Source organism: Falsihalocynthiibacter sp. CO-5D18, assembly GCF_041205445.1.
Lineage (GTDB): Bacteria > Pseudomonadota > Alphaproteobacteria > Rhodobacterales > Rhodobacteraceae > Falsihalocynthiibacter > Falsihalocynthiibacter arcticus.
On sequence record NZ_JBGFCF010000006.1, the window covers coordinates 170500 to 227595 of the forward strand.

A 57096-nucleotide genomic window follows, 5' to 3' on the forward strand; every position below is an offset into this window, starting at 1 on the left:
TTGTGACGCTTGGTGTTTCTGAGCCTTATCGAATGTTTACTTCGCGGGCAGAATTCAGGTTGTCTTTACGCGCTGACAACGCCGATCAGAGACTCACGCCTGTTGGTATTGAACTCGGATGTGTCGGAAATGCTCGTCGAAGTGTTTTTGAAGCTAAAATTGAACGTTTGAAAGCGGCAACTATCCGGTTGGAAAAAATGTCAGTTACATCGAGGGCGATCGCCGAACTTGGAGTTAATATTAATAAGGACGGTGTCCGTAGGTCGGGATCAGAAATGCTTTCGATTGCGGGTGTCAATTTCGAGCATTTGGTTTCTCTCCAACCGGATCTGATCGATATTGACGATGAAATACAGATTCAAGTTGCCCGCGACGCGTTGTATTCGGTATATATTTCTCGGCAACAAAAGGATGTCGAGGCTGTAAAGCGGGATGAAAACCTTAGAATTCCAGAAAATATAGACTTCGCGTCATTAGCAGGTTTGTCCAATGAAATTAGGGCTAAACTAATTGAAATTCGACCTCAATCGATTGGCCACGCGAGTAGAATTCGAGGGATGACCCCCGCAGCATTGACGTTGGTCTTGGCGCGTGCAAGGCAGTTAGATCGGAAAAAGGCCTGATGGATCAAGAGGGCCGGAAAAACTTTTCACAGCATTTCGATGTTTCACGTGAAACAATGGACCGATTGGATAATTTCGTAGCACTTGTTGAAAAGTGGAACCCTAAAATAAACCTGATTTCAAAAAAATCAGTGGATGATATTTGGGGTCGCCACGTTCTAGATAGTGCGCAAGTGTTGGAATTTGGCAATAAGTCCGGAAAATGGGTGGATATAGGTAGCGGTGGGGGGTTTCCTGGTATTGTCGCCGCCATTCTTGCATGTGACGTGTCGCCGGAATTGAAATTCGTTTTGGTAGAAAGCGATCAGAGAAAAGCAGCCTTCCTAAGGGCCGCAGCGCGAACGGCGGATATTAGCCTCGAAATTATTGCCCAGAGGGTGGAAAATATCCCTTCTCTTGAAGCACAGACACTTTCAGCCCGCGCATTAGCTCCATTGGATAAACTTTTGGAATTTGCTAATCTGCATCTGGCCCCGAATGGGGTTGCGCTTTTTCCCAAAGGGGCTTCCTACAGGTCAGAAGTTGAAGATGCCCGTAAAAGATGGAATTTTGAACTGGAAGATATTTCAAGTAAGACAGATAGTGACGCAATGATATTGAGAGTTGGAGCTATCACAAATGTCTAACGCTTTGAGTCACAGTCAGCCCAAAATAATTGCGATAGCAAATCAAAAGGGCGGCGTTGGAAAAACCACTACATCCATTAATTTGGGAGCAGCACTGGCTAAAACTGGCTACAGGGTGCTTCTAGTTGATTTGGACCCTCAGGGAAATGCTTCGACGGGTCTAGGAATTGGAAGCGAAAAGCGAATTTCTACGACCTATGATCTCTTAGTTCATGATGCGTCCCTTTCAGAAGTTATTCAGGCTACGGCCGTCGAAGATATGGATATAATCCCTGCGACTACAGATCTAAGTTCTGCGGATATTGAGCTTTTGGCTAATGAGAAGCGCAGTTTTCTGCTTCACGATGCGTTACGGCAGCCGGCAATTTCCTCATACGACTACGATTATGTTCTTATTGATTGCCCACCGTCACTGAATATACTAACCGTGAATGCAATGGTCGCCGCGCACTCGGTACTCGTTCCCCTACAAAGCGAATTTTTTGCGTTGGAAGGGTTGTCTCAATTAATGATGACCGTACGCGAAGTCCGGGAAACCGCAAATTCCGGTCTTCGTATTGAGGGTATTGTACTGACAATGTACGATAAAAGAAATAATCTATCGCAAATGGTGGAAGCAGATGCGCGGGAAAACTTGGGCGATCTTGTGTTCAAAACGGTCATTCCACGAAATGTTCGGGTCAGCGAGGCACCATCTTACGCGATGCCTGTTGTAGATTACGATCCGAACTCCAAGGGGAGCTTGGCATATTTTGAAGTCGCGCGAGAGCTTGTTTCAAGGCACAACAGTTTAAAAACAAAGGTTTAACACATGGTGCAAAAAAAAAATGAACGGCGCGGTCTTGGGCGTGGACTTTCTGCACTCATGGCGGATGTAAACATTCCTGCGCCGCAAGATGAGAAAGAAGCACCAGTTAGGGCCGAGCAAACGATTCCAATTGAGCTTATTGAACCAAATCCAGATCAGCCACGTCGGCATTTTGACGAAGAGGCGCTTCAGGACCTGGCTAGATCGATCACGGAAAAGGGCGTAATTCAGCCACTTATCGTTCGTCCGAACCCAAGAAAACAGGGTTTGTATGAGATTGTCGCTGGTGAACGTCGCTGGAGAGCCTCTCAGATCGCGCAGCTGCATAAAGTCCCGGCAATTATACGCGAGCTGGACGACACAGAGGTGTTGGAGGTTGCTATTATCGAGAATATTCAACGTGCTGACTTGAATCCGGTCGAGGAAGCCATTGGGTATCGGCAATTGATGGACAGATTTGGGCATACACAGGAAAAAGTGGCGTCAGCCCTTTCGAAAAGTAGAAGCTATATCGCAAATCTCCTTCGGTTACTTCAACTTCCAGAGGATGTTTTGGCCCTACTTCGTGACGGCTCGCTGACCACAGGTCATGCGCGCGCTTTGATTACGGCCCCGAATGCTTCTGAATTGGCTAAAAAAATTGTAGCTGAAGGGCTATCCGTTCGCCAAACCGAAAAGCTCGTAAAAATTGGGGACAATAGTACTAAGAATCAAAAGTCCCCAAAGGCTTCGAAGGATGCTGACACTGTGGCAATCGAAGGGGATCTTTCGGCGGCGTTAGGGATGGATACAGTGATCGACCATTTGGCAGGAAAAGAGAGCGGTAAAGTCTCAATCAAGTATAAGTCCCTGGAGCAATTAGACGAAATTTGCCGTATATTGTCGTCTACGCGCTAGGCCTGGTCCACAAGAAAGCCATTACGCATAGGAGGCAAACAGCCTGAATGCCTAATACTAATGGCTTAAGGTCAAAGAACACCGATAGCGCAAAGGTGAAAATTACCGAGAGAGTTGCATAGATTTTTGCTCTTATATTGATTGATCCATGCTCGTTCCAATCTTGAATGGGGGCTCCCAATTTCGGATGGTAAATGAGCCAGTTGTGGAGATTTTCAGATGAACGAGCAAAAAGAAACGCCGCTAGAAGTAGAAACGGCACCGTTGGCAGAAGGGGTAAAGCTATTCCGATAATTCCAAGCGTTAGTGCCGCGATACCCAGTATCAGCCATACGGTCTTCAATTAAACATCCGCCAATAACGCGCGTAGAACGGCGTTGAGTATTACACGCCCTTGTTTCGTGGCTCTGAGACGTTCGCCGTTGTTAACAAGCATTCCCATATCGACCAAGTCGTCGATTTTTATGCGACTTAGAGTTTTCTTAGAAAGCGACGCAAATCGATCGAGAGAAATTCCTTCCTCCAACCTAAGCCCCATCATTAGCATCTCTGTTGCTTGCTCTAGCTGGGGAATTGTATCTCTCAGTGATTCACCAGTGCCACGCGTTTCGACGCTAGTCAGCCACTTTTCAGGCTGCCGAAAAGTTTCGACCGCGAATTTTTGCCCCCCGAGAGTTAAGCGACCATGGGCACCGGGCCCGACCCCAACGTAATCTCCATAGCGCCAGTAAATGAGGTTGTGGCGGCTTTCAGACCCTATTCTGGCATGATTAGACACCTCATAGGCCGACAAGCCAGCGGCGTCACAAAGTTCTTGTGTGACAAAAAACATGTCAGATGCGAGGTCATCCGATGGAAGACCGCGTAGACCTCCGCGCGCTAGTCTATCTCCGAAGGCGGTACCGTCCTCGATCGTAAGTTGGTACAGAGAAAGGTGATCTATGGATAATTCCAGCGCTTCTTTCAATTCGGCCTTCCATTGATTTAGCGTTTGATCCTGACGGGCATATATCAAGTCAAAACTCACTCTATCGAAATTTTGTCTAGCAATATCAAATGCTTGCTTGCCTTCTTGGACGGAATGAAGGCGCCCCAAACGTTTTAAGTCTATGTCATTCAGAGCCTGAAATCCCATAGATATACGGTTCACACCGCCATCCCGAAAACCAATAAATTTCCCAGCTTCAATTGAAGTGGGGTTGGCCTCCAGTGAAATTTCTATGTCATTTGCTATAGGCCATAGGTGCTTAGCGCGCTCAATAATTGCACCGACGACTTCAGGGTCCATCAAGCTCGGCGTGCCGCCGCCAAAGAAAATTGTATTTAGAATGCGTGGTCCGATTTCGGCGGAAACCCTGTCTAATTCAGCCAAATAGGCTCTAAGCCAACGTTTTTGATCTACCTCAGCAGAGACGTGGCTGTTGAAATCGCAATAGGGGCACTTGGATTGGCAGAAAGGCCAATGGACGTAGAGTCCGAAACCGCCGTTCTGCCAATCTTCCATATCAAACTTTCATCGCCGTTACTTCGATTTCAATCTTCATTTCCGGTTTGATCAAATCGGAAATAATCATGGTTGCCGCAGGGCGCACTTCGGACAATGCCGCGCCGAGCTCTGGTAGCAATTCGTCTATCAATGCAGCGTCTGTGAGGGTGTATTGAACGCGTACGATATCTGACATTTCAAAGCCGCCTTCGATCAAGGCCGCGCCGATGGTTGCGAAGCAGTTACGGGCTTGTTCGGCCACGCTGTCTGGCATCACCATCGTTGCATAGTCGTATCCCGTCGTGCCGGATACAAAGCACCAATTTCCCTTCACGATGGCGCGAGAATAGCCAAAGGTTTTTTCAAAGTCGGAACCGGTCGAAATCCGCTTCATACAGAAGTCTCCAGAATTTTTTTAAACTTTGCAAAGGCATTGGCACGATGGGACATATCGTTTTTCTTAGCGGGGTCCATCTCGCCAAACGTCTCGAATTCGCCGTTTGGGGTAAAGATGGGGTCGAATCCAAACCCGAGTTCGCCGCGCATTGGCCATGAGAGCGTGCCGTCGACTTTGCCCGCAAAGATTTCGTCGTGACCATCAGGCCACGCCAAGCAAAGCGTGCAGTTGAAAGCGGCGCTCCGTGGGTGCGGCGCGCCATCGGCCTCTAACATGTCCCAAACCTTTTTCATCGCCATCGGAAAATCGCGGCCATTTGGTGTTTCGGCCCAATCGGCGGTGTAAACACCAGGTGCGCCATTAAGGGCTTCGACTGACAATCCGCTATCATCCGAAAGCGCAGGTAGGCCTGATGCTTTGGCTGCGAAATGCGCCTTAATCCGCGCGTTACCTTCGAACGTGTCTTCAGTCTCCGCAGGCTCCTCAAGGCCAAGTTCACCTGCGGACACAACTTCGATGCCATAGGGCAGAAGCAGCGCTGCAATTTCCCGCAACTTTCCTGCATTATGGCTTGCAAGAGCGATTTTTTTCTCTGTTAAACTACGCATTAGCTTGTGGCGGCTTTTTGAGCGGCGACGAGTTCATCGATACCTTTTTGGGCCAAGTCCAACAGGCCATTCAATTGTTGACGCGAAAAGACCGAACCCTCCGCCGACATTTGGATTTCGATAAGTTTACCAGAGCCGGTCATAACGAAATTTCCGTCCACGCCCGCTTCGGAGTCTTCGGGATAGTCGAGATCCAGAACCTCTTGGCCGGCGTAAATACCACAGGAAATTGCGGCAACCGGATCAGTGAGGGGGTCGGAAATAACGTCACCAATTTTCATCAACTTGTTTACAGCAAGTTTTAACGCCACCCAGCCGCCAGTGATTGACGCACAACGGGTTCCGCCGTCGGCTTGAATGACGTCGCAGTCGATTGTGATCTGACGTTCGCCCAAGGCAACACGATCTACACCCGCCCGCAGGGAGCGGCCGATCAGCCGTTGAATTTCTTGCGTGCGTCCCGATTGTCCTTTTTTTGCTTCACGTTGCATACGCGTGTTAGTGGCGCGTGGAAGCATGCCGTATTCGGCCGTTACCCATCCAAGGCCAGAGTTTTTCATGAAAGGCGGTACACGCTCATCAATCGTCGCGGTGCAAAGCACATGCGTATCGCCGCACTTAATCAGACAGGAGCCCTCTGCATGCTTGGTGACATTGGTTTCGATCGAAATCGAACGCATTTGATCTACATTTCTACCAGAGGGGCGCATGGGAAAATCCTTTATTATGGGCGTGTCCAGATACCCTGCTTTCCTTAGATTTTGCAAGGGCGATTGACGTTCTCCCATAAACCCATCTAATGTAGATCGCCAACTATTGTGGGCTGAATGCGGGAGACTATGAATACACAATCCGAAATTCTTAAGGATATGAACGCGAGAAGTCGGGAGGTTTTCCGTCGGGTTGTTGAGGGGTACTTGAACAATGGCGAACCCGTAGGTAGCCGCACTTTGACGCGGAGTATGACCGAGAAAGTATCGGCTGCGACTATTCGTAATGTGATGCAAGATCTCGAAATTTTGGGGTTGCTCGGCAGTCCTCACGTCTCTGCGGGTCGTATTCCTACGCAATCGGGCCTGCGAATGTTTGTAGATGGGCTTCTTGAGGTTGGCGACCTTGCGACCGAAGACCAGCGGCGCATTGACGAAACCCTAGGAAGCAACGAGCGCGATATGACAAGCATGTTGGATCGGGTCGGTTCCGCACTTTCGGGCCTAACGCAAGGGGCGAGCCTTGTTTTGTCGCCAAAACATGAAGCGCCGATTAAGCATATTGAATTTGTCAGCCTTGGGCCGGATCGTGCGCTGGTTGTTCTCGTTTTTGCCGACGGACACGTCGAAAACCGCGTTTTCACACCCCCGCACGGGCAAACGCCGAGTTCGATGCGCGAAGCGGCAAATTTCCTCAACGCAGTCGCCGAAGGCAAGACACTGAGTGAACTTTCGGCCGTTATTTTGCGAGAAATTTCATCGCGACGGCAGGAACTCGACGTTCTCGCACGCGCGATGGTCGAGGACGGTTTGGCGCAGTGGGTGAATAAAGGTGAACGGCATGAGCGCCTCATCGTGCGCGGTCGGTCGAATCTTCTTGAGGGGGAGGTCGATGAAAAGGACTTGGAGCGCATACGTTCGCTCTTTGATGATCTCGAACGCAAGCGGGATATTGCCGATTTTCTTGAATTAACCCAAGAAGGCGAAGGTGTTCGCATCTTTATTGGCTCGGAAAACAAATTATTTTCACTTTCGGGTTCCTCTTTGGTGGTTTCACCGTATATGAACGCTGAGCGAAAAATTGTGGGCGCGGTAGGGGTCATAGGACCGACGCGCTTAAATTATGGACGTATTGTGCCGATTGTGGACTACACGGCGCAACTTGTTGGTCGCCTGATTTCAGATCAAGGCTAAGGAAAAGTAAGATGGCAGAGCCTAGAAACGACGAATTTTTAGATGATCCAGAGGCCGTGGAGGCCGAACTTTATGCGGACGATATTTTGGAGGCGGACGCTGAGGCGGACGAGCTTTCAATTGTTACCAAAGAACGGGACGATTTCCGGGATCGCTTTATGCGCGCCCTTGCAGACGCGGAAAATGCGCGGAAACGGTCGGACCGGGATCGTCGCGAAGCCGAGAATTATGGCGGGTCTAAGCTCGCGCGCGATATGCTGCCCGTTTATGACAATATGAAACGTGCACTTGATGCAATTGATGAAGGTCAGCGCGCTACGAACGCGGCCCTTTTGGAAGGTATCGAGTTGACGATGCGCGAGCTTCTTAACGTATTCGCCAAGCATGGAATTGAACGGATTTTGCCAGGAGTTGGCGAGAGATTTGATCCGCAACGCCACGAAGCGATGTTTGAAGCGCCCGTTCCAAACACGGTTGCTGGCGACATCATTCAGGTGATGGCCGAGGGCTTTATGCTTCATGATCGGCTCTTGCGTCCGGCTCATGTTGGTGTGAGTTCACAGCCTAAATAATTGCAAAACCATTGAAGTTTAGGGCGCGACACTTAGATGGGTCGCGCCTTTTCTTTCAGGGAATACAGTGCTTGAAGCGCTTCTCTCGGCGTCATTTCATCTGGATGAATATCCGCCAATGCCTCCTCTATTTCGCTCGAGTTTTGCACGACCGGCGGAGGGGTGGGCTGAATTGAAAACAACGGAAGATCGTCAATAAACGCCCTTTGTTTGCCGCCCTCCCGTTCGCCTTTTTCCAACGCATCCAAAACAACGCGTGCACGATTGACGACGGACTCCGGAAGACCTGCAAGCTTGGCGACCTGAACCCCGTAAGATCTATCCGCGGCGCCTTTTTTGACCTCGTGCAAAAATATGACGTCGCCCTCCCACTCCTTCACGGTGACTGTCGCGTTTTCCACCCCCTTTAGCTTGTCCGAAAGAGCGGTCATTTCATGGTAATGCGTGGCAAACAGCGCGCGGCATTTGTTTGCGTCGTGTAAGTGTTCGAGCGTTGCCCAAGCGATGGAAAGCCCATCATATGTTGCCGTGCCGCGCCCGATTTCGTCCAAAATAACAAGCGCGCGGTCGTCTGCTTGATTGAGGATCGCAGCGGTCTCGACCATCTCGACCATAAACGTTGATCGCCCCCGCGCAAGGTCGTCACTGGCGCCAACGCGGGAGAAAATCTGGCTCACAAGGCCGATTTTAACACCGTCCGCAGGAACAAAACTGCCCACCTGTGCGAGCAGCGCAATAAGGGCATTTTGGCGAAGGAACGTCGATTTACCCGCCATGTTCGGACCTGTCAGTAGCCAAATCTGCGCGCCATCAGCCTGCGTTGTCAGTTGGCAATCATTAGCCACGAAAGGCGCGCCGCTTTGCTTGCGTAACGCACGTTCAACGACGGGATGCCGTCCTGCGACAACCTCAAAACACCGGCTATTGTCGACCAAGGGTTTGCACCAGTTCTCGCCAGTCGCAAGATCCGCAAAAGACAGCGATAAATCAAATTCTGAAAGCGCCGACGCGGCGTTTCCTATGGGGCCGGATTCCGCAAGAATCGACTGTGTTAGGCTAGAATAGAGCCGCTTTTCAATTTCCAACGCGCGTCCACCAGCATTCAGAATTTTGGTCTCCATTTCTGAAAGTTCTAGGGTCGTGAAACGGACCTGGTTCGCGGTTGTCTGGCGGTGAATGAATTTTTCCGAGAGAGGAGCCGCGAGCATTTTATCCGCATGCGCCGCCGTTGTTTCGATGAAATACCCAAGCACATTATTGTGCTTGATTTTTAAGGCGGATATCCCCGCAGTCTCGATATACTCAGCTTGAAGCGCAGCAATAACGCTTCGCCCTTCGTCCCGAAGCTTTCGTGCTTCGTCTAGGTCTTCGTTATATCCTGGTGCGATAAAGCCCCCATCACGAGCAAGGAGCGGCGGTTCTGCAACGAGAGCCTGTTCGAGAAGATCAATTAGCGCAGTGTGATTTTTAAATGCGTCCGCTGCCACCTGGAGTAGTTCGGGTAGGGTCGACGGCAAAGATTTCCCGATCTGCTCCGCTTGGTTCAACCCGTTGCGAATGGCCGCCAAATCTCGAGGGCCACCGCGCTCAAGGCTGAGGCGCGAAAGGGCGCGGTCCAAATCGGGTGTGCGACGAAGGGCTTCGCGGATGCTGTCGGCCACAGCGCCGTTTTCAAGTGTAAAGGATACGGCGTCTTGTCGGGCATGAATGGTTTTGAGGTCGGTGGATGGGGCCGAAAGACGACGCGTCAGAAGGCGTCCCCCTCCTGCGGTGAGGGTGCGATCAACTGCAGAAAGCAGAGAACCTTCGCGTCCCCCCGACATGCTTTGCGTGATCTCGAGATTTCGACGGGTCGCCGCATCGATCTGCACCGTTCCACCGGTTGTCTCTTTTTGCGGGGCGCGAAGGAGAGGGAGCTTGCCCTTTTGGGTGATCTCAAGATAGTCGATAATCGCGCCAAGAGCCGATATTTCAGCGCGGGTAAAGGCTCCAAACGCATCCAGAGAGCCAACCTTGAAAAGCGCCAAAATGCGTTGTTCGGCGGCGGAGCTATCGAAACTGGCTCGGGAAAGCGGCGTGAGCGAAAGACCAAAATCAGTCTCTAATTCGAAGTAATCCTCAATATTTGACTCAGAAACAACCAGTTCGGACGGCATCAAACGTGCCATTTCCGGCCCCAATCGAGTGGCGTTTGTTTCAATCACATGCAGCGCACCCGTTGAAATATCGACCCAAGCCAAGGCTGCCTGATCCCGAACCTCAGAAAAAGCGGCAAGGTAGTTGTGTTTGCGCGCGTCCAACAAGCTGTCTTCAGTCAGGGTTCCTGGCGTGACCAGCCGCACGACATCCCGCCGGACAATCGCCTTATACCCGCGTTTTTTGGCTTCTGTCGGGCTTTCCATTTGCTCGCAAACTGCGACGCGAAATCCCTTTTTAATTAGGGTATGAAGATACCCTTCAGACGCATGTATCGGGACGCCACACATGGCAATATCATTGCCTTCATGCTTTCCGCGCTTGGTAAGAGCAATATCCAGCGCCGCGGCCCCCGCAATCGCATCATCAAAGAACATCTCATAGAAATCGCCCATGCGATAAAACAGCAGCGCGTTCGGATATTGCGCCTTCAGATCAAGATATTGCGCCATCATCGGTGTCACAGTTGTATTTGCAGTGCTCACGGCCTCGTCCCCAGATAATTCTGGCCCAACTCTACAAAGCCAGCCGTCCTTACGAAAGGCGAATGTTGACCCTTGGCGCGAAGTTGTATTGGATGAAAGTCTTGCAAAAGGATACAGGCCCAAATGTCCACAAAAATGACAATCACAGACGCCGACGCACTCGCATATCACATGGAGCCCAGACCGGGAAAATTTGATGTCTCGCCGTCTACCCCTATGACCACCCAGCGCGATCTATCCTTGGCGTATTCGCCCGGTGTTGCCGTTCCGTGCGAGGCCATCGCCAAAAACCCAGACGCTGCGTATGACTATACAAACAAGGGAAATTTGGTCGCGGTTATTACGAACGGAACGGCGGTTTTGGGGTTAGGAAACCTTGGCGCCCTCGCGTCTAAACCCGTTATGGAGGGTAAGGCCGTCCTGTTTAAACGCTTCGCGGATGTGAACTCGATTGATATTGAGTTGGACACCGAGGACCCCGAAGCCTTTATCAATGCTGTGCGTTTGATGGGGCCCAGTTTTGGCGGGATTAACCTTGAAGATATTAAAGCACCCGAGTGTTTTATCATTGAACAACGCCTCAAAGAGGAAATGGACATTCCGGTTTTCCACGACGATCAGCACGGAACAGCGGTTATTTGCGCGGCTGGATTGATCAACGCGTTGAAAATCTCTGGTAAGAAAATAGAGGATGTCCGCATTGTTTTGAACGGTGCTGGAGCTGCGGGTATTGCCTGTTTTGAGTTGATAAAATCCATGGGTGCGCAGCACAATAATTGCATCATGTGCGACACAAAAGGTGTTATTTATCAAGGCCGTACCGAGGGTATGAACCAATGGAAATCCGCCCATGCGGCCCTAACCGACCTACGAACTCTGGAAGAAGCGATGCAGGACGCCGATATCTTTTTGGGCGTGTCCGCAAAGGGCGCTGTGACCCCAGAGATGGTCGCGAGCATGGCGAAAGATCCCGTAATTTTCGCCATGGCCAACCCTGATCCGGAAATCACTCCCGAAGAAGCCCACGCGGTGCGCCCCGACGCCATTGTTGCCACGGGTCGCAGTGATTACCCGAACCAAGTTAACAACGTGTTGGGGTTTCCGTACTTATTCCGAGGCGCGCTCGATATCCGTGCTCGCGCCATCAACGATGAAATGAAAATTGCCTGCGCACATGCACTCGCGGACTTGGCACGTGAAGAAGTTCCTGACGAGGTTGCGATGGCTTATGGTCGGAAACTTCAATTCGGGCGCGATTATATTATTCCGACGCCGTTTGACCCGCGTTTGATTTATGTCGTGCCGCCCGCCGTTGCAAAAGCGGGGATGGACACGGGGGTCGGGCGACGTCCAATTATCGATATGGTCGGATATGAGGAAAGCCTGCGGGCCCGAATGGACCCAACAGCCCACATTCTGCGCTCGATTAATGCACGTGCTAAGGCCCGTCAGGCCCGTATGATTTTTGCCGAGGGCGACGATATTCGCGTATTGCGCGCCGCCGTTAATTACCAACGATCGGGTCTCGGTAAAGCGCTTGTCGTTGGCCGCGAAAGTGGTGTGGAGGAGCTTTTGGGGTCCGTAGGAATGGGGGATGCTTTCGGCGAGTTGGAGATTGTTAACGCCGCGAACACCCCGCATCTGGATACTTATAAAGACTATCTTTACAATAAGTTGCAACGTAGCGGTCATGATCGTCAGGATGTGAACCGACTTGCTTCTCGGGATCGCCACGTCTTCTCTGCGCTTATGTTGGCACATGGGCATGGTGATGGTTTGGTGACAGGGGCGACCCGAAAATCTGCGCATGTTTTGGGGCTTCTCAATCATGTATTTGATGCACGTGCCGAGGATGGTGCCGTGGGTGTGACGGCGCTTTTGTTGAATGGGCGCATCGTGTTGATCACAGATACACTGGTACACGAGTGGCCAGATCAGGAAGACTTGGCAACGATTGCGGAACGCGGCGCAGAAGTTGCGCGGACGCTTGGACTAGAACCCCGCGTTGCCTTCGTGAGCTTTTCGACCTTCGGTTCCCCTGTTTCGGAACGCGCAGAAAAAATGCACCAAGCGCCGAAAGTTTTAGAACAACGTGGCGTAGACTTTGAGTTCGAAGGCGAAATGACCGTCGATGTGGCGCTGAACCCACAAGCTATGTCGCATTATCCTTTCAGTCGCCTGTCAGGGCCCGCCAACGTCCTTGTGGTCCCGGCGCGCCATTCCGCGAGTATTTCGGTGAAGCTGATGCAGGAGATGGCCGGAGCAACCGTAATTGGCCCAATCCTCACCGGAATTGACCAATCCATCCAGATTTGCTCAACAGTGTCCACATCGAGTGACATTCTAAACATGGCGATACTTGCTGCCTGTAAGGAGAAAAAATGACGGTCTTTAATCTAGGATCCATAAACGCGGATCACGTTTATTCAGTACCGCATTTGCCATTACCTGGGGAAACTTTGGCGGCGACGGGTTTTTCGATCGGCTTGGGCGGGAAGGGCACAAACCAGTCCGTTGCCGCAGCGCGAGCGGGTTCGGATGTTTTTCATATTGGTGCCGTAGGTCCTGATGGTGTTTGGGCGCGGGAAAAGCTTGCGGAATTGGGCGTAAATGTGGACGGGGTTTCGCAAATTCAAACACCCACAGGGCATGCAATTATCAATGTCGATGCAAACGCCGAGAACGCGATTGTTCTCTTTCCGGGCGCCAATGTTTCCCTCAGTGAAAGCGAGATTTCACGGGCTTTGGAGGCAGGGAAGGCGGGAGATACTCTATTGTTGCAGAACGAGACATCCCACCAAGCGTTTGCAGCGGAGTTGGCCCAAAAAAAGGGTATTCGGGTCGTGTATTCCGCTGCGCCATTTTCCATTGAAGCGGTGCGGGCAGTTTTGCCTTTTGTTTCGATGCTTGCGATGAACGAAGGCGAAGCAGCACAGCTTTGTGCCGCGTTAGGGACGAATATTGAAAACCTACCAGTCCCAGAGACCCTTGTGACGCTCGGGTCAAAAGGCGCTCAATGGCATGGAAACGGATCAAACTTAAACGTCGAAAGTTTTTCGGTTATTCCTGTTGATACCACAGGCGCGGGGGACACATTCGCGGGGTATTTCGCGGCGGCGCGCGATCAGGGAGCTGACGTCGCGCAGGCCTTGAAGTTGGCGTCAGCAGCGGCAGCGATCAAAGTTACCCGCGCGGGTGCAGCTGAAGCCATTCCCGCACGTGTAGAGGTCGATGTTTTCCTTAGTCAGCAAAGTTAGTGGCCCTGCGCAAACGGCGCGGCGCTACCCCAGAGTGCTAGGACTTTGGCGTCGCGGCCGCATCCTTTGCGGTATTTTTCATAGGCAGTGGACTGCTTCACAGGACCAAAACGTGTAAGAACCCGTTTGTTGCCTTTGTAATAATTCTGGTGGTTCGCTTCGGCCACATAAAAGGTTTTTGCGTTCAATACTGGTGTGACAATCTTTTGTCCAAGTTCCGTTTGAGCTTTGGAAATGGCGGCGTTGGCGATGTCCAATTCCGCCTGATTAGAGACGAATATCGCGGTGCGGTAACTGTCGCCACGATCACAGAACTGACCTCCCGCGTCCGTAACATCGACGGAGCGCAGAAAGAGATCCAGCAATTTGGAACGGTCAATTTTTGCGCTGTCATAAGTGATTTTGACCGCTTCAAAGTGACCGGATCCACCCTTAGAAACGATTTTATAGGTCGGGTTGGCGATAGTCCCGCCCGTATAGCCGGACACCGCCTCTATTACGCCCGACACCGATTCAAAATCGCTTTCGACACACCAAAAACAGCCACCGGCAACCACAAGCGTCTCGCTTTTTCCAGCACTTGCGGGATCGCAGTGAAGGATAAACCCAAGCGTTAAGGCAATTGCCAGAGTGATGGATTTAAAGCTGTACGATAGGTTTTTCATATTGATCTCCTCGTTACCCAATCTTTTTGCTCATTTTGGAATCATTGCAATCCCTTGAAACAGAATGTCACGCAAGCTTGAGCAGTCTTTACTGGATGAAATATGGGGAGTCGGGGTTCTAAAATCACTTAGGTCGAAAAAATGGGCTGCCAAAATCAATTCGGCAGCCCATGACATTATTTAAGTGATTTAACGCGGCGATTGCGCATTGCGATAAGTTTTAGGCGCAAGGCTTGAAGCTGAATGAAGCCCGCTGCGTCTTTTTGATCATAGGCGCCAGCATCCTCTTCAAAAGTCACATGACTCTCGGAATAGAGGCTGTGATCCGACCAGCGGCCGACGGTGCGCGAAAGACCTTTATAAAGCTTGAGGCGTACCGTTCCGGTCACGTGTTCTTGAGAATGGTCGATCGCGGCCTGCAGCATTTCGCGTTCCGGAGAGAACCAGAAACCGTTGTAAATGAGCTCGGCATATTTTGGCATCAACTCGTCTTTGAGGTGCATCGCGCCACGATCCATTGTGATGGATTCAATGCCACGGTGCGCTTCAAGCAAAAGCGTGCCGCCGGGTGTTTCGTAAATACCGCGGGATTTCATGCCAACAAAACGACCCTCAACAAGGTCGAGGCGCCCACAACCATGTTTGCCGCCTAGTTCGTTGAGCTTGGTCAGGATTGTTGCTGGTGACATTTCAACGCCATCAATTGCCGTCGCATCGCCTTTTTCAAAGGTAATCTCAATGAATTCGGGCGTGTTCGGCGCATCTTCGGGGTGAACCGTGCGCTGGTACACATAATCGGGCGCGTCAATGGCGGGGTCTTCGAGGACTTTGCCTTCGGAGGACGTGTGCAGCAAGTTCGCATCAACCGAGAAAGGCGCTTCACCGCGTTTGTCTTTGGCGATTGGGATTTGGTGCAGTTCCGCAAACTCAATGAGCTTGGTGCGGCTTTGTAGATCCCATTCGCGCCAGGGGGCGATCACTTTGATTTCTGGGTTGAGCGCATAAGCGGCAAGTTCAAACCGGACCTGATCGTTGCCCTTACCTGTCGCTCCGTGGGCGACCGCGTCGGCCCCAGTTGAGGCGGCGATTTCGACCAAACGCTTGGAAATCAGTGGACGCGCGATAGACGTACCCAGAAGGTAAAGCCCTTCATACTGTGCGTTTGCGCGGAACATTGGGAAAACGAAATCGCGCACGAACTCTTCGCGCAGGTCTTCGATGTAAATATTCTCAGGCTTCACGCCCAAAAGCTCGGCCTTCGCACGTGCGGGCTCAAGCTCTTCGCCTTGGCCCAAGTCGGCGGTGAAGGTTATAACCTCGCAGCCGTATTCGATCTCAAGCCATTTAAGGATTATCGAGGTATCAAGGCCACCGGAATAGGCCAGAACAACTTTCTTGGGGGCGGTTTTGGGCGCAGACATGATCTTCTCCATATGGGTATCGCCGTGGCGTTACAGGGTTTTGTGCGGTGGGGCAAGTCTAGCGAATGAAAGTGGGAGAATTTCGAAAAGGTTGATGTGCGTTGACCTGAAGGTTTTCGGCCTGATAGAGCTATCTGATTGAAAAATTTTGTTGGAGAGACCATGCTTGGCTGGAAAATGTTTACCCATTCTATAGGAATGGTTTTTAGTGATTTCAAAGCATCCTTGCAGATTTCTGGCGTTCTCTATGCGGCGGTTCTTGCCGCACAATATTTTCTTCTTAAGCCGTTGGTTGAAATGGCCGAAGTAGGAGGCGAATTAACTGCCCCAGTACTCCTCTCGAGTTTGGCTGGTATCATAATTTCCATTGTGGCTGGCCTTTGGATTGCAGTGTCTTGGCACCGCTATGTATTGCTTGGGGAAAATAGCGGCGGGGTATTGCCACCTTTCGAAGGACGCGTAGTGCTCAGTTATTTTTGGCGGGGCATATTGATTGGATTGGTCGGTTTCGTTGTCATGTTTATTATAGGATTTATAGTAGGAGCGATAATGTACGTGCTAAGGCCATTATTGACGTCCCTTGGGCTAAATGCCGAAATGATACTCATATTTCTTCTTTATATTCCAGCCTTTGCCGTATTCTATCGCCTTTCTCCGGTTCTTCCTGCGGTGGCGTTAGGTAAATCTATGTCGTTGAGGGAAGCGTGGAACGCGACGAGTGAATTGCGCGGGGCGATTTTGACGCTCGCGTTTATTGTATTTGCCGTATCAGTCGCGCTTTATTGGTTAACTGGGCTACTTTTCCCCACGGGGCTGATCTCTATGATAATCCAGAATGGTGTGATCGGTTGGATCAGTACGATGGTCGGCGTGAGTATATTGACCACAATTTACGGCATGGCGATTGAAGGACGCGAATTGCCTTAGGGCCTTGCTCTGAAGTGCAATTCGCGCGACATCTTGGGGCATGAACGATTTTTCCCAAAAAGCCCGTGCGGCAACCGAAGCAATGCGGGCGCTCTTTCCCGCGACGCCGTTATTGCGCAATGATCACCTCTCTGCGAAATTCGACGCCGATATTTGGCTCAAACGCGAAGATTTAAGCCCCGTCCGGAGTTATAAAATTCGTGGCGCGTTTAATGCGATGTCCAAGGTGCGGGCCAACGATCCAGCCCAAGAGTTGTTTGTATGCGCGAGTGCGGGAAACCATGCACAGGGCGTCGCGTTTGTTTGCCAGCATTTTGGGGTGAAGGGCGTGATCTATATGCCCGTCACAACACCGCAACAAAAGATTCAGAAGACTGAAATTTTTGGGAAGGATTTCGTCGAAATCCGTTTGGTGGGCGATTATTTTGATGCGACTTTAGCCGCGGCTCAGGTGTATTGCGCACAGGCGGGTGGTCATTTCCTCGCACCATTTGACGATGAGGATGTGATCGAGGGGCAAGCGAGTGTTGCCGTAGAGGCTTTGGCCCAACTCGGTCGTGCGCCTGATATGATGGTTCTCCCTGTGGGAGGAGGGGGGCTTTCTGCTGGGGTTACCAAGTATTTTGCGTCTGAGGCATCCGAAACATCGCTTAAATATATCGAACCCGAAGGTGCAAAAAGCCTAACCGCCGCTCTCAATACCGGAGCACCGGTCACTTTGGGCCGAGTAGATAACTTCGTGGACGGTGCTTCAGTCGCACGTATTGGAGCGTTGAATTTTGTGGCTCTTTCAACGGTTGAGTTGGAAAACGTCTTGTCCGTACCCGAAGATCGCATTTGTTCGACCATTCTTGAAATGTTGAATGTAGAAGGAGTTGTTCTTGAGCCCGCAGGGGCTATGTCTATCGATGCTCTGGGAGATATTGCGGGTGAAATCCGAGGGAAAACAATAATATGTGTGACGTCAGGGGGGAACTTTGATTTTGAGCGACTCCCCGAAGTTAAAGAGCGCGCTCAACGGTTTTTGGGAGTGAAAAAATACTTCATTCTTCGGCTTCCGCAAAGACCAGGAGCGCTTAAGGATTTTCTGCTTATGCTGGGGCCAGACGACGACATCGCTCGATTTGAGTATATGAAAAAGTCTGCTCGAAACTTTGGAAGCGTGCTTATTGGTATTGAAACCAGAAGCGCCAGGAATTTTCCTATTTTGTTGGGAAAAATGGAAAAGGCTGGGTTTGCATATCGGGATATAACGTCCGATCAAACGCTTGCAGAATTCCTAATTTGATGCGACAGCTATGGCTGATTTGCAAGGAACTCCACTTTGGAGTCTTCATACGCCTTAAATAATCGAGGCAAATCGACTTCCTCTTTTCGCCCACCGGATGCCGCCTTTTCTCCTTGCTGGCAAACTTGTCCCATGAGTGTGAAGCCCAAGTTAAGGGCGCTGCCTTTTAAAAAATGCATCTCTTCTTCGAGGGAGATTGTACCGTTAGTCGACTTCAACCGTTCAATTACCTCATCGACTTCCTCCAGAAATAGGTCGGCTACCTCCTGAAAGTCCTCGATGCCCACTTCTTCTCGAAGTTCATTTACGCGATCCCAATCGATCATTGTCTACTCCAAAAGCTCATCTCTAATTATTGCCGGAACCAATCCTATCGAAGAATATTTATTGGACTAAACTTAATAATACGTAACTGAAATTACTAAATCCTATCGAATTTTAGGCTTCATCGACTGTTAAGCTGCATGTGTCAGGAGGGGAGGTAGAACCCCTAGGAGCGACCAAAAAAATGTCCGCAATTATGTCTAGCAACATAGAAAAAGCCGCCATACCCAAAGCAGTTGAGGGCGCAATAAAACGTATTTTGGTGGTCGACGATAGTCGTGCACAGCGCCGCCTCCTTTCGACGATGTTGAAGCGATGGGGGTTCTCTGTTCTGGAAGCCGGATCTGGCGATGAAGCCCTTGAAATCCTTCAGACTCACAGCGCAGATCTCATTCTAAGTGACTGGATGATGCCGGGAATGAGTGGAGTGGAATTTTGCCAAATATTCCGCCAGTTAGACAAGAAAAAATATGGGTACTTCATCCTTTTGACTTCCAAAAGTGAGAAGGAGGAGGTTGCGCATGGCCTCGAAGTTGGCGCCGACGATTTTTTAACAAAGCCCGTTTCATCCAATGAGTTACGTGCGAGAATCACTGCTGCTGAGCGAATTTTGAGCATGGAGCGCGAGCTGATTGAAAAAAATGCGTTGGTCTCCCGCACTCTAGAGGAAATATCAGCGCTTTATGACACGTTGGATCGTGACCTTATTGAAGCAAAAAAACTCCAGCAGTCCCTAGTGAAGGAAAGATATCGAAGCTTCGAAACAGCTCAAATATCCCTATTGTTAAGGCCTTCTGGGCATGTTGGTGGGGATTTGGTTGGCATGTTTCCTATTAGCGACACAGAAATTGGGATTTATGCAATTGATGTGTCGGGGCACGGCATTACTTCGGCCCTAATGACAGCCCGATTGGCGGGGTATCTTTCTGGCGCCTCCCCCAAGCAAAACGTTGCGTTGGAGAAAAATGGCAAAGGAGGTTTTGCAGCAAGGCCACCAGCTGTGGCGACAGAACTTCTCAATCGCCTATGCCTAGAGGAAATGGATACAGAACACTACTTCACGCTGGTTCTCGCCATTTTGAATTTGGTCACGGGTGAAGTGGTTTTAACCCAAGCCGGCCATCCTCATCCCGCGATTCAAAGGGCGAACGGTACAATAGAGTATGTCGGCAATGGAGGGATGCCCGTAGGGCTTATTGAAGGGGCGACCTATGAAGAATGTCGCGCAACATTGTTGCAAGGTGATCGATTATTGATCCTCTCTGATGGTATTACGGAGTGCCCAAATGCTCTTGATGTGATGCTCGAAGAAGAAGGCTTGGAAGCACTTCTGTGGAGAAACCGACATGTCCAAGGGCCAGCGATGCTAGAAGCTCTCGTTTGGGATTTACAAGAATACGCGGGAGAAAAGGAATTTCCCGATGATGTTTCGGCAGCCATGGTGGAATTCGGCCCCCCACCACCCGTCTCGCTCAATGATCAAGACGACTAACGAAATACCTGTCCCCTTCGTTACCCAAAAGGGACGACGCTTCTCTAATCGTCATCCAATGAGCGGTATGAAAAGGTTCAGTTGGCGCACTCAATCGATAGACGGGCTGGGCTGCGAAGACATGACAAAGTTTTTCTGCCCAGATTTCATATTCGGGCATGAAAACAAATCGTCGAAAAGACCCAATGAATTTTGGGGAAGATATTTTCCAACCAGTTTCTTCACGCACTTCGCGATGCAAGGCGGCAATTCCGTTTTCTCCAAGATCAATGCCTCCACCAGGCAGCTGAAATTCTACGTAGGGTTTGGATTGTAGGGTCACAAGCAGCTTGTTACCACGCGCCAAAATACCATAGGCTCCGGGCCGTAAGACATAGGTTTTTCCCCGCAGTGGCGCTTCTCCGAACCGTCTAATCATCATTCTACCCTTGGACTGTTGATTGCACCCCTTATATAGTCGCTGTAAGCCAACGCAACGAGCGTAAGGAATCCCCATGACTATTGGAAATAAAATTGCTTGGGACGACACAGTCCTCCCTTTTCAACTTGACCGCGCCGACATCCGTGGACGCGTCGCGCGCCTTGATGGCGTGTTGAATTCCGTTTTGGAACAGCACGACTATCCGCCAGCTATTGAGGCGTTGGTTGCGGAAATGACGTTATTGACGGCGCTGATCGGTCAAACGATGAAATCGAACTGGAAACTGTCGCTACAAGTCCGCGGAACTGGTGGTCCTGTCCGCTTGATTGCGACCGACTATTACGGCCCTTCAAAGGAGGGCGATGCGGGACGTGTGCGCGCCTATGCAAGCTATGATGCGGAGAGAGTTGACCCAAATGGCCCCGCCTTCGCGCAGCTTGGTAGCGGATATTTTGCGATCCTGATCGATCAGGGCGCAGGATCGAAACCCTATCAGGGGATCACTCCGATCGCTGGAAATTCTCTCTCGGAATGTGCCGAAACGTATTTCGCGCAATCCGAGCAACTTGCCACGCGGTTTGAATTGATCTTCGGGCGTTCGACAGAAAAGGGCGGCGTTGAAGGCTGGCGGGCTGGTGGTATGATGCTGCAACATATGCCCAAAGCGAGTCCGTTTGCGAAAAAAGATGAGGCGAATGGCGATCAAGGGCTTTTGACGGCAACGGATATGTTGGATCCGGATGAAGAAGACAATTGGAACCGCGCAAACATTCTGTTGGATTCAGTTGAACAGCTAGAACTGATTGGGCCAATCGTGTCACCAACCCAGCTACTGGTGCGGTTGTTTCATGAGGAAGCGCCACGCGTTTATGATCCTCAGCCGGTCGAGTTTGGTTGTACGTGTTCGGCCGAGCGGGTCGCGACAACCCTGTCGATCTATTCGCCGAAAGACCTTGCGTATATGACAAAGGATGACGGGTCTATTACTGCGGACTGCCAGTTTTGTGGCGCGCATTATGTGTTGGATCCAGCTACTGTTGGGCGCGATGTCGTGAAAAATGCGGATGAGGCAAGTGCCTAGAGACCTTCTACAAGCAATTCTGGATGCCGCCTCACGGGGCGGCTCCTCTGACTTTGATCTCAATAGAAATGTCGTTTTGCCCCCGAACCGTCCCTTGCGTGAAGCGGCTGTCCTTGTGCCTGTGATTGAAACTGACCGTGGGTTTCAGCTTATTTTGACCAAACGGGCATCTCACCTTAAGCACCATCCCGGCCAAATTGCCTTTCCTGGCGGGAAGCGCGATGCCGAGGATGACACCCTCGTTACGACGGCCCTGCGAGAGGCGCAGGAAGAAATTGGACTTTTGCGCGACAATGTCGAAGTTTTGGGCCAGATACCACCGCATGAAACCGTCACTGGCTTTACAATGACGCCTGTTTTAGGCCTTGTTAGAGCCGAATTCGTACCAAATCCGGAACAGGGTGAAGTGGCTGAAGTTTTTCGAGTGCCTCTTGCGCATGTGCTTGATATTGAACGCTACCAAGTACAGTCTAGGAGCTGGCGTGGTGTTGAGAGAAATTATTATACAGTGCCGTTCGGACCCTATTATATCTGGGGTGCGACCGCGCGTGTTTTACGGCGCATGGCGGACGGTTTGAACAATGCGCATTGAGGGAAGTTGGCTAGATAATCCAAAGACACAAGCCATTTTTACGATGCTTAAGAGTGGGGGCCATCAGGCGTATTTTGTAGGCGGATGCGTTCGCAATGCCTTGCTGGGGGTTGCGACAAATGACATTGATATCGCGACAGATGCAGAGCCAACCCGCGTTTTAGCGCTCGCGCAGGAGAACGGTATTCGTGCCGTTGAAACAGGTATTGAGCATGGAACTGTCACACTTGTTCAGGGCAAAACACCTTACGAGATTACCACATTTAGGCGCGATGTCGAAACGGACGGTCGACGGGCTGTTGTAGCGTTTTCGACCAATATTAAAGACGATGCGCGGCGACGCGATTTTACGATGAACGCGCTTTACGCGGATTCGGCGGGGACTGTTGTTGATCCATTGAACGGGTTGCCAGATCTACTTGCGCGTCGGGTTAGGTTCATCGAAAACGCCGAAGACCGCATTCGCGAAGATTATCTCAGAATCCTGCGCTTTTTTCGGTTTTATGCGTGGTACGGCGATCCAAATACCGGAATTGATGCTGAAGGTTTGGCGGCCTGTAGCGCGAATTTGGCCGGAATAGAGACTTTGGCCAACGAACGTATCGGCGCTGAGATGTTGAAGCTTTTGGCGGCTGCTGATCCTGCGCCGGCCATGGCCGCTATGGCTCAATCTGGCGTTTTAAGCGCGCTTGTTGTGGGTATGGACGCAAAGACACTACCGATTTTGATTCACTTTGAAACTCAAAACGATGTGAAACCAAACCCCATAAGAAGGCTAGCCATCCTTGGCGGGCAGGAGATCGAACAATCGCTGCGTTTGAGCAAGAGAGATGCAAAGCAATATAATACTTTGCGGAATGAGATCGGCTCAACGAGCGGCGCTGCGGCGCTTGGGTATCGGCTTGGTGCTGGGTCTGCTTTGGATGTGCTGCTTTTGCGCAGCGCAGTTTTTGAAACACCACCGCACCCAGATGCCAAATCTGAGGTTGCTCGAGGTGCGGCACAGGTTTTTAATGTAAGTGCGGCGGATTTAATGCCAAACTTATCTGGGGCCGCACTTGGCAACGCTCTCAGAAAATTAGAACAAGAATGGATTAATTCGGATTTTGTATTGTCGCGACACGCACTTATTGAACGCGTGAAGGATTTTTAATTACAGCCAGTTAATTTGGGAATAAAATGAAACTTGATGAGATGATCGACCCTTTCGCACCAGCGTCTTCACCACCTCCGCGGAAGCTCGGAAAATTCATTAACTGGTGTTTGTCCGGTAGCTATAAACCTCTGGGTATTGGAGCGGGGATTTCCTCCTTGGCGGGGATTACCGAGGTTTCGACCGCGTTATTTTTGGGGATGGTGATTGATGCTGCGCTCGCTGGAGATCCAAGTAGTTTTTTCTCCGGAAATTCCAGCCTTTTATTGATAGCGCTACTCTTCCTAATCGTTTTGCGGCCAATTCTATTGGGGCTATCGGCTCTCATGCAGTCTGTTGTCATCGCTCCCGGGGTTTTTACACAGGTATTGACGCGATTAAACCGCTGGACCTTGGGTCAAACCGTGACCTTTTTTGACAATGATTTCGCCGGTCGAATTTCCCAAAAGCAAATGCAGGCTGCGGGGTCTATCACAGAGGTCGTTGTCGAAACCCTCAACACATTAGTGTTCGCCGCAACCTCTGTGATTGGGGCTGCTGTTGTCATTACCGACGTGGATTACCGGATTACATTGGTATTTGGGCTTTGGCTTGTCATGTATTGGTTGTTTCTCCGACACTTTCTGCCACGCGTCAGGGTGCGTGCGCGCGCCCGCGCCGGCGCGCGCACGGGGGTCACGGGGCAACTTGTTGATACAATTTCAAACATCAAAACCGTTAAATTATTTGCGCATGCTGATCACGAAGATCGTGCCGCGATCCAAGCGATGAAGGAGTTTCGCGCAAAGGCCACGCACTTTGGCTATCTTTCTGCGCAATTTCGTTTTGGACTGATGATCATCGCAGGTATTTTGCCCGTTGTGATGGTTGGCGCCACGCTGTTTTTCTGGACTCAGGGCACCGCGAGCGCGGGTGATATCGCCACCACCGGTTCCTTGGCCATTCGGTTTGCCCAAATGACGGGTTGGGTTTCGTTTACGTTAATGGGCGTGTTTTCCCACGTGGGAGAGATTGAAGACGGGATGAACACGCTGACTGTGCGGCCAGTGTTGGTTGATGCGGATACCGCCACAGAGCTCGCGGTTCCAAGGGGAGAGATTCAATTTGAAGGCGTGACGTTTGCCTATGGCGGTAAAACGGGCGGGATATCCAAGACCAATCTTACCATTCACGCGGGCGAAAAGCTGGGGATTGTCGGGGCTTCGGGGGCAGGGAAATCGACGTTGGTTTCCTTGCTGTTGCGGCTCTATGATCCTGAGAAGGGGCGTGTTTTGATTGACGGGCAGGACCTGTCGAAAGTGACGCAGAAAAGCCTTCGGCGCCAAATTGGTATGGTGACCCAAGAGACAGCGATGTTTAATCGCTCGGCCATGGATAACATTATGTACGGCAAGCCTGATGCCGGCGAGCATGAGGTTGTCGATGCGGCCCAACGGGCAGAAGCGCATGGATTTATTCAGGATCTCGTCGACTATAAAGGGCGGGAAGGCTATGGCGCATTCCTAGGGGAGCGTGGCGTGAAGCTCTCGGGGGGGCAACGTCAGCGCGTGGCCTTGGCGCGAGCCATTTTGAAAGATGCGCCAATTTTGGTTTTAGACGAGGCGACAAGTGCGCTGGATTCTGAGGTTGAGGCGGCCATTCAATCGGCGCTTGAAAACGTCATGGAGGGTAAAACCGTGTTGGCAATTGCCCACCGCCTTTCGACAATTGCAAAGATGGACCGCATAATAGTGCTTGATCAAGGGCGCGTAGTCGAGCAAGGAACCCATTCGGAATTGTTGGAGCAAAATGGGATGTACGCCCAGTTTTGGAATCGACAGTCCGGTGGATTTATCGGCATTGAGGAGACGGCAAGGTGAAATTAACAATCGAACGTTTGGGACACTTGGGCGATGGCATCGCTGCAGGCCCCGTTTTTGTTCCCATGACCTTGCCCGGAGAAGTGGTGGAGGGTGATGTCGTTGATGGCAAGATGCCAACGCCGCGAATCCTCACTCCCTCTACTGACCGCGTGAAGCCGATTTGCAGCCACTACAAGTCCTGTGGCGGGTGTAGTTTAATGCACGCGTCGGATGATTTTGTTGCAAATTGGAAACAGGACGTCGTGAAAACAGCTTTGGAAGGGCAGGGCTTGGAAGCCGAATTTCGGCCCATTCAGACCTCACCTCCAGGATCCAGGCGGCGCGCTGGGCTGGCTGGCAAGCGAACCAAAAATGGCGCAATGATTGGCTTTCATACCAGTGGGACGGGGACAATCATTGAGGTCCCAAATTGCCAACTTTTGGATCCGGCGCTCAAAAAAGTCATACCCGGGTTAACGGAATTAACTGTTGCCGGTGCGTCGCGCAAAGGCGAAATCAGCTTCCTTGTTACCCAGTCTTTGGGCGGTGTTGACGTTGTCGCGAAGGGTGGCAAACCACTGGATGAGGCCGCCCGCGTTGAGTTCGCGCAGATCGCTAACCGTCATGAATTGGCGCGCCTCACGTGGGACGATAACATCGTTTGCGAAATAAATGCACCAATCCAAATGTTTGGAAATGCGCGCGTAAATCCTCCCGGCGGTACGTTCCTTCAGGCGACGAGCGAAGGTGAAAAAGCATTGGTTTCTGCTGTGTTAGAAATTGTTTCTGGCTCCAAGCGCGTGCTTGATCTGTTTTCCGGTTGCGGCACGTTTTCTCTTCCGGTCGCGAAGATAGCTGAAGTTCATGCTGTTGAAGGCGACGCAGAAATGGTCGCTGCCTTGGATCAAGGGTGGCGATTCGCGACAGGGCTAAAGCACGTTACAACCGAAGCGCGCGACCTTTTTCGGCGGCCCCTTTTGCCAGATGAATTTAAGGGTTTTGATGCGGTCGTTATCGACCCTCCTCGAGCCGGTGCAGAGGCTCAGATTGCCGAGGTCGCGGTAAGCGGTGTGAAAGCGATCGCGATGGTTTCATGTAATCCCGTGAGCTTTGCACGCGATGCAGTAGTTCTCAAAAACGCTGGGTACGAGATAGATTGGGTTCAAGTTGTGGATCAATTTCGGTGGTCGCCCCACGTGGAAATTGTTGCAAAATTTTCGAAGCGGCGCGCATAGGAAGGCTTTGCGTTGCGCAAAATTTGTAGTATCAGCAAAGAAAAGAAGAACGAGTAGGCAAAAAAATGCGGGCAGTGATCTTTGCGCTTTTAGGCGTAGTGGTATTGATTTTGGCAGGCTGTTCCAGCGCGGTCCAACCGTATACTGGCCCAGAAGTTACCCGCATTGCGGTCTACAAAGACGCGCGAAAAATGTTCCTTTTGAATAATGGCAAAATCCTCAAGTCTTACAATATCGACTTAGGTTTCGCGCCCATCGGTGACAAAGAGTTTGAGGGCGACGGCAAAACGCCAGAAGGTGCGTACCGCATCGATCGCCGGAATCCCAATAGCGATTTCTATTTGTCGATTGGACTAAGCTATCCGAATGTAAAAGATGTCGCTGAAGCGCGTGCTCAAGGCAAAAGTCCCGGTGGTGATATTTTTATCCATGGCGAGAGTCGCAACAAAAATTTCCGCGGAACCGATTGGACTTGGGGCTGTATCTCGGTCTCTAATCAAGAAATGGTCGAGATTTACCGGATGGTAAAACTCAACACTGTAATCACCGTCGCCCCTTAATTTTCGGCGAATGTATAATTGATTGAGCCGAAACTATTGCGGCCCGTCACCATTGCCCACCATATTTTACCGCTTGGTTCTTGGTACCACGAAAAGCCCATGTCCTTAGCTTCGGGATCCAGAATGACGCGGCGACTGTCGGCGGTGCCCATCCATGCGGACAGTGTTTCTAGCTCGGTTTCATATGTCTCTGAAATATTCTCGCCGGCAAGAATTCCGTTGTATCCCGTGCGCGCAACGCGATCTAGCGGTGACGATCCATCAGAGCCGAAATGCCATGCGCGATTTTGAACCGCCATGTCACGAGCATGTGTCGCAGCCGCCGCGGTCAATTTGGAATCCAGGCTCAGGGGGGCTGCTCCGGAAGATTGGCGCAACAAGTTTACAGAGTCCAAAACGGTAAACTCTACTTCACCTGAACTTGGTACTTTATAAATTGGGGGAAGGGGTTTACCATCTGCTCCAATTCGTACCACATTCGTTGGTTCGCATGCGCCGAGCGCAACAATTGAAACGGCCGCAATGAGCACAGATATTTTCATGACATTTTTCCCAAATTCACATCCACTGTCTTTAGCAACGATTTCCCAAGCAATCAAATGAAGTTAAGCGATTTTTGGCCTGATGACGTTTGTTTGAATTGCGACTGCGACTTTAGCGCCATATTATAGCACCTGAACAGAAAAGTGAGTCGAAGTATGCCTGAACAGAAGAATAAGTTTGTGAACCGTCGCAATTTCATCGGTACTTCGGTCGCACTTGCTGGCAGTTTGGCGTTGCCAGCCTATGCGCAAATCGCTGTTGAACCAGAAATTGACGATACGGTACGGCATAATATATCAAGTTTCCGGTCCCTCGACTGGCGGCCATATTTTTCCGACACGCGCAACGGAGCGATTCTGGTCGACACACAATCGCGGGCTTTGCACTTCTGGTCCGAGGATTTGTCGGTTTATAAATTGTACCCGACATCTGTGCCCCAATCGGACGATCTCACACGTCTTGGGCGTACGTCCATTATCCGCAAAGTTGATGGGCCAAGCTGGTCGCCAACGCCGAATATGTTGAAGCGCAACCCCGAATGGCCTCGTTATATTGGTCCTGGACCTGATAATCCACTCGGAACGCATGCGCTCTATTTGTCGTGGCAGTATTACCGTATTCACGGCACCCAAGACACACGCAAAATTGGCCGGAAATCGTCCAACGGCTGCATTGGGCTCTATAATGAGAATATCGAGACCCTTTTTGGTCTGACCAAGAATGGAACTCAAGTTCTGTTGATTTAAGTTTCTCTTGGTAGGAGTAATGTACGGCATAGAGGCAGAGAGAGTTTTCTCTGCCTCTATTTATTTGGTGACCCAGCCTGCTAGGTTTTCCTTAATGATCGTTGTAAGAGCGGCGATGTGCGATGTATCATCATTCAGGCAGGGAATATAAGTGAAACCTTCACCGCCTGCGTGAACAAAAGCTTCCTTAATTTCCTCATTAATTTCTTCGAGGGTTTCAATACAATCCGCCGAAAACGCGGGTGCAATGACTGCAATGCTTTTGTTTCCCGACTGCGCCTGTCGCGCAACCTCTTCGACTGTCGCTGGCTTAAGCCATTCCTCTGGGCCAAACTTGGATTGAAACGTCGTCATGATTTGGCTTTCGTCCCAACCTAAAGCCTCCCTTAGAAGGCGTGTCGTTTTTTGGCATTGGCAATGGTAGGGATCGCCCTGTGTCAAATAACGTTCGGGCATTCCATGATACGACGCGAGTAAAATGTCGGGTTTCCTGTCCATTATGTCATACGCTTGCCGAATCGAGCCTGCGAGAGCCTCAATGTATTCAGGGTGGTCGAAATAGGCCGGAACGGTGCGGGCCGCAGGTTGCCAAACTTGTTTGGCAAGGGCGGCAAAGAACGCGTCATTTGCGGTTGCGGATGTCGCGCCCGCGTATTGTGGATAGAGTGGGAAGAATAGAATTTTGTCGCATCCGGCGGCGACCATTTCATCCACTTTTGATTGAGTCGACGGATTGCCATATCGCATACAGAAATCGACCATAACGGTGTCGCCAAAAGCCTCAGACAGGCTCTGTTTCAGGGCTTTTGTCTGGTTTTTGGTGATCGTCAGAAGCGGGCTTTCGTTTGCTTCGTGGTTCCAAATACTTTTATACGCCGCGCCCGATGAAAAGGGGCGTTTCGTCAGGATAATGGTTTGAAGCAAAGGCTGCCACTTCCACGCGGGGTAGTCGATCACGCGTTTGTCCGACAGGAACTCCGATAGATAGCGGCGCATAGACCAATAATCGTAATTATCAGGCGTCCCGAGGTTGGCTACTAAAACGCCAATTTTACGGCTCGGCAAGGATGGGTGGTTGGCTGGTTTCATTTACTGGCTCTCCTGTCGCTTGGGCTAGACATGAGGTTTTTAACATGCGTGGTCAATCCGGTGATTTCGTCGCAGGGTTCATGTCTTGCGCGGTATCTCAAATTCTACAGTATTGAGGGCATCCGCAAGGCGCGTCTGAGCAGACCCAGGTCGCAACGGTTTTTGCTGGCTTTCATCGGGTGCCCAACCCGTAAGGAACACGAGTTCAAATGTGGCTCTAATCCTTCCAAAATCCGCAGGAAAGTGCGTGGCGTAGGCCGTGTTTACGGCTTCAAGTTCGCGTCTGGTAATTGGCCGCTTGTGGCGATGCTCAAGGGCGTTTGTTTCTGCCATCTCGCGTAAATCCCGCATGAGATGGAGCGCGTTCCTATAACTCACAGTTTTTGTGACACAATCCGCCACTGGCAACGCAAGGCCCGCGCGTTGTAGCAGGCCGCCCAAGTCACGAATTTCCGCCATGGGCGCAACGCGAGGCGACAGCCCGCCCGTCAATTTCGTCTCAACTTCGGCCCAAACTGAGCGCAACTCGGAAAGTGTTTGCCCGCCAAACATCGCCCCAAGGAACAGCCCATCAGCCCGCAACCCACGGCGACATTGCACCAACTGCCCCACCAGATCGTTCGCCCAATGCAGCCCCATGGCATGAATTACCAAATCATGAGCACCAACCTCCAGCGCTAAAACGTCCTCTTCGGGTACTATTTTTGCGTTTGGGAGTATTTTTTCCCAAATTTGCGGGAATCCCGTCACCAAAGCGGGGTTTGTAAACGATCTGTTAACCTCACTCAGTCTCTCCTCAATCTCATCGGCGGCCACTTGTTGCAAAAACAAGGCGTCCGTTCCTCGGATGCGATTGCGATGCAGGGCGAGAGCTTTGGTGTCGGTAAGTTTTGGGGGTGTGTTGGTCATTTGGCGTCCTTTGCTGTGCGCAATTTAGAAAGGTTTTGATGAAATGCAAAGTCCTGTGCGCCTGTTCTACCCATCTCAATGCATTTCTTGTGGGGATCTTGTCGATTCCGAGGGGGCGCTGTGTGGATCATGTTGGCGAGATACGCATTTCATTACGGGCACAATTTGCGATTGTTGTGGGGTGCCCCTTCTTGGCGACAGTGCACCAGACGAAATTTTGCAGTGTGACGGATGCCGCGATCATCCACATGTTTGGGATCGGGGTCGTGCGGCATTTGTGTATAGAGACACTGGCCGCAAGCTGGTTCTTGGATTGAAGCATGGAGATCGTCAAGAACTTGCCGCACCTGCCTCAAAGTGGATGGCACGGGCGGCAGAGGGTATAGTTGACGAGGATACAATTGTTGTGCCAATTCCCCTACATTGGTCTCGATTTCTGAAGCGGCGATACAATCAGTCGGCGCTTTTGTCGCGCGGGATCGCCACCCAGCTGGGATTGGAGCATTGCCCCGACCTGCTTAAGCGCATGCGCCGAACAGTGAGTTTGGACGGGCTTAGCCCCAAGGAACGCAATGCTACTGTCAGCGGGGCGATTGCTGTAAATCCGAAACGGCAACATTTGATTGATGGACGTCCGATCCTGCTGGTGGACGATGTTTTGACCACAGGGGCAACCTTTGACGCGGCGGCAAGGGCCTGTTTCGCATCACAGGCTTGCGAGGTAAATGTAATAACCCTAGCGCGCGTTGCACAGGATACCTAAGTGTCTGTATAGTTCCGAAAACGAGGGAAATATCATGAAGACCGTCGAGCTATACACTAAAAACACTTGTGGATTTTGTCATGCTGCCAAGCGGCTTTTGTCCAGCAAATCCATTACATTTATCGAATTTGACGTGGCGCGCGATCCGGCAAAACGTCAGGAAATGATTCAACGAGCCAACGGTGGCCGTACGGTGCCGCAAATTTTCGTGGGCGAAACCCATGTCGGAGGTTGTGACGATCTCTTCGCGCTAGAGCAGGGCGGCAAACTTGACGCGCTTTTGGCCAGCTAAATGCGCATCGCCCTTTGCCAGCTAAATTCAAACGATACTCCGGTGAATAATTTGCCGGAGACGGTGGGATTTGTCCGACAAGCAATTGCGCAAGGGGCCGAGTTCATTGCCACACCCGAAGTTACGAATTGTGTTTCAAATTCGCGGGCGCATCAGGTCGCTGTTTTGCAGTTCGAAGAGGATGATATCACCCTTGCCGCGCTCCAACAGGAAGCCAGAAATGCAGGGGTTTGGATTTCCATTGGGTCGCTTGGGATAAAACTTCCCGATGAGACGCGCTTTGCCAATCGCTCGTTTTTGATCAACCCACAGGGTGAAATTGTCGCGCGATATGATAAAATCCACATGTTTGATGTCGAGATTTCACCGACCGAAACCTACAAAGAAAGCGCAGGTTACCGTCCGGGTGATCGGGCCGTCGTTGCCAATACAGATTTTGGCGGGATGGGTCTGACGATTTGCTATGACGTTCGTTTCGCGCATTTGCATCGCGCATTAGCGAAAGCGGGTGCGAAAATCATCCTTCAACCTGCGGCATTTTCGACTGTTTCTGGCGCGGCGCATTGGCATGTTTTGTTGCGCGCGCGGGCCATCGAGACAGGCTGTTTCATCATTGCCGTAGCGCAATGTGGCGATCACCTGCAATCGAATGGCTCCAAGCGTAAAACCTATGGGCATTCGCTCGTGGTTTCGCCATGGGGTGAGGTTCTTGCGGATGCCGGGGACGAGGCTGGCGTTACGATTGTGGATATTGATTTGAGCCAAGTTGATGAGATGAGGCGCAAAATTCCCTCGCTAAACAATGACGTGGCGTTTACAAACCCCACATGAACGACTCTAACAATTCCTTGGCAATATCTCTATTTAGCGAGATTTTCATGGCTGACCAGCTAGCGCGCAGCCGTCTCGCCAAGGCGTTACCCCGTGGGATGGAGCTGTCGCACTTCACTGTCCTCAATCATTTATCGCATGTAAGTGGCGAACGCTCGCCCGCACAATTGGCCAAATCGTTTTCCGTCACGCGCGGCGCGATGTCCAATACTTTGAGGAAGCTAGAAGCCGCAGGACATGTGCATATTCGCCCTGACTGGGATGATGCTCGTCGTAAATTCGTGGCGATCAGCCCATCGGGTAAACGCGCCTGCGAAGCCGCACTTACCGCCATTGCTCCATCGGTCGCCGGATTGGTTGGTGACCTTGGAGTTGAACGAGTGCGCGCCGCTCTTCCGATTCTGCGCGAATTACGCGTCCGGTTGAGCGACGAAAGCTAGACGGGTTTAACGCTTGCGGTCACATAGTTGACCGAGAGGTCTTTGTCCGAAAGCGACCATGTCCACAAAATCGGGTTAAAAACGAAACCCTTGCGATCGACCGGCGATAGGTTCGCGCCTTCGATTAATTTGTAAAGCTCATCTGGTGTGATGAATTTACTAAACTCATGGGTCCCTTTAGGCAGCCAACGCATGATGTGTTCGGCGCCGACAATTGCCATCAGGAAACTTTTCGGATTGCGGTTGATCGTAGAGCAGAGCATCAAACCTCCCGGTTTAAGCAGCGAATGACAGGCTCTGAGAAATCCTTGTGGGTCGGCCACGTGCTCGACAACTTCCATATTGAGGACGACGTCGAATGTTTCGCCAGCGTCGGCTATCGCTTCGGCCGTCGTGTGGCGATAATCTATGGCAAGGCCTTGGGCTTGGGCGTGAACCTGTGCAACGGGGATATTTCCCGCGGCGGCATCCGCACCGACCACAGTCGCGCCAAGGCGCGCCATGGGCTCTGACAAAAGCCCGCCGCCACAGCCGATGTCCAAAATCCGCAAGCCCGCGAAGGGCAGGTCCTGTGTTAAATCCCGATCAAATTCCGCACCGATTTGACGCGTGATGTAATCAAGCCGACAGGGGTTGAGCATATGCAGGGGTTTGAATTTCCCGTTTGGGTCCCACCATTCGGTGGCCATGGCTTCAAATTTGGCGACTTCATTTGGATCGATGGTGTTGGTGGCGGTTTCCATATGTCCCTCCAAGGATTTCATGCGATTTGCCATGGGCAAGGCGGCTCCTGCAACTATATAGTCAATCTATGGACAGAATCTCAGGCCAAAACAGCGCATCCGACTATCTATTTCCGCCGATTGAACCGTTTCATCGGCAAAAGTTGGATGTCGGTGATGGACATGAAATATATGTCGAACAGTGCGGCAACCCTGTTGGGGTGCCTGTTGTGGTTCTGCATGGCGGCCCCGGTGGGGGATGTTCGCCGATGATGCGGCGGTTTTTTGATCCTTCTGTCTATCGGATTATCCTGTTTGATCAGCGCGGTTGTGGCCGGTCGCGCCCGTTTGCCTCGGTTGAAAATAACACGACTTGGGACTTGGTCAGCGACATGGAGAAGATCCGCACCGCGCTGGGTATTTCACGCTGGATCGTATTTGGTGGCAGTTGGGGGGCGACCTTGGCGTTGATTTATGCCCAAACCCACCCTCAGAGCGCTGCTTATCTTGTGTTGCGAGGGGTTTATCTCTCAACGCAGCGCGAACTTGATTGGTTTTATGGAGGCGGTGCTGCGCGTTTTTACCCCGAAGCTTGGGACGCCTTTGAGCGGATTATCCCCCAAGAAGAGCGTGGCGATATGATCGCAGCCTACCATCGACGACTCTTTGGCGACGATATGGCGGTTCAAACGAAATACGCTCAAGAATGGGCTGCTTGGGAAAATTCACTCGCGACAATCCGCTCTAACGGGACTTCTGGTGGCGCACCCGGAGAGTATGCGCGCGCTTTTGCGCGGCTCGAGAACCATTATTTCATGAACAAAGGGTTCCTTGAAATTGACGGGCAAATTGAGCGTGATTTGTCGAAAATCGATCATATTGGTGTTTCAATCGTTCAAGGGCGACAGGATATGGTTTGCCCCCCAGAGGCGGCACAACGTATCGCCGCGCGGTTGCCCAAGTGCGAATTGACCATGGTTGCGATGGCTGGACACGCGATGTCAGAGCCAGAGATTACGCGGGCTTTAACTCGGGTTATGCATGGTTTGGGACCACAAAAAGCAATGCTTGGCCTCTAGGCAGATCTCTATCTTGAACTTCTTACTAAGCAGCTTATTTATAACGAGTATTTATTATATTTTGGAGCTATCACATGGCCGCAGGCGCAGGTTTTTGGAATATCATGGCGAAAAACTATGCCAAGTCCCCGATTTCGGACGAAGCGTCCTATCAAAAAAAGCTTGAAAAAACGCGCGCATGTTTCCGCGCTGGCATGGATGTCTTGGAAATCGGGTGCGGGACAGGGTCGACCGCTCTTTTGCACGCGCCACTTGTGAAGACATATGAAGGTGTGGATTTTTCCAAAAACATGGTGGCGATTGCCAAGGGAAAACTCAAAGGGTCTGGATTGAAAAACCTCACCTTTACGTGCGAGCCGATTGATTCGATTTCGCGCCAACCCAATTCAGTTGACATGGTTTTGGCAATGAATATTTTGCATCTTTTGCCTAACCATAAAGAGGTGATTGGCCACGTTTATGATTTGCTCAAGCCCGGTGGAATGATTGTGTCGAGTTCGGCGAGTCTAAAGAATATGAACCGCGTCATGAAGCCAGTGATGCAAGCGGGTATGCTTATTGGGCTCCTACCGCCCCTTCAGTTCTTTGACACCGCGTACCTTAAAAAAATGCACGAAGAGGCTGGGTTTGAGGTTGTTGAGTTGTGGGAGCCGAAAAAAGGCGTGGTTTTTATCATAGCGCAAAAACCGGCTTAATTCGCTTGAAAGTTGAGTTCTGCAAGGAAGGCCTTGCAGACTCAGATAAACCTGCGTATATGGCTCTCAACAGCGGCGCGTTAAGTTCCAAACTTGATGCCCACCGAACTTCACAACGGGCCGCGCAGCCCGTTTTTTTGTGTCTAACATCAAGGAGCCAAATTGTCTGATCTCGTTGCAAGTTCCGCGATTGATCGCCGTCTCGCCGGCATGATTCAACCCGTCATCGAAGACTTGGGGTATGAATTGGTGCGCGTACGGTTGATGGGTGGCGACGAAAAAACGCTGCAAATTATGGCTCAAAAGGCAGACGGCAGCATGGAAGTGGACGATTGCGCCAAAGTTTCGACCGAGGTTTCGGCGACTTTGGACGTGGAAGACCCGATTGATGGCGTTTACGCGCTTGAAGTTTCCAGCCCCGGTATTGATCGTCCTTTGACACGTTTGAAAGATTTCGACCTTTGGAACGGCTATGAGGCCAAGCTTGAATTGACCGATGCCATTGATGGCCGTCGTCGCTTTAAGGGTATTCTGGCCGGTACGGCAGATGGCGAGGTTTTGATCACCGTCACTGAAGGCACAATTGGCCTGAAGTTTGAGTGGTTGGCTGATGCCAAGCTTATTCTGACGGATGAGTTGATTACGGAAATGCTCAAGCAGCGTAAAGCTGCGGGCATCGTGAACGAAAACGATTTTGACGAGATTGAAACTGAAACTGACGTTTCCGAGGAGCAGTAGACATGGCAATTACTTCAGCCAACCAGCTAGAGCTTTTGCAAACCGCCGATGCGGTTGCACGCGAAAAGATGATCGATCCTGAACTGGTTGTTCAGGCGCTTGAAGAATCTTTGGCTCGTGCGGCGAAATCTCGTTATGGCGCCGAAATGGACATTCGTGTTCACATCGATCGTAAAACAGGCCGGTCCAAGTTTACCCGTGTTCGCACAGTTGTTGCCGACGATATGGTGGAAAACCACCAAGCCGAAGTGACCGTTGCGCAAGCACGTGAATTTCTAGAAGCGCCAGAAATTGGCAACGAAATTATCGACGAAGTGCCCCCCGTAGAAATGGGCCGCATCGCGGCGCAATCCGCCAAGCAAGTGATCCTGCAAAAGGTTCGCGAAGCCGAGCGTGATCGTCAGTTCGAAGAATTCAAAGACCGTGCTGGTACCATCATCAATGGTGTTGTTAAGCGCGAAGAATACGGCAACGTCATCGTGGATGTGGGTGCTGGCGAAGGCATTTTGCGTCGCAACGAGAAAATCGGCCGCGAGAGCTATCGCCCGAACGACCGTATTCGTTGCTACATCAAGGATGTGCGTCGCGAAGTGCGTGGGCCTCAGATTTTCCTCAGCCGGACAGACCCCCAATTCATGGCGGAACTGTTCAAAATGGAAGTTCCAGAGATTTACGACGGTATCATTGAAATCAAAGCCGTTGCGCGTGACCCAGGTTCGCGTGCGAAAATCGCTGTGATCTCGCATGATAACTCCATCGACCCTGTTGGGGCCTGTGTGGGTATGCGCGGTAGCCGTGTTCAGGCTGTTGTAAACGAGCTTCAGGGCGAGAAAATCGACATCATTCCTTGGAATGAAGACGCGCCAACTTTCCTTGTGAATGCGTTGCAGCCAGCCGAAGTTACCAAGGTTGTTCTCGACGAAGAAGCCGAGCGCATTGAGGTTGTTGTGCCTGATGAGCAGCTTTCCTTGGCGATTGGGCGTCGTGGTCAAAATGTGCGTCTTGCGAGCCAACTTACCGGCTTGGACATCGACATTCTAACGGAAACCGAAGAATCCGAACGCCGTCAGAAAGAATTTGCAGCGCGCACCGGTCTCTTTATGGAAGCGCTTGATCTGGACGAATTCTTTGCCCAGCTCTTGGTGTCTGAAGGCTTTACGAACCTCGAAGAGGTTGCCTATGTGGACGTCAGCGAGTTGACCGTGATCGAAGGCATCGACGAAGATACGTCGAGCGAACTTCAAGCGCGGGCACGGGATTATCTCGAAGCGGCCAGCAAAAAAGCGCTCGATACGGCACGTGAGTTGGGTGTTGAGGAATCGCTTATTGAATTTGACGGTTTGACACCCCAAATGATCCTTGCGCTTGCGCAGGACGGTGTCAAAACCCTCGAAGACTTCGCAACTTGTGCGGATTGGGAACTGGCCGGTGGCTGGACGACCGAGAACGGCGAGCGTAAGAAAGACGAAGGTGTTCTTGAACCTTTCGACATGTCGCTCGAAGAAGCACAAAAGCTTGTAATGACGGCTCGGATTACATTGGGTTGGGTTGATCCTGCTGATCTCGCTACTGAAGAAGGCGAAGATGATGCGGATGATTCAGAAGAGGAGGCCGAGGCTTAAGGGCTTCGGATTTCGCAAATGGCGCGCGGCGGTCGAAAAAACGAACGGGAAAACCCCGAACGGCGATGTATCGCAACAGGTGAGGTTCAGCCCAAGGGCGGGATGATCCGCTTTGTTGTGGGCCCGGAAAACAAGATCTATGCGGATATTTCGGGTAAATTGCCCGGCCGTGGAATCTGGGTTCTTTCTGACCGCAAGGCGTTGGCATTGGCAATGAAAAAAGGGCTTTTTGCCCGTGCCGCCAAACAGGCGGTCGTGGTGCCAGAAACTCTAGTAGAAGACATCGAAGCGGCACTTGTGCGGCGGCTGGTGGATCACATCTCGCTGGCACGCAAGGCTGGCCGGGCTGTGACAGGATATGAAAAAGTTAAAGGCTGGCTTGAGACCGAAAGAGCTTCGGTTTTGATTCAGGCTTCAGACGGGTCAGAGCGCGGAAAATCCAAGCTCCGCCCCCCGCACGATCGCGATCTCTATATTGATATGCTTACGGCACATGAATTGGGAATGGCCTTTGGACGGGAAATTGTGATACATGGCGCGCTTGCGACTGGTGGACTCACCAAAAGTGCGGTAGAGGAAGCCAAACGCCTTAGAGGCGTGCGCGCAAATGGCGGTGGAATATCCACCGAGAAGGGTACGAAGACCACATGAGCGATAGTGACGGCAAAAAAACACTGGGTCTGCGCACTGGCGCAGGACGTCCTGGAAACGTAAAGCAGAGCTTTAGCCACGGACGCACCAAAAACGTTGTTGTGGAAACGAAACGCAAACGCGTTGTCGTGCCAAAACCTGGTGCAGGTAAAGCAAATGTAAGCAGCGCGTCTGTAGGGGATCCTTCACGGCGTCCCGCAGGCATCTCTGATGTCGAAATGGACCGTCGTCTTGCGGCGTTGAAACTCGCGAAAGCCCGCGAAGTTGAAGACGCAGCGAAACGCGAAGCCGACGAACTGGCTCGCGCTGAAGAGCGCGCCAAACGTCGTGCGGATATCGACGCCAAAGAAGCTGAAGAGCGGGAACGCGAAGAGCGGATCAAAGAAAAAGCAGCTGAAGAGGACCGCATCAAGAAAGAAGCGGAAATCGCGAAAGAGCGTGCTGAAAGCGCTGCGCAAGCGGCTAAGCCTACGCCACGTGCGGCGGCAACTCCCGCGGGAGAAGCTACGGACACGACGAACACCCATCGTGGGGCTCCGGCGCGTCCATTCTCTGCACCGCGCAAGACGGATCGCGATAACCGCGCCGACAAGCCAGCAGCGAAGGCCGCTGAAGACAAACGTCGCTCGGGCAAACTGACGCTAAATCAAGCGCTTCGTGGTGGTGACAATCGTCATCGCTCCATGGCATCGATGAAGCGCAAGCAAGAGCGCGCGCGTCAAAAAGCAATGGGCGGTCAAGTCGAGCGCGAGAAAATTGTGCGCGATGTTAAAGTTCCTGAGGCAATCGTTGTTTCCGAACTGGCGAACCGTATGGCCGAACGCGTCGGCGAAGTTGTGAAATCGCTTATGAAAATGGGCATGATGGTAACGCAAAATCAAACCATTGATGCGGATACAGCCGAGTTGATCATCGAAGAGTTTGGCCACAAAATCGTGCGCGTGTCTGCATCTGACGTGGAAGACGTCATCGCGGCAGTTGTGGATGATGAGGCCGATCTGGTTGCGCGCCCTCCAGTCATTACGGTTATGGGTCACGTTGACCACGGTAAGACGTCGCTTCTTGACGCGATCCGGAAGTCTAAAGTTGTGGCTGGTGAAGCTGGTGGGATTACCCAACATATTGGGGCTTATCAGGTTACGGCCGAAGACGGCTCGTTGATGAGTTTCCTCGACACGCCTGGTCACGCGGCCTTTACATCCATGCGTTCGCGCGGTGCACAAGTGACGGATATCGTTATCCTTGTGGTCGCAGCTGACGATGCTGTTATGCCACAAACAATCGAAGCCATTCATCACGCGAAAGCGGCGGGTGTGCCGATGATTGTTGCCATCAACAAAATCGACCGTCCGGATGCAGATCCAGACAAAGTGCGTGTCGCTTTGCTGCAACACGAAGTTATCGTCGAGAAAATGTCTGGTGACGTACAAGACGTTGAGGTTTCGGCCATCAATGGAACGGGCCTTGATGATTTGCTTGAGGCGATTTCGCTGCAAGCGGAAATTCTTGACCTCAAAGCCAACCCAAAACGCTCGGCGACTGGTGCGGTTATTGAGGCTCAGCTTGACGTTGGACGTGGTCCAGTTGCGACGGTTCTGGTTCAAAACGGAACTTTGCGTCAGGGTGATATCTTTGTTGTTGGTGAACAATGGGGTCGCGTACGCGCCCTTATGGATGACAAAGGCGATCGTATCAAAGAAGCTGGACCTTCGGTTCCTGTCGAGGTTCTTGGCCTCAACGGAACACCAGAGGCTGGCGATGTTTTGAATGTTGTTGAGACTGAAGCTCAGGCGCGTGAAATCGCAGATTACCGTGCCCATGCCGCTAAAGAGCAGCGCGCCGCCGTTGGTGCCGCGACAACTCTTGAGCAACTTATGGCGAAGGCAAAAGACGACAAGAGCGTTTCCGAGCTTCCGATCTTGGTGAAAACCGATGTTCAGGGTTCGGCAGAGGCAATCGTTCAAGCCATGGAAAAAATCGGCAACGATGAAGTTCGGGTTCGTGTTCTGCACTCTGGTGTTGGCGCGATCACGGAATCAGATATCGGTTTGGCTGAAGCTTCCGGCGCACCGGTTATTGGCTTTAACGTGCGTGCAAACGCATCGGCTCGCAATTCTGCGAACCAAAAGGGCGTCGAGATCCGGTACTATTCGGTAATCTACGATCTTGTGGACGATGTTAAAGCTGCTGCCTCTGGTCTTCTTTCTGCGGAAATTCGCGAAAAGTTTATTGGGTATGCGTCGATCAAAGAGGTCTTCAAGGTTACTGGCATTGGCCGCGTTGCGGGTTGTATCGTTACCGAAGGCGTCGCACGCCGCTCCGCAGGCGTTCGCTTGCTGCGCGACAACATTGTGATCCACGAAGGTACGCTGAAAACGCTGAAACGTTTCAAGGACGAAGTCAAAGAAGTTACTTCGGGCCAAGAATGCGGTATGGCATTTGAAGCTTACGAAGACATTCGTCCTGACGATGTTATCGAGATCTTTGAGCGCGAAACAGTTGAACGCAACCTCGCCTAGTGCTTGTTGTAACCAAAACTTAAGGGCCGATCATTGAGTTGATCGGCCCTTTTTTATGTCTGGATGTGTCTGCGTGGAAAGGCGCTAAAGCCAGTCGCGCAATATAGGGATCAACGGAATGTCCGCAGGTGGCATCGGGTAGCTTCTTAAGTCCGCTGCCTTAACCCATTTGAGCGTTTGCCCTTCTTGAGGGCGCGGCGTTCCCTGCCATTTGCGGCACGCGAAAAGCGGCATCAAAAGGTGGAATTTTTCATAGGCGTGGCTGGCAAAGGTAAGGGGGGCAAGGCAGCTTTGCCAAGTTTCAATCCCAAGCTCCTCAGACAGTTCCCGAATGAGAGCCACCTCAGGCGTTTCGCCTGCTTCGACTTTTCCGCCTGGGAATTCCCACAGCCCCGCCATGGATTTCCCTTCGGGGCGTTGTGCCAGAAGGACCCGACTGTCTCGGTCAATCAAGGCGACCGCCGAGACGAGAAGCACACTCAAGACCGATAATCCGCGTTGATTTCGATATAGCGGTGGGTGAGGTCACAGGTCCAAACGGTGGCCACACCCGATCCGATGCCCATATCAACCGCGAGGACGAGGGAATCGCCCTTCATATAGGTCGCACCTTCTTCCTCGGTGTAGCTCGGGGAAACCCAGCCCTTTTCCGCAACCAATATATCGCCAAACGAGATCGACAACAGATCACGATCTGCAGCGGCGCCAGATTTCCCGACAGCCATAACAACACGACCCCAATTGGGATCTTCGCCTGCAATCGCGGTTTTCACCAATGGGGAGTTTGCGATCGCCATGGCCACGAGATGGGCGTCGGAATCGCTCATGGCACCCGTTACCGCAACTTCGACGAATTTCGTAGCACCCTCACCATCGCGCACAACTTGATGCGCCAAATCGAGCATCACACCGTGGAGGGCCGCTTCAAAGGCAGCTTCGTCGGTAACTTCGGGGCCTTTGCCCGTCGCCGCCAAAAGCAATGTGTCACTTGTGGAGGTGTCGCTGTCGACCGTGATACAGTTGAAGGTTTTGTCCGTCAGGCGGCTGAGGATTTTCTGAAGTCGTGGTTGGGCGATTTTGGCGTCGGTGAAAATATAGACCAACATTGTCGCCATATCGGGCGCGATCATGCCAGACCCTTTGGCAAATCCGCTGATGGTGATGCCGTCGACGGTGGCAAAGGCGCCCTTGGGAAAGGTGTCAGTCGTCATGATGGCACGCGCCGCGCGACTGGCTTCGTTTGGGGATAGGCCTGCCTTGAGTTCAGCGAGTTTGTTGGTGATACGAGCTGGATCCAATGGTTCGCCGATCACGCCTGTAGAGGACATGAAAACACGGTTCTGAGGCACGTTGCAAATCTGTGAAACAGATGCGGTAACGGCATCCACAGTGGCAATACCGCGACCGCCTGTGAAGGCATTGGAGTTGCCAGAGTTCACGACAAACGCCGCCTCTTCGCCGCTGTCTGCGCCGAGCTTGGCCTCGCAATCAAGAACAGGTGCGGAGCGGGTTGCGGAACGTGTGAACACGCCCGCAACCGCCGTGCCCGCGCAGAGGTGAGCAAGCATCACATCGTCGCGGCCTTGATATCGTACACCCGCGGCAATGGCGGCAAAGGTTACACCTTCAATAACCGGAAGATCTGGAAAACCGCCCTTGGGCGCGAGTGGAGAGAGTGTCATAGGTTACTTTCCGACGATTTCTGGGTCTTGGAGAACAGTTGGGTCAATGACCACTTCGGTGCGTGTAATTTCGGCGTTACCTTCGAGGGCTTCGACGGCTTCTGCAAGGGCGCGTTGTTGCAACTCGGCTTCAAGTTCTTCGCGAACGTCCTCAAAAGTTGGGGCGTCTTGTACGCGGCTTTCGATGCGATGAATGACGTGCCAGCCGAATTCGCTCTCAACGGGTGCGGAATAAGTGCCGTCTTCAAGCGCAATTACCGCTTCTTCAAATGCTGGAACCATCGCCCCTTTCGAGAACCATCCAAGGTTGCCGCCATTCGGGCCAGATGGTCCCGTTGATTTCTCGCGTGCGAGTTCGGCAAAATCACTTCCGGCGTCAAGCAGTTGGACAACGAGATCAGCTTCCTCTTTCTTCTCCAAAAGAATATGGGCCGCATTAAACTCCATCTCGGGTTCGCCGCCGATATATGTCTCGTTGAAAAGCGCCTCAAGTTTTTCTTGCGTGACGGCCGTTGCAAGAACGGCGTCAACAGCGGATCCCGCCATATAGGACCGTGTTTGATTGTCCATCGCAGTTTGGTCGCGAAGGGAAACATTGCCTTTAACGGATTGTGCGAGGATGTTTTGTTGGATCAAGTTTTCCAAGATCCCCTCAAAAAGAACGCCGTCTTCAAGGGTGAGGTATTGCTGTGGCAGCGTTTCACGGGCGATAATCATATGGCCGATTGTAATATCCATGCCATTCACTGTGGCCACAACCGTTCCCCATTCGGGTTTTGGAGGTGTGTCTTGGGCAACTGCGACGCTCGTGGTCGCCAGAAGTACTGCAAAGATACCGATTTTAGTGTGTTTTAACATCAATTCACCCTTAGATTTGTCCATTAGGCCCCCTAACATTGACAGTGTCCGGTTGGACCCTTACATCGCCAAAGTGCCTTGTCGTTTCGTGCCAGTCATTTGGCCCTTGATAAGCCCGCTTTTAAGGCGGATCAAGGCAAGGTTCAAACGAACCAACCAATAGAAGTGTTCAAGCGGAGAATTTATGCTGGGTATCGGAAAAATCACCAAAAAAGTCTTTGGTTCACCGAATGATCGTCTGGTCAAATCGACCCGCCCGCTTGTGCAAAAGATCAATGATCTTGAGCCTGAATTTGAAGCCCTGACCGACGAAGGCATCAAAGAGAAAACACTGGAACTGTCCGAGCGCGCTCAAAAGGGCGAAAAGCTCGATGACCTTCTCCCCGAAGCCTTTGCCAATGTGCGGGAAGCCGCGCGACGCGCGTTGGGTTTGCGGGCTTTTGATACCCAGTTGATGGCCGGTATTTTTCTACATCGCGGCAATATCGCTGAGATGAAAACGGGCGAGGGGAAAACCCTCATGGCGACCTTCGCGGCCTACTTGAACGCCTTGACGCGGGAGGGTGTTCACATTGTGACGGTGAATGACTACCTCGCCAAACGCGACGCCGAGTGGATGAGCCAAGTTTACAGTGCTTTGGGTATGACAACGGGTGTGGTCTATCCACAGCAGCAGGATGAAGAGAAAAAAGCCGCGTATAAATGCGACATTACCTATGCCACGAACAATGAACTGGCGTTTGACTATCTTCGCGACAACATGCGGTCCGAATTGGGCCAATTGGCACAGCGCGGCCACCATTATGCGATTGTGGATGAGGTCGACTCCATTTTGATCGACGAAGCACGGACACCGTTGATTATTTCCGGACCTGCCCAAGATCGCAGCGAGTTGTACATTTCCATCGACAAGCTGATCCCAAGCTTGACCGAAGAGCATTTCACGCACGACGAGAAAACCAAAAACGTTACTTTCTCTGAAGACGGTAACGATTTCCTCGAAGCCTTGTTGCATGAGCACGGTATCTTGCCCGCCGAGCAATCGCTCTATGATCCGGAAAGCACGACCGTGGTGCACCACGTCAACCAAGGCCTCAAAGCTCACAAGCTTTTTACCCGCGATAAAGACTATATCATGCGCGATGGCGAAGTGATGTTGATCGACGAGTTTACCGGTCGGATGATGGCGGGGCGTCGTTTGTCTGACGGCTTGCATCAAGCGATTGAGGCCAAAGAGGGCGTCGATATCAAGCCCGAAAACGTCACCCATGCTTCGGTGACGTTCCAGAATTATTTCCGCTTGTATGGCAAACTCGCCGGCATGACGGGAACCGCGCTTACTGAGGCGGCTGAGTTCGCCGAAATTTATAATCTCGGCGTTGTTGAAGTGCCAACAAACCGCCCGATTGTTCGGATTGACGAGCATGACCAAGTGTTCCGGACCGCAAAAGAGAAATTCGCAGGCGTTGTCATCGCTATTGAAGAAGCGCACGCAAAGGGTCAGCCGATCCTTGTGGGGACAACTTCGATCGAGAAGTCGGAATTCCTCTCGGGTCTACTCAAAGAAGCGGGCGTTACACACAACGTTTTGAATGCACGCCAGCACGAAAAAGAGGCGCAGATTGTTGCCGATGCAGGCCGTTTTGGCGCGGTGACGATTGCGACGAATATGGCGGGGCGTGGTACCGATATTCAGCTTGGCGGCAACGCCGACCTACGGCTGGAGCAGGCGCTTGACGCCGACTCAAACACAGATAAAGAGGCGCTTCTAGCCGAGATTGCAGCAGAGAAAGAAAAAGTCAAAGAGGCTGGTGGTCTGTTTGTGTTGGCAACTGAACGCCACGAAAGTCGCCGGATTGATAACCAGTTGCGTGGCCGTTCAGGTCGCCAAGGCGATCCAGGCCGCTCGTCGTTCTTCTTATCTCTCGAAGATGATTTGATGCGGATTTTTGGTTCAGAACGTTTGGACAAAGTTTTGTCGAGCCTCGGGATGAAAGAGGGCGAAGCCATTGTGCACCCCTGGGTCAATAAATCCCTCGAAAAAGCACAAGCCAAAGTCGAAGGCCGTAACTTTGACCAACGGAAACAACTTCTGAAATTTGACGACGTGATGAACGACCAGCGCAAAGCGATCTTCTTTCAGCGCCGTGAAATTATGGAATCTCAAGACCTCTCTGAAATCGTGCAGGACATGCGCCATCAGGTCATTGATGATCTGGTCGACATTCACATGCCAGCGAAATCCTATGCCGAACAGTGGGATACAGAGGGCCTCTATGCTGAGATCCTTAAGAAAATCGGGGTGGATGCTCCGGTGATCGAATGGGCCCGCGAAGAAGGTGTAGATGATTCCGATGTGCGGGAACGTTTGTGTGATGCTGCCGACAAATTTATGGCCGCCAAGGCTGCGGATTTTGGCCCAGAAGAAATGCGCGGGATCGAAAAGCAGATTTTGCTGCGGACAATCGACGGGAAGTGGCGCGAACATCTCCTGACTTTGGAACACCTTCGTTCGGTCGTTGGGTTTCGTGGGTATGCGCAACGGGATCCATTGAACGAGTACAAAACTGAAAGCTTCCAACTGTTCGAGATTTTGCTCGACACCTTGCGCGAAGAAGTCAGTGAGCAACTCGCACGATTGCCCTCGCGCGAAGAAATCGAGACCATGCAGCGCGCACAACTGGAGCAATACAAAGCCCAGCAGCAAGCGGCTGTGGCAGCGCAACAGGCCGCATTGCCGAAAGCGACCACTGAGGGGTTTGACGAAAACAATCCAGAAACGTGGGGCGACCCCGCGCGCAATGATCTCTGTCCTTGTGGTTCTGGTGAGAAATTCAAACATTGCCACGGTAAAATCTAAGAAGCGCGTCGCTCAAGTCTTGGGCGGCGCAATCTCCAGTCATGGCTCTCAATCCCTGTCGCAATCTGAGAATGGCCCAAAGTGCGCCCAAATTCGGCCTCATTTTGGGTTGAATGATAGGAGTCGAGTAAATCGATTGGAGGAAGCCATGCGTTTGAAGGGAAATTTCGTTTACGTGCTTGCGAGCTTTGCCGCAGCGTTTTCCATTGGCTATGCGCTTCAGAACAGTGAGGGCAACAATGCGATTTTTGCACCCTCCGACTCCGATCAAGTGAGCACAGGCGCTGGTGTTTCGTTGGTGGATCCAAAAACGGTCCAACACACGTCTGCCCCTGCAAACGACCCTCACGGGTTGCCTTTTGCTCCCGAGGCGACCATGGCGCATCTTCTATTGAAAAGTTATACGTCGAATGTATCGGCACGGATGCTCGATACCCTCGGCCCCAACCCAGTTAAAAAAGCGCCGACATACAGCGCCTATGGCGTGCCTTGCTCCACCAAGCTCGAAGCTCTAGCGGGCCCGGCGGCAATGATCACAGTGAAGCTTTCGGCGAGCTGTGCGCCAAGCGAAACGTTTGTGCTTCGCCAAGGGGAACTTGCGGTAACGGGGGTAACCACTACGGTCGGTTTGGCCGAGCTTTCACATCCAGCGATGTCAAAAGACCCCACTATTTCTGTCACGTTCGCGGGTGGTCAAAGTGCGGTAACGACCTTGCACGTGAGTGATTTTGACGATTTTGAGCGGGTTGCATTACAGTGGAAGGGCCGCACGGGCTTAGAAATACATGCGCTGGAGTTTGGCGCCGACTATGGCCAAGCAGGACATGTTTGGAAGAATTCTTCTCGAAAAGTTGCTTATGCTACCGGAGCGCTTGGTGGTTTCATGACGCAAATTGGCGAAGGGGATAGTCCCGATTCAATGCACGCAGAAGTATATAGTTTCCCGTCTGGGGCTATTCGCCGTGACGGTGCTGTCCGTCTTTCTGTCGAAGCGGAAATCACTTCCTTTAACTGTGGCCGCGAGATTTTGGCCAAAGTAATGCAACCAAAATCGACAACGGGTGTAGAAGTGGTTGATTTAGGGCTGACAATGCCGGATTGTGACGCCATTGGCGACTTTTTGGTGTTGAATAATCTGCTTCGGGACCTAAAAATCGCTCTGAACTAAATTTTATTTCGGGCATGCGTATGAACATCCTTCGTGCGGCGGTTTGCGCCGCACTTTTCGTATTTACGCCCCTGTTGGCGCACTCCCAAGATGTGACTTTGTCATCTCTTGATGGCGGCGTTACTTTATCTGGGGCTCTGGTCAGTTATGACGGTGAATTCTATCGCGTCGACACTGAATATGGTGTCCTGACCCTCGATGGATCGGGCGTTTACTGTTCGGGGCCCGCCTGTCCGAACCTCGAAGGGTATGTTGCGGAACTTTCCATCGCAGGAGCGCAGGGAGTGGCTGGAATACTGCTCCCGTCTCTTTTTGAACGGTTTGCGCAAAAGCACGGGTATGATGCGGCGCGTGAAGTTACCTCGGACACCGATTTCACGATTGTTCTGGCCCAAAAAGATGGCGGAACGGCGGTCGCTCGTATTCAGTTTGATCTAGGAACTTCCGATTACGGGATGGAGCAATTCCTCGCAGAGGACGCCGATCTTGCGGTTTCCCTTCGGGAGGCTACCGCCGCCGAGCAATCAAAGGCCATTGAAACGGGCCTCGGGAATCTCAATCTTGCGAAAAATGCAAGAATTCTCGGGCTTGATGGCGTCATTCCGATCATCGCAAAAAATAATCCAGTTGCCGCCATTTCTCTTGGTCAACTTTCCAAAGTTTTGTCAGGAGAGATTTCAAATTGGCAAGAATTGGGGGGAATCGACGTTCCCATTGAGCTTCATCTAAGGGACGCTGGCGCAGGTTTGCTCCAAAAAATCTCCAGCGAGATGTTGACGCTAGATCAGCAATTCGCACCGTCCGCACAGCGCCACACCCGCGACGAAGCACTGAGCGACGCCGTTTCTCGCAGCCCCTTTGCGCTGGGTTTGACCGGCCTTTCAAGTTTGGGAAATAGCGTACCTATGTCGCTTTTGGGAGGCTGCGGGTTTCCGTTTCAGGCGACACATGAAGCTGTAAAAACGGAAGACTATCCCCTTACAGCCCCGTTATTCCTTTATGTCCCCAATCGTCGCTTCCCGAAAGTCATCCGCGAGTTTTTTGCATTTTTGTCTACACCAGAAGCCGCCCAAATTGTGGCCGATGATGGTTTTGTGAACCAAACCCCGTTGGAGATACCGATGAATTCACAGGGGGAGCGACTTGCGAATGCAATCCTGCAGGCAGGCAATGAAACCTCGCTTTCCGATCTCCAAGAAATGGTTGCTGAGTTGCGAGACGGACAGCGGGTGACAACAACCTTTCGGTTTGAGCCGGGCTCCTCGCGTCTGGATGCACAGTCACGTGCGAATGTTGAACGCTTGGCCGAGGTCCTTGAGGCGGGCATCTTTGGCGACCGTTCCGTGACATTTGTTGGATTTAGCGATGGTGACGGAGGAGCGGCGGCAAACCGGAAAATCGCGCTTCGCCGTGCACAGGTCGTGGAGACGGCAGTGCTGCGGGAAGCGACTTTGTTTGATCCCAATCGCATGGGCGTCACGTCCAAAGGGTTTGGCGAGGCGATGCCCATGGCCTGTGATGAAACGGAATGGGGCAGCAGGGTCAACCGGCGTGTTGAGACTTGGCTTGGGCCCCTCCGCCCGCCAGAGCAACCTGAACCTCCCTTGGAAGCATCCGAAAATTCTGCTGCTACAGATAGCCCTCAGCCCGAAAACTGAGTTCACGGGATTTTCCCACGATAAGGTGGTCGTGCAATGTGAGCCCCAAAGCCAGCGCCGCGTCATTGATTTGCGCTGTGACTGTGATGTCCGCTTGTGATGGGGTGGGATCACCCGACGGGTGGTTGTGAACCAGAATGATCGCCGAGGCGTTGAGTTCAAGCGCTCGCTTTACGACTTCGCGTGGGTAAACTGGCACATGATCCACGGTTCCGCGCGCCTGCTCCTCGTCAGCAATCAGAACGTTCTTGCGATCAAGAAACAAAATGCGGAATTGCTCGGTCTCGCGGTGGGCCATTGTCGTGTGGCAATAGTCCACAATGGCGTCCCATCCCGATATCACATGTTGCTGCATGATACGGCTGCGCGCGAGGCGCTGTGCGGCAGCTTCAATGATTTTAAGCTCACAAATGACGGACTCTCCAACGCCTCGGATTGGTAAAAGCCGCTCTCTTGGTGCTGAAATCACACGATTAAAGTCGCCAAACGTCTCGAGCAGAAGACGGGCAAGCGGCTTTACATCTTGTCGGGGAATGGCGCGGAACAGGACAAGTTCGAGCATTTCGTAATCGGGGAGGGCAGTGGCCCCGCCAAGGAGGAACCGTTCCCGCAAGCGTTTCCGATGGTCGCGAATATAGCTTGGCTGTTTTTCTTGAGAGTTTTCTTGCCGATGACTGGGCTTTCTACCCTGCGCTTGCGAGTTCCTCGGCTGGCGCACCTCATCCACATCCATATCGAACATGGGCAGGGGTCTTTCGGAAAAGAATCGTTTCAAGTTCATAGGTCTAACTTGAAACGATTCTCTAAAAATTTAGTTAATTTGAGTTAACTCTTCATACCGTCCCAGAAGGTTTTCACTTTGGAGAAAAAGCTACTCTCTTCGGGGCTATTATCGGCCTCAATGCCACCGAATTCCCGAAGGAGTTCTTTTTGGCGACTTGTGAGGTTTACCGGCGTTTCAACGGCCAACTCGATAAACATATCGCCGGTTGGCCCACCGCGAAGTGCGGGCATACCCTTGCCGCGAAGACGCATTTGGCGACCAGATTGGCTTCCCGACGGGATCTTAACCCGACTGCGTCCGCCGTCAATTGTTGGTACCTCAATGTCACCACCAAGCGACGCAGAAACCATACTTACCGGAATGCGACACTGAAGGTTTACCCCATCGCGTTCAAAAATCGTATGATTTTCAACTTCGATAAAGATATAGAGGTCGCCATCTGGCCCGCCGCGCAAACCGGCTTCACCTTCGCCAGAAAGGCGGATGCGATTACCAGTTTCGACGCCTGCTGGGATATTCACAGACAAGGAACGGTTCTTTTCTGTCCGTCCAGCCCCACTACATTCCGTGCAGGGGTTTTTGATCAATTGACCGGTACCCGAGCACGTTGGGCAGGTGCGTTCGACGGTGAAAAACCCTTGTTGGGCGCGGACTTTACCCATGCCAGAGCAGGTCGGGCACGCAACTGGCTCAACGCCGCTTTCCGAGCCCGTTCCAGAACATTTTTCACAGCCCACAGATGTAGGAACCGTGATCGTTTTCTGCAAACCTGTGTAGGCATCTTCTAGGTTAACGCGCATGCTATAGCGTAAATCGGACCCGCGTTGGGCACGGGTGCGCGGGCCACCGCCGCCACGTCCGCCCATAAAATCGCCAAAAAGGTCGTCGAACACATCGGAGAAAGCAGAGGCAAAATCGCCATTGCCCTGTCCAGGATGTCCCTGACGCGCGCCGCCCATTCCGCCTTCAAAAGCTGCATGGCCATAACGGTCATAGGCGGCTTTCTTTTCGGCGTCTTTCAGGACCTCGTAAGCTGCATTCGCTTCTTTGAATTCGGACTCAGCATTGGGATTGTCGGGATTGCTATCTGGATGTAGCTCTTTGGCTTTCGTACGAAATCCTTTTTTGATTTCGTCCGCTGAAGCACCTTTGGCGACGCCAAGAGTTTCGTAAAAGTCACGTTTTGACATGTTATTATCCCCTTTGGGAACGCAAAAACCGGCCCGACTTGTTTCGGGCCGGTTTTAAAGGCGAGCGCCTTATTAGGAGCGTTTATCGTCGTCCAAGTCTTCGAAATCAGCATCCATGATGTCGTCATCACCTTTGCTACCAGCTTCGTCGACCCCAGAAGGCTCTTCTTGGGCTTCTTCTTGGCTAGACTTATAGATTGCCTCGCCCAGTTTCATCGAAGCTTCAGTTACGTTCTGAACCCCAGATTTGATTTTCTCAGCATTGTCAGTCTCAAGATCATCTTGCAACGCTGCAATGGAGAGTTCGATAGCTTCGATCGTTGTTGGATCGACTTTATCTTTGTGCTCTTCCATGGCCTTTTCGGTGCTGTGGATCAAGCTTTCGGCTTGGTTCCGTGCTTCGATAAGCTCTTTGCGCTCTTTGTCAGAATCCGCGTTTTCTTCAGCGTCTTTCACCATTGCTTCGATATCCTCGTCTGAGAGGCCACCCGAAGCTTGGATGGTGATTTTGTGCTCTTTGCCAGTGCCTTTGTCCTTGGCGCCCACTTCAACGATACCGTTGGCATCGATGTCGAAGGTCACTTCGATCTGGGGCAGGCCACGCGGTGCTGGTGGAATGTTCTCTAGGTTGAATTGACCGAGGATTTTGTTGTCCGCTGCCAATTCGCGCTCGCCTTGGAACACCCGCAACGTCACAGCGTTTTGGTTGTCTTCGGCAGTCGAGAAGATTTGCGATTTCTTGGTTGGGATCGTTGTGTTGCGATCGATCAAGCGTGTGAACACGCCACCAAGTGTTTCGATACCAAGCGACAGAGGCGTCACGTCCAAGAGTACAACGTCTTTGACGTCGCCCTGAAGAACACCCGCTTGAATTGCAGCGCCCATGGCCACAACTTCGTCTGGGTTCACACCTTTGTTTGGCTCTTTGCCAAAGAACTTGGACACTTCTTCGATGACTTTTGGCATACGAGTCATACCGCCAACGAGAACGATCTCGTCGATGTCACCAGTCGAGAGGCCAGCGTCTTTGAGAGCATCTTTACAAGGCTTCAACGAAGCTTTGATCAAATCGCCTACAAGGCTTTCCAATTTTGCGCGTGTCAGTTTGAGCACGAGGTGAAGAGGTTGACCAGATTTTGGGTCCATCGAGATGAACGGCTGGTTGATCTCAGTTTGGCTCGCGGAAGAAAGCTCGATTTTTGCTTTCTCGGCAGCTTCTTTGAGACGTTGCAACGCCATCTTGTCTTTGGTCAGGTCAACGCCGTTCTCTTTTTTGAATTCGCCTGCGAGGTAAGTCACGATACGCATGTCGAAGTCTTCCCCACCAAGGAAAGTATCACCATTTGTGGATTTTACTTCAAAGAGGCCATCGTCAATTTCTAGGATGGTAACGTCGAATGTACCGCCACCAAGGTCATAGACCGCGATGGTTTGTGTTTCTTTTTTGTCCAGACCATAGGCCAGCGCCGCAGCGGTTGGCTCGTTGATGATCCGAAGCACTTCAAGACCAGCAATTTTACCAGCGTCTTTTGTGGCTTGGCGCTGTGCATCGTTGAAGTACGCGGGAACGGTGATAACCGCCTGTGTCACTTCTTCACCAAGATAGCTCTCGGCGGTTTCTTTCATTTTTTGAAGGATGAAAGCGGAGATTTGGCTAGGTGAGTATTTGTCACCCTTAACTTTGACCCAAGCGTCACCATTGCCACCGTCGATCACGTCGAAGGGCAGGTTCGCTTTGTCTTTGGCCAAATGCTTGTCGTCAGCGCGACGGCCAACAAGGCGCTTCACACCAAAAATTGTGTTTTCTGGGTTTGTGACGGCTTGTCTTTTTGCGGGCTGGCCCACCAGACGTTCATCGTCGGAAAACGCAACGATCGAAGGCGTTGTGCGTGCACCTTCTGCGTTTTCAATTACACGTGGTTGCGATCCATCCATGATGGCGACGCAAGAGTTTGTAGTTCCAAGGTCAATGCCGATGACTTTAGCCATATTGTAGTACCCCTTTTGAGTTAGGCGATGTTGCGGAACGCGGACCCATGCTAGGCATCTCGGCTCCGATTCAATTGGTAACCAGAGTTGCCCCTGATCAAGCTTCTTTGGGTATATAGGGCTGGGTCCTTAGGCCTGCAAGCCGTTGAACCCAAAAGCAGCGAGTTTTTTCCGGAAAAAAACGAGTCATGTCACCCCTTTCAACAGAAAATTCGCTAAATTTTTAGCGAAAGGTGGTGGCGGAGGTATGACTATCTACCAGCGCTCCAACTGATCGACGCATGTTTGCGCGTATAGAACTCTCCCATCAACCCAATCATCGTGAGGGCTATGGTGACTTTGACCGGGTAACTGATGGAACTCACCGTCGCGATGTAATTGATAAACACAAAGCCGCGGCATTGATCGATAACGTGAAAGAGGGGGTTCCAGTCGAAGAGGGACAGCATCCATCCAGGGAGCGTTTTGGCGAGGAACATTTTACCGGAGGCGATCATGTTCGCCCGAGCATAGATCGTGGCTGCAAGTCCGATAAAGCCTGGAGCCCACGGTTTTGCGGCGAGAAACACCATTCCAATTGACACACCAGTCGCCCAGGCCAACAACAACATGGCAAAAGCACCGGCGGGTTGGTTGATCGCGATTGGAGTAATCGCCGTGTGGTATAAAAACAGGACGACACTCACCGACAGAATTTGAATATACAACGCCGCCAAAGCAGACGAGCAAATGGCGACAACAGTGTTCATCGGCGCATGAAGCATCATCGCAGAGGTAGGTCCAGGGGCACCCACAACAGCACCCATCGCCTTGGTGTGGGTCATGAAAAGGAAAATTCCCGACATGATATACAACAGGAAGTCGCCACGGATGGCGCTTCCTCGCAGGCCTAAAACCGAAAACATCACATAGAATGCAACAACCAACACGACGGTTTGCATCATATTCAATAAGAGGCCGATAAGGGCATTTCCGTGTGATTTCCGAACTTCGCGCACGGTCGAATGGTAAATAAGTTCGAGGATAGCAATGGCTGTGTGAAGGCCTTTGTGTTTTTGCGGTTGTACCTGAAACATATTTTAGCTGTCCTGCCGAGGGCTGTAAGGAATGAATTGCGCTACTATCGCAAGGAATTCTTGCTGTTCCTTTACCATGAGATATTAAGGGGGCGATAAAGAAACACAAGAATACACTGTTTTAGGAGAAACCTCTTGGATTTTGACCACCTTAACCTCGTTTTTCGCCGTCTGGCGCTCGAAGCGGGCGACAAAATTATGGAAATCTACAATTCAGACGATTTTGAGGTTAAAACCAAATCGGACGACAGCCCAGTGACCGAAGCCGACGAAGCGGCGGACGCAATTATTTCCGCAGGTATTCGCGCGGAATTTCCGGATGTGACGCTCGTGACGGAGGAGCAAGCGGACTCCCATGCACAGAAAGCGGACACTTTCATTATTGTGGACCCCCTCGATGGCACAAAAGAATTCGTCCTTCGCCGTGGTGATTTCACGGTAAATATTGCCTATGTTGTTGACGGGAAACCCATTCGCGGCGTTGTCTATGCCCCCGCGAAAAACCGGCTATTCTATACCGGTGCTGATGGGAAATCCGTGGAAGAAACGGGTGACTTCGCCAAGGATAAAGTGGGGCCAACTAAGGCAATATCCGTCTCTAACCCTAACAATTCTGGCTTGATGATCGTTGCCTCCAAATCGCACCGTGATCAGGCGACTGAGGATTACATCAACAAATACGCCATCAAAGACAGCAAGAGCGCGGGGTCGTCGCTTAAGTTCTGTTTGATCGCAACAGGCGAAGCTGACCTTTACCCCCGCGTTGGCCGCACGATGGAGTGGGACACAGCGGCAGGCCATGCTGTTTTGCTCGGCGCAGGGGGCGATGTTGTTCGTTTCGATGACCACACCCCATTGACCTATGGCAAAGCAGAATACGCCAATCCGTTTTTTATTGCCTATGCACCGGGCGTCACGTTGAAAAAGGCTTAAATGAGCACACCCGCCGCAAGCATTATTATCGTCAGCCGCGAGCGCCCCAAGGCTCTCGCGCGCTGTCTTTTGGGGGTTTCTCAACTTAACCACCCAGATTTCGAGGTGATCGTCGTGGCGGACGTGGCTGGGCTGGATGTTGTGGCTGACCTCCCGTTTAGCGCGCAGATTAAGACAGCGTTTTTTGACGAAGCCAATATTTCCCAAGCCCGCAACTTGGGGCTCGCGATGGCCGCCGGAGAGATTGTTGCCTTTATCGATGACGATGCGGTTCCCGAACCGAGTTGGCTGATGCGCCTAACCGAACCATTCGGGGATCCAAATGTGGCCGCCGCCGGAGGCTATGTTCGGGCGCGCAACGGCATTTCGTTTCAGTGGCGCGCGAGCAGTGTTGATACCGCTGGGCGCACGCGCCCTCTGCGGGTCCCAAGTCGGAACCCTATGGTTTTTTCTCCGCCCGAGTGTCAGGCCGTAAAAACCGAGGGTACAAACTGTGCGTTTCGGCGAGATATATTGATGAAAATGGGCGGGTTTGACCCTGTTTTTGCGTTCTACCTGGATGAAACTGACGTGAATATGCGCTTGGCTATTGCGGGTCGATCCACGGCAATCGTTCCACTTGCGCAGGTCCACCATGGGTACCTTCCTTCCAAGCGTCGCAATAGCGAGCGGGTGCCGAAATCTCTGTTCGATATTGGCCGGTCGATTGCGCTGTTTCATCGCAAATATGCCGATCAAGTTGATGCGCAAATGGCGTGGCGTGTGGAGCGTATTGAGCAACGAAAGCGTCTCCTTCGGTTTATGCAAAGCGGCGCGCTAGAGCCAAGTGATGTGCTTGGCTTGATGCGGTCTTTGGAGGCGGGGCATCAATCCGGTTCGAATGCAAAACTGATTTCGCTTCCGGAATTGCCGACCAACGGCGCGGTTTTCGAAAAATTCATGCAGACCCCGTATAACCATCACGTGCTTTCGGGTCGTATTTGGCAAAGAAAACGCCTCCGTAAACAAGCAAAAATTCTTGTATCGGCCAAGAATAGGGTCACATTGGTGGTTCTCAGTCCAACTTCCCTTTTCCACCGTATTACCTTTACCGAAGACGGGTTTTGGGAGCAAAACGGAGGGATTTTCGGCAAGTCGAACCGAAACCAGCCGTACTTCCAAATTTATGGTTTTCGCAGTCGGGTTAGGGACGAGGTAGCGCGCAGCAATCAGTTTCGCGCTTTTTGAGTGACATATATTCCGAGTGGGGAATTTGTGGGTCCTATGGATGCAAAACTGTGTTATCACGCCCCGAATGATGTAGAGGTACATTCCTTTTTTACTTTTAAGCGGTTAAAGTAAGGCCAGCTCGTTTGGCATGAGTGACTGTTTAAAACAATTTTCTGAGTTGAATATGAAACGTAAAGTTACAAAAGCAATCTTCCCTGTAGCAGGACTGGGGACACGGTTTCTTCCGGCGACGAAATCGGTGCCAAAGGAGATCATGACTTTGGTCGACCGTCCGCTGATCCAATATGCAATTGATGAAGCACGTGCTGCGGGGATTAAAGAGTTTATTTTTGTGACGTCGCGCGGCAAAGGCGCTCTGGAAGACTATTTCGACCACGCTCCGCAGCTCGAAAATGAATTGCGCAAGAAGGGCAAAGACGAACTTCTTGAGGTGCTAAAAGACACTAACATGGAGAGCGGCGCGATTGCCTACATCCGTCAACACAAGTCGATGGGGCTTGGACATGCTGTTTGGTGCGCGCGTCGCCTTGTGTCGAACGAGCCTATTGCGGTCATTCTTCCCGACGATGTTATCGCCGCCGAAACCCCTTGTTTGCAGCAGATGGTCGAGGCCTACGAAGAAACGGGCGGATGCATGGTTGCGGCTATGGAGGTACCGCCGGAGAAAACGTCGTCTTATGGGATTTTGGACATATTGGATGACAAAGGTCAGCTCGTTTCGGCTAAGGGGATGGTGGAAAAACCCCCTCTAGGAGAAGAGCCGTCAAACCTTGCCGTTATTGGGCGTTATATTATCACCCCAGATGTTTTGCGAACTTTGAACAAGATGAAGCAGGGTGCGGGCGGTGAAGTGCAACTTACGGACGCGATCGCCGAAGAAATCACCCATGGGCGAGATGTCCATGGGTTTCGCTTCAAGGGGGAGCGATTTGATTGCGGCTCTAAAGCAGGGTTTCTGCAAGCTACGGTCGCGTTCGGTCTTGCCCGCGAAGATTTGCGCGATGAATTGTTGGCCTACATTACGTCGATGATGGCCCGTCGCAAAGCTGCTCAGTTAGGGGCGGTTGGATGACAAATGTTTTGGTCACGGGCGGTGCTGGCTATATTGGCTCGCACGCGTGCAAAGCATTGAAAGCCGCAGGCTATAATCCCGTAACCTTTGATAATCTG

The 57096-nt window shown here is 51.7% G+C and carries 56 protein-coding genes and 1 pseudogene (2 of these 57 cut by a window edge); 36 read left to right on the plus strand and 21 right to left on the minus strand.

The window, feature by feature from the left end; genetic code table 11:
* The 4 genes in view from mnmG to AB9F27_RS10360 are tightly spaced (at most 3 nt apart) and all read left to right on the plus strand, a layout consistent with a single transcriptional unit that may run on beyond the window.
* Window positions 1-623 carry the 3' end of a tRNA uridine-5-carboxymethylaminomethyl(34) synthesis enzyme MnmG gene (mnmG, locus tag AB9F27_RS10345; RefSeq protein WP_335583928.1) on the plus strand. Its footprint begins 1243 nt before the window's first position, so 623 of the gene's 1866 nt are visible here — the last part of the coding sequence; its start codon lies beyond the left edge, outside the window; the stop codon is at window positions 621-623.
* The gene (gene rsmG / locus AB9F27_RS10350) at window positions 623-1249 is read left to right on the plus strand and encodes a 16S rRNA (guanine(527)-N(7))-methyltransferase RsmG (RefSeq protein WP_335583927.1); all 627 of its coding nucleotides are present in this window, start codon (window positions 623-625) and stop codon (window positions 1247-1249) included. The genes mnmG and rsmG overlap by 1 nt, the downstream gene beginning before the upstream one ends.
* Window positions 1242-2057 (plus strand): ParA family protein, encoded by an 816-nt coding sequence (locus AB9F27_RS10355; RefSeq protein ID WP_039002868.1) that lies wholly within the window; start codon window positions 1242-1244, stop codon window positions 2055-2057. The genes rsmG and AB9F27_RS10355 overlap by 8 nt, the downstream gene beginning before the upstream one ends.
* A 3-nt stretch (window positions 2058-2060) precedes the next feature.
* Complete coding sequence (locus tag AB9F27_RS10360; protein ID WP_335583926.1) at window positions 2061-2954, plus strand: ParB/RepB/Spo0J family partition protein; 894 nt, start codon at window positions 2061-2063, stop codon at window positions 2952-2954.
* Here the strand turns inward: AB9F27_RS10360 and AB9F27_RS10365 are convergent.
* From AB9F27_RS10365 to rph, 5 genes are read right to left on the minus strand one after another with little or no spacing between them, the layout of a single operon-like run.
* The gene (locus AB9F27_RS10365; protein WP_335583925.1) at window positions 2944-3297 is read right to left on the minus strand and encodes a YbaN family protein; all 354 of its coding nucleotides are present in this window, start codon (window positions 3295-3297) and stop codon (window positions 2944-2946) included. The genes AB9F27_RS10360 and AB9F27_RS10365 overlap by 11 nt on opposite strands.
* Window positions 3298-4458, minus strand: coding sequence for a radical SAM family heme chaperone HemW (hemW, locus tag AB9F27_RS10370; RefSeq protein ID WP_335583924.1), 1161 nt, complete (start codon window positions 4456-4458; stop codon window positions 3298-3300).
* Window position 4459: 1 nt separating this feature from the next.
* Window positions 4460-4834: a RidA family protein gene (locus tag AB9F27_RS10375; RefSeq protein ID WP_039002862.1), complete on the minus strand. Its 375-nt coding sequence runs from the start codon at window positions 4832-4834 to the stop codon at window positions 4460-4462.
* Entirely contained in the window at window positions 4831-5445 is a 615-nt protein-coding gene (gene rdgB, locus AB9F27_RS10380) for an RdgB/HAM1 family non-canonical purine NTP pyrophosphatase (RefSeq protein ID WP_335583923.1), read from the minus strand. The genes AB9F27_RS10375 and rdgB overlap by 4 nt, the downstream gene beginning before the upstream one ends.
* A complete protein-coding gene (rph, locus tag AB9F27_RS10385) occupies window positions 5445-6155 on the minus strand; it encodes a ribonuclease PH (RefSeq protein WP_335583922.1) in 711 nt (236 codons plus the stop codon). The genes rdgB and rph overlap by 1 nt, the downstream gene beginning before the upstream one ends.
* Before the next feature lie 129 nt (window positions 6156-6284).
* Here rph and hrcA point away from each other — a divergent pair, with 129 nt between their 5' ends.
* Together hrcA and AB9F27_RS10395 are read left to right on the plus strand one after the other, a co-directional pair.
* Window positions 6285-7349, plus strand: coding sequence for a heat-inducible transcriptional repressor HrcA (gene hrcA / locus AB9F27_RS10390; protein WP_335583921.1), 1065 nt, complete (start codon window positions 6285-6287; stop codon window positions 7347-7349).
* Window positions 7350-7360: 11 nt separating this feature from the next.
* On the plus strand, window positions 7361-7921 hold the full coding sequence (locus AB9F27_RS10395) for a nucleotide exchange factor GrpE (protein ID WP_335583920.1): 561 nt from the start codon (window positions 7361-7363) through the stop codon (window positions 7919-7921).
* Window positions 7922-7953: 32 nt separating this feature from the next.
* On the opposite strand, the gene mutS is transcribed toward AB9F27_RS10395, so the two are convergent.
* Window positions 7954-10572: a DNA mismatch repair protein MutS gene (gene mutS, locus AB9F27_RS10400; RefSeq protein WP_335584054.1), complete on the minus strand. Its 2619-nt coding sequence runs from the start codon at window positions 10570-10572 to the stop codon at window positions 7954-7956.
* 153 nt (window positions 10573-10725) lie between these two features.
* On the opposite strand from mutS, the gene AB9F27_RS10405 reads away from it, so the two are divergent.
* Entirely contained in the window at window positions 10726-12987 is a 2262-nt protein-coding gene (locus AB9F27_RS10405) for an NADP-dependent malic enzyme (protein ID WP_335583919.1), read from the plus strand.
* Entirely contained in the window at window positions 12984-13859 is an 876-nt protein-coding gene (locus AB9F27_RS10410) for a ribokinase (RefSeq protein ID WP_335583918.1), read from the plus strand. The genes AB9F27_RS10405 and AB9F27_RS10410 overlap by 4 nt, the downstream gene beginning before the upstream one ends.
* On the opposite strand, the gene msrA is transcribed toward AB9F27_RS10410, so the two are convergent.
* Entirely contained in the window at window positions 13856-14524 is a 669-nt protein-coding gene (msrA, locus tag AB9F27_RS10415) for a peptide-methionine (S)-S-oxide reductase MsrA (protein WP_335583917.1), read from the minus strand. The genes AB9F27_RS10410 and msrA overlap by 4 nt on opposite strands.
* 176 nt (window positions 14525-14700) lie before the next feature.
* Window positions 14701-15945, minus strand: a complete 1245-nt coding sequence (locus AB9F27_RS10420; RefSeq protein WP_335583916.1) for an argininosuccinate synthase — start codon at window positions 15943-15945, stop codon at window positions 14701-14703.
* A gap of 138 nt (window positions 15946-16083) precedes the next feature.
* On the opposite strand from AB9F27_RS10420, the gene AB9F27_RS10425 reads away from it, so the two are divergent.
* Complete coding sequence (locus AB9F27_RS10425) at window positions 16084-16872, plus strand: hypothetical protein (protein WP_369757707.1); 789 nt, start codon at window positions 16084-16086, stop codon at window positions 16870-16872.
* Window positions 16873-16912: 40 nt separating this feature from the next.
* Window positions 16913-18160 carry a threonine ammonia-lyase IlvA gene (ilvA, locus tag AB9F27_RS10430; RefSeq protein WP_335583914.1) on the plus strand — a complete coding sequence of 416 codons (1248 nt, stop codon included), beginning with the start codon at window positions 16913-16915 and terminating at the stop codon, window positions 18158-18160.
* Window positions 18161-18168: 8 nt separating this feature from the next.
* Here ilvA and AB9F27_RS10435 read toward each other — a convergent pair whose 3' ends face one another.
* Window positions 18169-18486 (minus strand): Hpt domain-containing protein, encoded by a 318-nt coding sequence (locus AB9F27_RS10435; RefSeq protein WP_335583913.1) that lies wholly within the window; start codon window positions 18484-18486, stop codon window positions 18169-18171.
* Between the two features lie 182 nt (window positions 18487-18668).
* Here AB9F27_RS10435 and AB9F27_RS10440 point away from each other — a divergent pair, with 182 nt between their 5' ends.
* Window positions 18669-19976, plus strand: a complete 1308-nt coding sequence (locus AB9F27_RS10440) for a fused response regulator/phosphatase (RefSeq protein WP_335583912.1) — start codon at window positions 18669-18671, stop codon at window positions 19974-19976.
* Here AB9F27_RS10440 and AB9F27_RS10445 read toward each other — a convergent pair.
* Window positions 19957-20394, minus strand: a complete 438-nt coding sequence (locus tag AB9F27_RS10445) for an NUDIX hydrolase (protein WP_039002928.1) — start codon at window positions 20392-20394, stop codon at window positions 19957-19959. The genes AB9F27_RS10440 and AB9F27_RS10445 overlap by 20 nt on opposite strands.
* Window positions 20395-20470: 76 nt before the next feature.
* On the opposite strand from AB9F27_RS10445, the gene AB9F27_RS10450 reads away from it, so the two are divergent.
* The 6 genes from AB9F27_RS10450 to AB9F27_RS10475 all read left to right on the plus strand — a co-directional run bounded on the left by AB9F27_RS10450 (window position 20471) and on the right by AB9F27_RS10475 (window position 26859).
* Window positions 20471-21478: an Hsp33 family molecular chaperone HslO gene (locus AB9F27_RS10450; protein WP_335583911.1), complete on the plus strand. Its 1008-nt coding sequence runs from the start codon at window positions 20471-20473 to the stop codon at window positions 21476-21478.
* A complete protein-coding gene (locus tag AB9F27_RS10455; protein WP_052274901.1) occupies window positions 21462-22070 on the plus strand; it encodes a CoA pyrophosphatase in 609 nt (202 codons plus the stop codon). Before AB9F27_RS10450 ends, AB9F27_RS10455 begins: the two co-directional genes overlap by 17 nt.
* Window positions 22060-23223 carry a CCA tRNA nucleotidyltransferase gene (locus AB9F27_RS10460; RefSeq protein ID WP_335583910.1) on the plus strand — a complete coding sequence of 388 codons (1164 nt, stop codon included), beginning with the start codon at window positions 22060-22062 and terminating at the stop codon, window positions 23221-23223. Before AB9F27_RS10455 ends, AB9F27_RS10460 begins: the two co-directional genes overlap by 11 nt.
* A gap of 26 nt (window positions 23224-23249) precedes the next feature.
* Window positions 23250-25082 carry an ABC transporter ATP-binding protein gene (locus AB9F27_RS10465; protein ID WP_335583909.1) on the plus strand — a complete coding sequence of 611 codons (1833 nt, stop codon included), beginning with the start codon at window positions 23250-23252 and terminating at the stop codon, window positions 25080-25082.
* Complete coding sequence (locus tag AB9F27_RS10470) at window positions 25079-26299, plus strand: class I SAM-dependent RNA methyltransferase (protein WP_335583908.1); 1221 nt, start codon at window positions 25079-25081, stop codon at window positions 26297-26299. Before AB9F27_RS10465 ends, AB9F27_RS10470 begins: the two co-directional genes overlap by 4 nt.
* Before the next feature lie 65 nt (window positions 26300-26364).
* Window positions 26365-26859 carry a L,D-transpeptidase family protein gene (locus AB9F27_RS10475; RefSeq protein ID WP_335583907.1) on the plus strand — a complete coding sequence of 165 codons (495 nt, stop codon included), beginning with the start codon at window positions 26365-26367 and terminating at the stop codon, window positions 26857-26859.
* On the opposite strand, the gene AB9F27_RS10480 is transcribed toward AB9F27_RS10475, so the two are convergent.
* Window positions 26856-27401 carry a CAP domain-containing protein gene (locus tag AB9F27_RS10480; protein WP_335583906.1) on the minus strand — a complete coding sequence of 182 codons (546 nt, stop codon included), beginning with the start codon at window positions 27399-27401 and terminating at the stop codon, window positions 26856-26858. The two genes, AB9F27_RS10475 and AB9F27_RS10480, sit on opposite strands and share 4 nt — an antisense overlap.
* A 156-nt stretch (window positions 27402-27557) precedes the next feature.
* Here AB9F27_RS10480 and AB9F27_RS10485 point away from each other — a divergent pair, with 156 nt between their 5' ends.
* Window positions 27558-28148, plus strand: coding sequence for a L,D-transpeptidase (locus tag AB9F27_RS10485; RefSeq protein ID WP_039002839.1), 591 nt, complete (start codon window positions 27558-27560; stop codon window positions 28146-28148).
* A 60-nt stretch (window positions 28149-28208) separates the two neighbouring features.
* On the opposite strand, the gene hemH is transcribed toward AB9F27_RS10485, so the two are convergent.
* Both hemH and AB9F27_RS10495 read right to left on the minus strand, forming a co-directional pair.
* A complete protein-coding gene (gene hemH / locus AB9F27_RS10490) occupies window positions 28209-29237 on the minus strand; it encodes a ferrochelatase (protein WP_335583905.1) in 1029 nt (342 codons plus the stop codon).
* Window positions 29238-29315: 78 nt separating this feature from the next.
* A complete protein-coding gene (locus AB9F27_RS10495; protein WP_335583904.1) occupies window positions 29316-30146 on the minus strand; it encodes an SAM-dependent methyltransferase in 831 nt (276 codons plus the stop codon).
* A gap of 43 nt (window positions 30147-30189) precedes the next feature.
* Here AB9F27_RS10495 and AB9F27_RS10500 point away from each other — a divergent pair.
* From AB9F27_RS10500 to AB9F27_RS10520, 5 genes and pseudogenes are all read left to right on the plus strand, one after another.
* A pseudogene (locus tag AB9F27_RS10500) lies at window positions 30190-30369 on the plus strand (double zinc ribbon domain-containing protein); the annotation flags it as partial.
* Between the two features lie 54 nt (window positions 30370-30423).
* Entirely contained in the window at window positions 30424-30909 is a 486-nt protein-coding gene (locus tag AB9F27_RS10505) for a phosphoribosyltransferase family protein (RefSeq protein WP_335584053.1), read from the plus strand.
* A gap of 34 nt (window positions 30910-30943) precedes the next feature.
* Window positions 30944-31201, plus strand: coding sequence for a glutaredoxin 3 (gene grxC / locus AB9F27_RS10510; protein WP_039002835.1), 258 nt, complete (start codon window positions 30944-30946; stop codon window positions 31199-31201).
* Window positions 31202-32032 (plus strand): carbon-nitrogen hydrolase family protein, encoded by an 831-nt coding sequence (locus tag AB9F27_RS10515; RefSeq protein WP_335583903.1) that lies wholly within the window; start codon window positions 31202-31204, stop codon window positions 32030-32032. It begins immediately after the preceding gene.
* The gene (locus tag AB9F27_RS10520) at window positions 32029-32472 is read left to right on the plus strand and encodes a MarR family transcriptional regulator (protein WP_335583902.1); all 444 of its coding nucleotides are present in this window, start codon (window positions 32029-32031) and stop codon (window positions 32470-32472) included. The genes AB9F27_RS10515 and AB9F27_RS10520 overlap by 4 nt, the downstream gene beginning before the upstream one ends.
* Here AB9F27_RS10520 and ubiG read toward each other — a convergent pair.
* Window positions 32469-33248, minus strand: coding sequence for a bifunctional 2-polyprenyl-6-hydroxyphenol methylase/3-demethylubiquinol 3-O-methyltransferase UbiG (ubiG, locus tag AB9F27_RS10525; RefSeq protein ID WP_369757708.1), 780 nt, complete (start codon window positions 33246-33248; stop codon window positions 32469-32471). The two genes, AB9F27_RS10520 and ubiG, sit on opposite strands and share 4 nt — an antisense overlap.
* 35 nt (window positions 33249-33283) lie before the next feature.
* Here ubiG and pip point away from each other — a divergent pair, with 35 nt between their 5' ends.
* From pip to infB, 6 genes are all read left to right on the plus strand, one after another.
* Entirely contained in the window at window positions 33284-34273 is a 990-nt protein-coding gene (pip, locus tag AB9F27_RS10530; protein WP_335583901.1) for a prolyl aminopeptidase, read from the plus strand.
* A 74-nt stretch (window positions 34274-34347) separates the two neighbouring features.
* Window positions 34348-34968 (plus strand): class I SAM-dependent methyltransferase, encoded by a 621-nt coding sequence (locus AB9F27_RS10535; protein WP_335583900.1) that lies wholly within the window; start codon window positions 34348-34350, stop codon window positions 34966-34968.
* A 210-nt stretch (window positions 34969-35178) separates the two neighbouring features.
* The gene (gene rimP / locus AB9F27_RS10540; protein ID WP_369755443.1) at window positions 35179-35706 is read left to right on the plus strand and encodes a ribosome maturation factor RimP; all 528 of its coding nucleotides are present in this window, start codon (window positions 35179-35181) and stop codon (window positions 35704-35706) included.
* Window positions 35707-35708: 2 nt separating this feature from the next.
* Complete coding sequence (nusA, locus tag AB9F27_RS10545) at window positions 35709-37328, plus strand: transcription termination factor NusA (protein WP_335583898.1); 1620 nt, start codon at window positions 35709-35711, stop codon at window positions 37326-37328.
* An 18-nt stretch (window positions 37329-37346) separates the two neighbouring features.
* A complete protein-coding gene (locus AB9F27_RS10550) occupies window positions 37347-37979 on the plus strand; it encodes an RNA-binding protein (RefSeq protein WP_335583897.1) in 633 nt (210 codons plus the stop codon).
* Window positions 37976-40498: a translation initiation factor IF-2 gene (gene infB / locus AB9F27_RS10555; protein WP_335583896.1), complete on the plus strand. Its 2523-nt coding sequence runs from the start codon at window positions 37976-37978 to the stop codon at window positions 40496-40498. The genes AB9F27_RS10550 and infB overlap by 4 nt, the downstream gene beginning before the upstream one ends.
* 84 nt (window positions 40499-40582) lie before the next feature.
* On the opposite strand, the gene AB9F27_RS10560 is transcribed toward infB, so the two are convergent.
* The 3 genes from AB9F27_RS10560 to AB9F27_RS10570 are packed head-to-tail and all read right to left on the minus strand — an operon-like array spanning window position 40583 to window position 43062.
* Window positions 40583-40981, minus strand: a complete 399-nt coding sequence (locus AB9F27_RS10560) for a (deoxy)nucleoside triphosphate pyrophosphohydrolase (protein ID WP_335583895.1) — start codon at window positions 40979-40981, stop codon at window positions 40583-40585.
* The gene (gene argJ / locus AB9F27_RS10565; RefSeq protein ID WP_335583894.1) at window positions 40978-42180 is read right to left on the minus strand and encodes a bifunctional glutamate N-acetyltransferase/amino-acid acetyltransferase ArgJ; all 1203 of its coding nucleotides are present in this window, start codon (window positions 42178-42180) and stop codon (window positions 40978-40980) included. The genes AB9F27_RS10560 and argJ overlap by 4 nt, the downstream gene beginning before the upstream one ends.
* A gap of 3 nt (window positions 42181-42183) precedes the next feature.
* Window positions 42184-43062, minus strand: coding sequence for a peptidylprolyl isomerase (locus AB9F27_RS10570; protein ID WP_335583893.1), 879 nt, complete (start codon window positions 43060-43062; stop codon window positions 42184-42186).
* Between the two features lie 160 nt (window positions 43063-43222).
* On the opposite strand from AB9F27_RS10570, the gene secA reads away from it, so the two are divergent.
* The 3 genes from secA to AB9F27_RS10585 all read left to right on the plus strand — a co-directional run bounded on the left by secA (window position 43223) and on the right by AB9F27_RS10585 (window position 48724).
* A complete protein-coding gene (gene secA, locus AB9F27_RS10575; RefSeq protein ID WP_335583892.1) occupies window positions 43223-45898 on the plus strand; it encodes a preprotein translocase subunit SecA in 2676 nt (891 codons plus the stop codon).
* A 148-nt stretch (window positions 45899-46046) separates the two neighbouring features.
* On the plus strand, window positions 46047-47066 hold the full coding sequence (locus AB9F27_RS10580) for a hypothetical protein (RefSeq protein ID WP_335583891.1): 1020 nt from the start codon (window positions 46047-46049) through the stop codon (window positions 47064-47066).
* Window positions 47067-47086: 20 nt separating this feature from the next.
* On the plus strand, window positions 47087-48724 hold the full coding sequence (locus tag AB9F27_RS10585; protein ID WP_369755426.1) for a phosphate ABC transporter substrate-binding/OmpA family protein: 1638 nt from the start codon (window positions 47087-47089) through the stop codon (window positions 48722-48724).
* On the opposite strand, the gene radC is transcribed toward AB9F27_RS10585, so the two are convergent.
* The 4 genes from radC to AB9F27_RS10605 form a co-directional block, all read right to left on the minus strand.
* Complete coding sequence (gene radC, locus AB9F27_RS10590; protein WP_369757709.1) at window positions 48696-49505, minus strand: DNA repair protein RadC; 810 nt, start codon at window positions 49503-49505, stop codon at window positions 48696-48698. The two genes, AB9F27_RS10585 and radC, sit on opposite strands and share 29 nt — an antisense overlap.
* A 44-nt stretch (window positions 49506-49549) precedes the next feature.
* Window positions 49550-50698: a molecular chaperone DnaJ gene (gene dnaJ, locus AB9F27_RS10595; protein ID WP_335583888.1), complete on the minus strand. Its 1149-nt coding sequence runs from the start codon at window positions 50696-50698 to the stop codon at window positions 49550-49552.
* 72 nt (window positions 50699-50770) lie between these two features.
* Window positions 50771-52687, minus strand: a complete 1917-nt coding sequence (gene dnaK, locus AB9F27_RS10600) for a molecular chaperone DnaK (RefSeq protein WP_039002822.1) — start codon at window positions 52685-52687, stop codon at window positions 50771-50773.
* A 251-nt stretch (window positions 52688-52938) separates the two neighbouring features.
* On the minus strand, window positions 52939-53763 hold the full coding sequence (locus tag AB9F27_RS10605) for an ABC transporter permease (protein ID WP_335583886.1): 825 nt from the start codon (window positions 53761-53763) through the stop codon (window positions 52939-52941).
* A 135-nt stretch (window positions 53764-53898) separates the two neighbouring features.
* Here AB9F27_RS10605 and cysQ point away from each other — a divergent pair, with 135 nt between their 5' ends.
* The 4 genes from cysQ to galE all read left to right on the plus strand — a co-directional run.
* On the plus strand, window positions 53899-54696 hold the full coding sequence (gene cysQ, locus AB9F27_RS10610) for a 3'(2'),5'-bisphosphate nucleotidase CysQ (protein WP_335583885.1): 798 nt from the start codon (window positions 53899-53901) through the stop codon (window positions 54694-54696).
* Window positions 54697-55923: a glycosyltransferase family 2 protein gene (locus AB9F27_RS10615; RefSeq protein ID WP_335583884.1), complete on the plus strand. Its 1227-nt coding sequence runs from the start codon at window positions 54697-54699 to the stop codon at window positions 55921-55923.
* Between the two features lie 166 nt (window positions 55924-56089).
* Entirely contained in the window at window positions 56090-56998 is a 909-nt protein-coding gene (locus tag AB9F27_RS10620; RefSeq protein ID WP_335583883.1) for a UTP--glucose-1-phosphate uridylyltransferase, read from the plus strand.
* On the plus strand, window positions 56995-57096 hold the start of the coding sequence (gene galE / locus AB9F27_RS10625) for a UDP-glucose 4-epimerase GalE (RefSeq protein WP_335583882.1). Its footprint extends 882 nt past the window's final position; only the first 102 of its 984 coding nucleotides appear in the window; it begins with the start codon at window positions 56995-56997; its stop codon lies off the right edge, out of view. Before AB9F27_RS10620 ends, galE begins: the two co-directional genes overlap by 4 nt.

Coding starts and splice junctions, on each gene's coding strand:
- AB9F27_RS10515 (WP_335583903.1), top strand. CDS start 31,202: ATGCGCATCGCCCTTTGCCAGCTAAATTCAAACGATACTCCGGTGAAT.
- AB9F27_RS10375 (WP_039002862.1), bottom strand. CDS start 4,834: ATGAAGCGGATTTCGACCGGTTCCGACTTTGAAAAAACCTTTGGCTAT.
- nusA (WP_335583898.1), top strand. CDS start 35,709: ATGGCAATTACTTCAGCCAACCAGCTAGAGCTTTTGCAAACCGCCGAT.
- dnaK (WP_039002822.1), bottom strand. CDS start 52,687: ATGGCTAAAGTCATCGGCATTGACCTTGGAACTACAAACTCTTGCGTC.
- ubiG (WP_369757708.1), bottom strand. CDS start 33,248: ATGGCAAATCGCATGAAATCCTTGGAGGGACATATGGAAACCGCCACC.
- pip (WP_335583901.1), top strand. CDS start 33,284: ATGGACAGAATCTCAGGCCAAAACAGCGCATCCGACTATCTATTTCCG.
- AB9F27_RS10455 (WP_052274901.1), top strand. CDS start 21,462: ATGAGGCAAGTGCCTAGAGACCTTCTACAAGCAATTCTGGATGCCGCC.
- AB9F27_RS10580 (WP_335583891.1), top strand. CDS start 46,047: ATGCGTTTGAAGGGAAATTTCGTTTACGTGCTTGCGAGCTTTGCCGCA.
- AB9F27_RS10465 (WP_335583909.1), top strand. CDS start 23,250: ATGAAACTTGATGAGATGATCGACCCTTTCGCACCAGCGTCTTCACCA.
- AB9F27_RS10605 (WP_335583886.1), bottom strand. CDS start 53,763: ATGTTTCAGGTACAACCGCAAAAACACAAAGGCCTTCACACAGCCATT.
- AB9F27_RS10615 (WP_335583884.1), top strand. CDS start 54,697: ATGAGCACACCCGCCGCAAGCATTATTATCGTCAGCCGCGAGCGCCCC.
- AB9F27_RS10620 (WP_335583883.1), top strand. CDS start 56,090: ATGAAACGTAAAGTTACAAAAGCAATCTTCCCTGTAGCAGGACTGGGG.
- mutS (WP_335584054.1), bottom strand. CDS start 10,572: ATGATGGCGCAATATCTTGATCTGAAGGCGCAATATCCGAACGCGCTG.
- AB9F27_RS10410 (WP_335583918.1), top strand. CDS start 12,984: ATGACGGTCTTTAATCTAGGATCCATAAACGCGGATCACGTTTATTCA.
- AB9F27_RS10405 (WP_335583919.1), top strand. CDS start 10,726: ATGTCCACAAAAATGACAATCACAGACGCCGACGCACTCGCATATCAC.
- radC (WP_369757709.1), bottom strand. CDS start 49,505: ATGAACTTGAAACGATTCTTTTCCGAAAGACCCCTGCCCATGTTCGAT.
- AB9F27_RS10360 (WP_335583926.1), top strand. CDS start 2,061: ATGGTGCAAAAAAAAAATGAACGGCGCGGTCTTGGGCGTGGACTTTCT.
- AB9F27_RS10585 (WP_369755426.1), top strand. CDS start 47,087: ATGAACATCCTTCGTGCGGCGGTTTGCGCCGCACTTTTCGTATTTACG.
- dnaJ (WP_335583888.1), bottom strand. CDS start 50,698: ATGTCAAAACGTGACTTTTACGAAACTCTTGGCGTCGCCAAAGGTGCT.
- hrcA (WP_335583921.1), top strand. CDS start 6,285: ATGAATACACAATCCGAAATTCTTAAGGATATGAACGCGAGAAGTCGG.
- AB9F27_RS10440 (WP_335583912.1), top strand. CDS start 18,669: ATGTCCGCAATTATGTCTAGCAACATAGAAAAAGCCGCCATACCCAAA.
- hemW (WP_335583924.1), bottom strand. CDS start 4,458: ATGGAAGATTGGCAGAACGGCGGTTTCGGACTCTACGTCCATTGGCCT.
- AB9F27_RS10420 (WP_335583916.1), bottom strand. CDS start 15,945: ATGTCTGCGCCCAAAACCGCCCCCAAGAAAGTTGTTCTGGCCTATTCC.
- secA (WP_335583892.1), top strand. CDS start 43,223: ATGCTGGGTATCGGAAAAATCACCAAAAAAGTCTTTGGTTCACCGAAT.
- hemH (WP_335583905.1), bottom strand. CDS start 29,237: ATGAAACCAGCCAACCACCCATCCTTGCCGAGCCGTAAAATTGGCGTT.
- AB9F27_RS10495 (WP_335583904.1), bottom strand. CDS start 30,146: ATGACCAACACACCCCCAAAACTTACCGACACCAAAGCTCTCGCCCTG.
- AB9F27_RS10535 (WP_335583900.1), top strand. CDS start 34,348: ATGGCCGCAGGCGCAGGTTTTTGGAATATCATGGCGAAAAACTATGCC.
- grxC (WP_039002835.1), top strand. CDS start 30,944: ATGAAGACCGTCGAGCTATACACTAAAAACACTTGTGGATTTTGTCAT.
- AB9F27_RS10520 (WP_335583902.1), top strand. CDS start 32,029: ATGAACGACTCTAACAATTCCTTGGCAATATCTCTATTTAGCGAGATT.
- rdgB (WP_335583923.1), bottom strand. CDS start 5,445: ATGCGTAGTTTAACAGAGAAAAAAATCGCTCTTGCAAGCCATAATGCA.
- AB9F27_RS10435 (WP_335583913.1), bottom strand. CDS start 18,486: ATGATCGATTGGGATCGCGTAAATGAACTTCGAGAAGAAGTGGGCATC.
- AB9F27_RS10355 (WP_039002868.1), top strand. CDS start 1,242: ATGTCTAACGCTTTGAGTCACAGTCAGCCCAAAATAATTGCGATAGCA.
- AB9F27_RS10550 (WP_335583897.1), top strand. CDS start 37,347: ATGGCGCGCGGCGGTCGAAAAAACGAACGGGAAAACCCCGAACGGCGA.
- AB9F27_RS10480 (WP_335583906.1), bottom strand. CDS start 27,401: ATGAAAATATCTGTGCTCATTGCGGCCGTTTCAATTGTTGCGCTCGGC.
- AB9F27_RS10450 (WP_335583911.1), top strand. CDS start 20,471: ATGACTATTGGAAATAAAATTGCTTGGGACGACACAGTCCTCCCTTTT.
- msrA (WP_335583917.1), bottom strand. CDS start 14,524: ATGAAAAACCTATCGTACAGCTTTAAATCCATCACTCTGGCAATTGCC.
- AB9F27_RS10460 (WP_335583910.1), top strand. CDS start 22,060: ATGCGCATTGAGGGAAGTTGGCTAGATAATCCAAAGACACAAGCCATT.
- infB (WP_335583896.1), top strand. CDS start 37,976: ATGAGCGATAGTGACGGCAAAAAAACACTGGGTCTGCGCACTGGCGCA.
- AB9F27_RS10445 (WP_039002928.1), bottom strand. CDS start 20,394: ATGATTAGACGGTTCGGAGAAGCGCCACTGCGGGGAAAAACCTATGTC.
- rsmG (WP_335583927.1), top strand. CDS start 623: ATGGATCAAGAGGGCCGGAAAAACTTTTCACAGCATTTCGATGTTTCA.
- AB9F27_RS10485 (WP_039002839.1), top strand. CDS start 27,558: ATGCCTGAACAGAAGAATAAGTTTGTGAACCGTCGCAATTTCATCGGT.
- AB9F27_RS10395 (WP_335583920.1), top strand. CDS start 7,361: ATGGCAGAGCCTAGAAACGACGAATTTTTAGATGATCCAGAGGCCGTG.
- AB9F27_RS10475 (WP_335583907.1), top strand. CDS start 26,365: ATGCGGGCAGTGATCTTTGCGCTTTTAGGCGTAGTGGTATTGATTTTG.
- rph (WP_335583922.1), bottom strand. CDS start 6,155: ATGCGCCCCTCTGGTAGAAATGTAGATCAAATGCGTTCGATTTCGATC.
- rimP (WP_369755443.1), top strand. CDS start 35,179: ATGATTCAACCCGTCATCGAAGACTTGGGGTATGAATTGGTGCGCGTA.
- argJ (WP_335583894.1), bottom strand. CDS start 42,180: ATGACACTCTCTCCACTCGCGCCCAAGGGCGGTTTTCCAGATCTTCCG.
- ilvA (WP_335583914.1), top strand. CDS start 16,913: ATGAACGATTTTTCCCAAAAAGCCCGTGCGGCAACCGAAGCAATGCGG.
- AB9F27_RS10570 (WP_335583893.1), bottom strand. CDS start 43,062: ATGGACAAATCTAAGGGTGAATTGATGTTAAAACACACTAAAATCGGT.